This is a genomic window from Pseudoalteromonas sp. K222D (assembly GCF_017653575.1).
Taxonomy (GTDB): domain Bacteria; phylum Pseudomonadota; class Gammaproteobacteria; order Enterobacterales; family Alteromonadaceae; genus Pseudoalteromonas; species Pseudoalteromonas nigrifaciens.
On sequence record NZ_JAGGDL010000005.1, the window covers coordinates 57,672 to 115,342 of the forward strand.

General features: G+C 40.6%; 46 protein-coding genes (2 of these 46 cut by a window edge). 26 read left to right on the plus strand and 20 right to left on the minus strand.

What is annotated here, in order from left to right; genetic code table 11:
- The 5 genes in view from bcsZ to bcsR are tightly spaced (at most 17 nt apart) and all read right to left on the minus strand, a layout consistent with a single transcriptional unit that may run on beyond the window.
- Nucleotides 1-714, minus strand: the 5' portion of a protein-coding gene (gene bcsZ, locus J5X91_RS04485) for a cellulose synthase complex periplasmic endoglucanase BcsZ (protein ID WP_208834140.1). The gene continues 417 nt to the left of window position 1, outside the view; the window shows 714 of its 1,131 coding nt (coding positions 1-714); the start codon lies at nt 712-714; the stop codon falls past the left edge of the window.
- A complete protein-coding gene (gene bcsB, locus J5X91_RS04490) occupies nt 714-2,963 on the minus strand; it encodes a cellulose biosynthesis cyclic di-GMP-binding regulatory protein BcsB (RefSeq protein ID WP_208834141.1) in 2,250 nt (749 codons plus the stop codon). The genes bcsZ and bcsB overlap by 1 nt, the downstream gene beginning before the upstream one ends.
- Complete coding sequence (bcsA, locus tag J5X91_RS04495; RefSeq protein WP_208834142.1) at nt 2,956-5,619, minus strand: UDP-forming cellulose synthase catalytic subunit; 2,664 nt, start codon at nt 5,617-5,619, stop codon at nt 2,956-2,958. The genes bcsB and bcsA overlap by 8 nt, the downstream gene beginning before the upstream one ends.
- 2 nt (nt 5,620-5,621) lie before the next feature.
- Nucleotides 5,622-6,335 (minus strand): cellulose biosynthesis protein BcsQ, encoded by a 714-nt coding sequence (bcsQ, locus tag J5X91_RS04500; RefSeq protein WP_208834143.1) that lies wholly within the window; start codon nt 6,333-6,335, stop codon nt 5,622-5,624.
- A 17-nt stretch (nt 6,336-6,352) separates the two neighbouring features.
- On the minus strand, nt 6,353-6,538 hold the full coding sequence (bcsR, locus tag J5X91_RS04505) for a BcsR/BcsP family cellulose biosynthesis protein (protein WP_011328817.1): 186 nt from the start codon (nt 6,536-6,538) through the stop codon (nt 6,353-6,355).
- Between the two features lie 118 nt (nt 6,539-6,656).
- Here bcsR and bcsE point away from each other — a divergent pair, with 118 nt between their 5' ends.
- From bcsE to J5X91_RS04525, 4 genes are all read left to right on the plus strand, one after another.
- Nucleotides 6,657-8,273, plus strand: coding sequence for a cellulose biosynthesis protein BcsE (gene bcsE / locus J5X91_RS04510; RefSeq protein WP_208834144.1), 1,617 nt, complete (start codon nt 6,657-6,659; stop codon nt 8,271-8,273).
- Nucleotides 8,274-8,449: 176 nt separating this feature from the next.
- The gene (bcsG, locus tag J5X91_RS04515) at nt 8,450-10,027 is read left to right on the plus strand and encodes a cellulose biosynthesis protein BcsG (RefSeq protein WP_208834145.1); all 1,578 of its coding nucleotides are present in this window, start codon (nt 8,450-8,452) and stop codon (nt 10,025-10,027) included.
- Between the two features lie 129 nt (nt 10,028-10,156).
- Nucleotides 10,157-11,713, plus strand: a complete 1,557-nt coding sequence (gene tyrR, locus J5X91_RS04520) for a transcriptional regulator TyrR (protein WP_011328814.1) — start codon at nt 10,157-10,159, stop codon at nt 11,711-11,713.
- 128 nt (nt 11,714-11,841) lie between these two features.
- A complete protein-coding gene (locus J5X91_RS04525) occupies nt 11,842-12,378 on the plus strand; it encodes a thioesterase family protein (protein WP_011328813.1) in 537 nt (178 codons plus the stop codon).
- A gap of 95 nt (nt 12,379-12,473) precedes the next feature.
- On the opposite strand, the gene J5X91_RS04530 is transcribed toward J5X91_RS04525, so the two are convergent.
- Nucleotides 12,474-13,127, minus strand: a complete 654-nt coding sequence (locus J5X91_RS04530; protein ID WP_011328812.1) for an OmpW family outer membrane protein — start codon at nt 13,125-13,127, stop codon at nt 12,474-12,476.
- 242 nt (nt 13,128-13,369) lie between these two features.
- Between J5X91_RS04530 and J5X91_RS04535 the strand changes: the two genes are divergently transcribed.
- The 7 genes from J5X91_RS04535 (at nt 13,370) to J5X91_RS04565 (ending at nt 20,511) form a co-directional block, all read left to right on the plus strand.
- Complete coding sequence (locus J5X91_RS04535) at nt 13,370-14,788, plus strand: MATE family efflux transporter (RefSeq protein WP_011328811.1); 1,419 nt, start codon at nt 13,370-13,372, stop codon at nt 14,786-14,788.
- A gap of 50 nt (nt 14,789-14,838) precedes the next feature.
- Nucleotides 14,839-15,759 carry a glyoxylate/hydroxypyruvate reductase A gene (locus J5X91_RS04540; RefSeq protein ID WP_208834146.1) on the plus strand — a complete coding sequence of 307 codons (921 nt, stop codon included), beginning with the start codon at nt 14,839-14,841 and terminating at the stop codon, nt 15,757-15,759.
- Nucleotides 15,760-16,218: 459 nt separating this feature from the next.
- Nucleotides 16,219-17,004 carry an SDR family oxidoreductase gene (locus J5X91_RS04545; RefSeq protein WP_058373853.1) on the plus strand — a complete coding sequence of 262 codons (786 nt, stop codon included), beginning with the start codon at nt 16,219-16,221 and terminating at the stop codon, nt 17,002-17,004.
- A 9-nt stretch (nt 17,005-17,013) separates the two neighbouring features.
- On the plus strand, nt 17,014-17,475 hold the full coding sequence (locus J5X91_RS04550; RefSeq protein ID WP_197108216.1) for a MaoC family dehydratase: 462 nt from the start codon (nt 17,014-17,016) through the stop codon (nt 17,473-17,475).
- Nucleotides 17,476-17,627: 152 nt separating this feature from the next.
- Nucleotides 17,628-18,644, plus strand: coding sequence for an AraC family transcriptional regulator (locus J5X91_RS04555; RefSeq protein WP_011328806.1), 1,017 nt, complete (start codon nt 17,628-17,630; stop codon nt 18,642-18,644).
- Between the two features lie 130 nt (nt 18,645-18,774).
- Nucleotides 18,775-19,545: a class II aldolase/adducin family protein gene (locus tag J5X91_RS04560; RefSeq protein ID WP_011328805.1), complete on the plus strand. Its 771-nt coding sequence runs from the start codon at nt 18,775-18,777 to the stop codon at nt 19,543-19,545.
- 39 nt (nt 19,546-19,584) lie between these two features.
- The gene (locus J5X91_RS04565; RefSeq protein ID WP_011328804.1) at nt 19,585-20,511 is read left to right on the plus strand and encodes a TauD/TfdA family dioxygenase; all 927 of its coding nucleotides are present in this window, start codon (nt 19,585-19,587) and stop codon (nt 20,509-20,511) included.
- A gap of 240 nt (nt 20,512-20,751) precedes the next feature.
- Here the strand turns inward: J5X91_RS04565 and J5X91_RS04570 are convergent, their stop codons facing one another.
- Genes J5X91_RS04570 through J5X91_RS04600 form a run of 7 tightly spaced genes read right to left on the minus strand, consistent with a single transcriptional unit; the run spans nt 20,752 to nt 28,156 of the window.
- Nucleotides 20,752-22,257 (minus strand): FAD-dependent oxidoreductase, encoded by a 1,506-nt coding sequence (locus tag J5X91_RS04570; protein ID WP_208834147.1) that lies wholly within the window; start codon nt 22,255-22,257, stop codon nt 20,752-20,754.
- A gap of 33 nt (nt 22,258-22,290) precedes the next feature.
- Nucleotides 22,291-23,058, minus strand: coding sequence for an SDR family oxidoreductase (locus J5X91_RS04575; RefSeq protein ID WP_179807449.1), 768 nt, complete (start codon nt 23,056-23,058; stop codon nt 22,291-22,293).
- Nucleotides 23,059-23,107: 49 nt separating this feature from the next.
- Nucleotides 23,108-24,421 (minus strand): MFS transporter, encoded by a 1,314-nt coding sequence (locus J5X91_RS04580; protein WP_041454514.1) that lies wholly within the window; start codon nt 24,419-24,421, stop codon nt 23,108-23,110.
- The gene (gene dmpG, locus J5X91_RS04585; protein ID WP_011328800.1) at nt 24,418-25,452 is read right to left on the minus strand and encodes a 4-hydroxy-2-oxovalerate aldolase; all 1,035 of its coding nucleotides are present in this window, start codon (nt 25,450-25,452) and stop codon (nt 24,418-24,420) included. The genes J5X91_RS04580 and dmpG overlap by 4 nt, the downstream gene beginning before the upstream one ends.
- 11 nt (nt 25,453-25,463) lie before the next feature.
- Complete coding sequence (locus J5X91_RS04590) at nt 25,464-26,366, minus strand: acetaldehyde dehydrogenase (acetylating) (protein WP_058373846.1); 903 nt, start codon at nt 26,364-26,366, stop codon at nt 25,464-25,466.
- Between the two features lie 24 nt (nt 26,367-26,390).
- Nucleotides 26,391-27,179 (minus strand): fumarylacetoacetate hydrolase family protein, encoded by a 789-nt coding sequence (locus J5X91_RS04595; RefSeq protein ID WP_011328798.1) that lies wholly within the window; start codon nt 27,177-27,179, stop codon nt 26,391-26,393.
- A complete protein-coding gene (locus tag J5X91_RS04600) occupies nt 27,176-28,156 on the minus strand; it encodes a flavin reductase (RefSeq protein WP_011328797.1) in 981 nt (326 codons plus the stop codon). The genes J5X91_RS04595 and J5X91_RS04600 overlap by 4 nt, the downstream gene beginning before the upstream one ends.
- A 394-nt stretch (nt 28,157-28,550) precedes the next feature.
- Here J5X91_RS04600 and J5X91_RS04605 point away from each other — a divergent pair, with 394 nt between their 5' ends.
- Both J5X91_RS04605 and J5X91_RS04610 read left to right on the plus strand, forming a co-directional pair.
- Entirely contained in the window at nt 28,551-29,990 is a 1,440-nt protein-coding gene (locus tag J5X91_RS04605) for a coniferyl aldehyde dehydrogenase (protein WP_011328796.1), read from the plus strand.
- Nucleotides 29,991-30,339: 349 nt separating this feature from the next.
- A complete protein-coding gene (locus J5X91_RS04610) occupies nt 30,340-32,508 on the plus strand; it encodes a TonB-dependent receptor (protein WP_011328795.1) in 2,169 nt (722 codons plus the stop codon).
- Between the two features lie 79 nt (nt 32,509-32,587).
- Here J5X91_RS04610 and J5X91_RS04615 read toward each other — a convergent pair whose 3' ends face one another.
- Together J5X91_RS04615 and J5X91_RS04620 are read right to left on the minus strand one after the other, a co-directional pair.
- On the minus strand, nt 32,588-33,682 hold the full coding sequence (locus tag J5X91_RS04615) for a Rieske 2Fe-2S domain-containing protein (protein ID WP_208834148.1): 1,095 nt from the start codon (nt 33,680-33,682) through the stop codon (nt 32,588-32,590).
- An 18-nt stretch (nt 33,683-33,700) separates the two neighbouring features.
- Nucleotides 33,701-35,101, minus strand: a complete 1,401-nt coding sequence (locus J5X91_RS04620) for an MFS transporter (protein ID WP_089368589.1) — start codon at nt 35,099-35,101, stop codon at nt 33,701-33,703.
- A 153-nt stretch (nt 35,102-35,254) separates the two neighbouring features.
- On the opposite strand from J5X91_RS04620, the gene J5X91_RS04625 reads away from it, so the two are divergent.
- The 6 genes from J5X91_RS04625 (at nt 35,255) to J5X91_RS04650 (ending at nt 43,872) form a co-directional block, all read left to right on the plus strand.
- Entirely contained in the window at nt 35,255-36,358 is a 1,104-nt protein-coding gene (locus J5X91_RS04625) for an MBL fold metallo-hydrolase (RefSeq protein ID WP_208834149.1), read from the plus strand.
- Nucleotides 36,355-38,049, plus strand: coding sequence for a class I adenylate-forming enzyme family protein (locus J5X91_RS04630; protein WP_208834150.1), 1,695 nt, complete (start codon nt 36,355-36,357; stop codon nt 38,047-38,049). Before J5X91_RS04625 ends, J5X91_RS04630 begins: the two co-directional genes overlap by 4 nt.
- Before the next feature lie 79 nt (nt 38,050-38,128).
- The gene (locus tag J5X91_RS04635; protein WP_208834151.1) at nt 38,129-39,853 is read left to right on the plus strand and encodes an FAD-binding protein; all 1,725 of its coding nucleotides are present in this window, start codon (nt 38,129-38,131) and stop codon (nt 39,851-39,853) included.
- A gap of 10 nt (nt 39,854-39,863) precedes the next feature.
- Nucleotides 39,864-41,474, plus strand: coding sequence for a FadD3 family acyl-CoA ligase (locus tag J5X91_RS04640; RefSeq protein WP_208834152.1), 1,611 nt, complete (start codon nt 39,864-39,866; stop codon nt 41,472-41,474).
- 21 nt (nt 41,475-41,495) lie between these two features.
- Entirely contained in the window at nt 41,496-42,653 is a 1,158-nt protein-coding gene (locus tag J5X91_RS04645) for an acyl-CoA dehydrogenase family protein (protein ID WP_208834153.1), read from the plus strand.
- Nucleotides 42,654-42,678: 25 nt separating this feature from the next.
- Nucleotides 42,679-43,872 (plus strand): acyl-CoA dehydrogenase family protein, encoded by a 1,194-nt coding sequence (locus J5X91_RS04650; RefSeq protein ID WP_011328787.1) that lies wholly within the window; start codon nt 42,679-42,681, stop codon nt 43,870-43,872.
- Nucleotides 43,873-44,074: 202 nt separating this feature from the next.
- Here J5X91_RS04650 and J5X91_RS04655 read toward each other — a convergent pair whose 3' ends face one another.
- The gene (locus J5X91_RS04655) at nt 44,075-44,869 is read right to left on the minus strand and encodes an SDR family oxidoreductase (protein ID WP_058373835.1); all 795 of its coding nucleotides are present in this window, start codon (nt 44,867-44,869) and stop codon (nt 44,075-44,077) included.
- Between the two features lie 55 nt (nt 44,870-44,924).
- On the minus strand, nt 44,925-46,130 hold the full coding sequence (locus J5X91_RS04660) for an acetyl-CoA C-acyltransferase (RefSeq protein WP_208834154.1): 1,206 nt from the start codon (nt 46,128-46,130) through the stop codon (nt 44,925-44,927).
- Nucleotides 46,131-47,289: 1,159 nt separating this feature from the next.
- On the opposite strand from J5X91_RS04660, the gene J5X91_RS04665 reads away from it, so the two are divergent.
- Genes J5X91_RS04665 through J5X91_RS04690 form a run of 6 tightly spaced genes read left to right on the plus strand, consistent with a single transcriptional unit; the run spans nt 47,290 to nt 53,028 of the window.
- Nucleotides 47,290-47,760, plus strand: a complete 471-nt coding sequence (locus J5X91_RS04665; protein ID WP_208834155.1) for a hypothetical protein — start codon at nt 47,290-47,292, stop codon at nt 47,758-47,760.
- Nucleotides 47,761-47,811: 51 nt separating this feature from the next.
- A complete protein-coding gene (locus J5X91_RS04670; RefSeq protein WP_182684179.1) occupies nt 47,812-48,288 on the plus strand; it encodes a hypothetical protein in 477 nt (158 codons plus the stop codon).
- 55 nt (nt 48,289-48,343) lie between these two features.
- Nucleotides 48,344-49,048 (plus strand): molecular chaperone, encoded by a 705-nt coding sequence (locus J5X91_RS04675; protein WP_182684178.1) that lies wholly within the window; start codon nt 48,344-48,346, stop codon nt 49,046-49,048.
- Complete coding sequence (locus J5X91_RS04680) at nt 49,048-49,773, plus strand: hypothetical protein (RefSeq protein WP_244363748.1); 726 nt, start codon at nt 49,048-49,050, stop codon at nt 49,771-49,773. Before J5X91_RS04675 ends, J5X91_RS04680 begins: the two co-directional genes overlap by 1 nt.
- A 5-nt stretch (nt 49,774-49,778) precedes the next feature.
- Nucleotides 49,779-52,187 (plus strand): fimbria/pilus outer membrane usher protein, encoded by a 2,409-nt coding sequence (locus J5X91_RS04685; RefSeq protein WP_208834156.1) that lies wholly within the window; start codon nt 49,779-49,781, stop codon nt 52,185-52,187.
- A complete protein-coding gene (locus J5X91_RS04690; RefSeq protein ID WP_208834157.1) occupies nt 52,177-53,028 on the plus strand; it encodes a hypothetical protein in 852 nt (283 codons plus the stop codon). Before J5X91_RS04685 ends, J5X91_RS04690 begins: the two co-directional genes overlap by 11 nt.
- On the opposite strand, the gene J5X91_RS04695 is transcribed toward J5X91_RS04690, so the two are convergent.
- Nucleotides 53,018-53,608: a LuxR C-terminal-related transcriptional regulator gene (locus J5X91_RS04695; RefSeq protein ID WP_182684175.1), complete on the minus strand. Its 591-nt coding sequence runs from the start codon at nt 53,606-53,608 to the stop codon at nt 53,018-53,020. The two genes, J5X91_RS04690 and J5X91_RS04695, sit on opposite strands and share 11 nt — an antisense overlap.
- Before the next feature lie 385 nt (nt 53,609-53,993).
- On the opposite strand from J5X91_RS04695, the gene J5X91_RS04700 reads away from it, so the two are divergent.
- Nucleotides 53,994-56,180, plus strand: a complete 2,187-nt coding sequence (locus J5X91_RS04700) for a TonB-dependent receptor (protein ID WP_208834158.1) — start codon at nt 53,994-53,996, stop codon at nt 56,178-56,180.
- Between the two features lie 73 nt (nt 56,181-56,253).
- On the opposite strand, the gene J5X91_RS04705 is transcribed toward J5X91_RS04700, so the two are convergent.
- Both J5X91_RS04705 and J5X91_RS04710 read right to left on the minus strand, forming a co-directional pair.
- Complete coding sequence (locus J5X91_RS04705; protein ID WP_041454510.1) at nt 56,254-56,619, minus strand: hypothetical protein; 366 nt, start codon at nt 56,617-56,619, stop codon at nt 56,254-56,256.
- A gap of 194 nt (nt 56,620-56,813) precedes the next feature.
- Nucleotides 56,814-57,671, minus strand: partial view of an aromatic amino acid transport family protein gene (locus J5X91_RS04710; protein WP_182684173.1) — the 3' portion only. 345 nt of this gene lie beyond the right edge of the window; 858 of the gene's 1,203 nt are visible here — the last part of the coding sequence; its start codon lies beyond the right edge, outside the window; the stop codon is at nt 56,814-56,816.

Here is a 57,671-nt window from a genome sequence, read left to right on the forward strand (position 1 = left end):
ATCAAAGTAAAAGCCTTTGTTAGTATCAAGCATAATCCAATCAGGGCTAACACCTTGCTTACTTGTTTCAAGAATTAGGTTGGCAGAACCGTCATGCAGCTCTTGCCATGGTGAATGAGGATAAAGTTTGCTAAATTGCTGATAAATAAACAGCGGCGAATAGCTTGGATTTAATTTATAGCGCTTGTTATCAAACTCAAAGCCGCTAGGTGCGGGTAATAAAGATAAACCAAGTCCTTTAATATACGCTGTTTCTTCGCGCATTATACGCTGTGCTAGCACGGCTGCTAAAATACGGTAACGGCGGTCATCCCAAAGTATAGCTGCTTGCGATAAGCTATAAGCAATCCATAAATCAGAGTCAGATGCTGGGTTTGAGTCAAGAATATTACCTACGTTGTTTTTATTAACTCCCCATAGCCATGCAGGTAGGCGAGTACTTAAATCGCCTTCGGCTAAATGCTCTTCAGTCCAGTTTAATACTTTATCAAAAGCGGTTTTATCATTGGCAATTAGCGCAAAAAATAGCGCATAGGATTGCCCTTCAGAAGTGGTAATATTTTGCTCGCTGCCTAAATCTATAATCCGACCATCATCACTCATAAAGTGTGTTTTAAACGTTTGCCATTGCTGCCAAGGCGCACATTGTTGTGCGTGGCTCAAAGGAGTAAATAAAATCAGCATTATAAATGCTTTAGTTATAAACAATTTCATTATTTATCTCCTTCAGCTAAACGTTTGTAGGTAAGGGCTTGTAGCAAGCGCCAAATTATAAAAGAAATAAGTAACAGGGTTAAAATAGATAAAAAAGCTAACCAAAATGGATGATCAGATAAATGAAACCAAATTAAAGTATACACAGGTACATACCCAACAAAATAAGTATCATCGGCTTTAATAGAGCTTACACCTTGGCTAGTAATAACGGCAGCGCTGCCTTTAATTTGCGATAACCATTGCGACTCGTTAAATGCAGCATCTAGTAGTTTATAAGCGCTATTAGTACTGGCGGTTAACGACACGATTGAACGCTCAGAGTCAAATGGCGATTGAAACCCTGCAATAACGGCTAAGTCTCCGCTACTAACTAAGCTTACCTGTACATCTACTGTTGTATCAGCATCATAGGCGCCATTATAAAAAGCTTGCTTTATAATTCTGTGGTTATTTTTTAAAAGCTTACTGGTGGGCGCGTTCTCATCAATGTCACTCACCGCTGTATTTGCGGCGGTAATAATCATAATATCTTTGTCATCATAATTACTATTATCGTCACTGACTGATTGTATTTCTAAACGGTGTCCAGGGTAGCCTGTGATAGCACCAAAGCGACCGGTTAAATTGAGTAGTAAAGTGATTGCTTCAGGTGTTGGATTATCATCTAAAATAACCAAGGTTTGATGTAAGTCGGCATATTTAGTAAATGGGAAACCGCTATTAGCAAATACATTTAAATCGGGTAGGGCAATGTAATGATGAAACCCACTAACATCAATATTTGAGTTACCATCTATTACGCCATACTCCCCTCCTGCAGGTACAACAGAGCATTCTCCCTTTTTAAGTACACCAAAGCGAAAGTCAAAGTTAAGCTCATTTCTAATTGCTAAGTTAATCCCATTTAAGGAAAAATCTTCTGCGTTTTTTGTGGTATCTGTATTACCAATTAAAGGCATAATTGTTTTGGTTTTACTTAGTAATGAATCATTTTTACTGAGTAAAAAACCACTAATAAACTCTTGATTAATTAGCATGTTTAGGCGTGAGTCAAGCATGCTGCTCTCAGGCGTATTTCTATATTGCAGCGTAATTGGGATGCCTTTTTCGCGCCAAGTAAATAAATCGGGTGCAAGGCGTACGTTTAATTTTACCGGGCCATTATTTAAGCCCTGAGCTTGTAATTGTTTTGGGTAGTCAATTAACTCATCAAAATGTACGGGGCGATCGCCTCTTAACCAGCGAGGAGCATCATATGCTTCTCTTAGCGGGAGCTGATTAATAGCCTCTATACTAGCGGTGCGACCAGTCATCAGTTTATGACCAAATGCTAAACCCGTTACTGCAGTTTTTAAATCAGCAGTGTCTTTGCCCACTATAAGTAACATTTTCTTATAGCGATGGAGTGGGTTAGAAATAATTTCAATTGTTGGTTTATCAACATCAGGGTAGTCACGTAAAAAATCAGGCTTAGAGTCGTTAGTGATAAACACCACGCTATGTTCATTAGGTGCTTTATTTTTTAATAACGGAAATTGTGCTCCGCGCCAATCGGCTTGTGCACCAAACCAGCTAGATAAAGTGGCGGCAGCTTCAATGGCTTCTTTGTTTGGCGTTGTAGCAAATATAAATGGCAGGTTTAATTTACTAAAATCTTTACTATCAAAAAAGGGTTCAGGTAAATACTCTAAACGACTATCAATAGCCAGCTCAGTCTGATCAAGAGTAATATTGCTTGATTTACTTATTTCAACCCAAATAGAGCGATTATGGTAATCATGACAGGTCAAGTCGTAATAGCCCACTAACTCAAAACGAATTTGATTAAAGTCTTGTATGTATTTTGAATTGAGTTGAATGTTATGCGTAATTAAGTTTTCAACGGTACTAAGCTGTTTATTAACAGGTAATACTGTGACTAAGTTTTCATTAAAATATACTTTTAAGTGTGAAACATTAGCAAGCAATGATGGCGAGTTAGTATAAGAAAAATTAAGCATTAAGTTTTTGCTTAGTTTATCTATACTGTTGGTAAAATCGACGCGAGAATTATTGTTTACTCCATCTAGTTTATAGTTAGTAAAACCTAAAGCATTAAAATCAAGTTTTAAGCCCGATACGGCTGCACTTTCGGGGTAACCATTTGCAAAAAGTGATTTATTTGGCATAGGTTCGATAGCAATAACGTGCCACGCCGTACTAGTAAACAGAAGTAGGGTGAGTGTATTAAGCAACTTTTTAATCATAATTATTCTGCACTATCGGTTTTTTGGGAATGAATGAATTTACGTAAATAACTAAATTAGTCATAAACTTAATAATAGGTTGAAGTTGTCTTGGTGCGTGAAACAATATATTAGTAAACCCTCGCAAACTTGTTTTTTTAACTTCTTTAAAGCTATAAGATGGGCGATCATGTTTAAAATTGTTTTGCCAATCTAACCAAGCATCAGCTCTTGAAAAAGTACACTGAATAAACGCCAGTTGCTTTTCTATACTGAGATCTTTGAGTGTAAGACCAAATTGCTTCTCCCGAGTATTAGTTACATAGGTAGTAAACGAAAACTGCTTATTACCTCTGCTCATTAATAGCTCTATTTTATCGTTAACCCTGCATAAATGCGCATGCTCGGTTTCAATACCTACTCCGTTATCAGAGTAGTCGGTAATTTTAACTTTTAAAGTATGTCCATTCGCTAAACGAATACCCGCCGGAAAGTTTGCTTTTACGCGGTGTGAGTTTCTTACTTGACGAGCTTCAGCTGCTACCGCGACGGCAGCACCTAAAATAATAATATTATAGGTGGCCCATGCCATACTAATAATTAGCACTCCAATTTGATTTGGCTCACCAAAAAAGGCTCTTAAAGTACCCACAATAATGCCTAATAAGTTAATCGCGAGTAATACCATATAGGGTTTAGAAATACCCCAATCATAATGCTCTTTATTATTAAGTCCCCCTTTTTCAGTTACATTAAACTTGCCTTTATTTGGGTTAAATAAAGCAACAGTGGTGGGTTTTAATATATACCAAGCCAGTACTGTTTCGTAAACTTCACCCCAAAATGAGTACCTGTATTTACCTTGAATACGTGAGTTAGTCGCTTTTACTTGAATGAGTGTGGGTACAACATAAATAAATATGGCTAAAAATGGTGCGTAAATAATATAAGCGTTGAAATAGATGAGTGCTAAAGGAGCGGTTAAAAATACAATGCGAGGAACCCCAGATAAAAAGTGTAGCATGGCATTTATATAGCACAGTCGTTGTGGCAGGTTTAACCCTTTGCCTAATAGTGGGTTATCAAGACGAAATATTTGCGCCATACCACGCGCCCAACGAATTCGTTGGCCAATATGAGCCGATAAACTGTCGGTGGCTAATCCCGCGGCTTGTGGAATATTAATATAAGCTGTTTTATAACCTGCGCGCTGCATTCTTAGTGCGGTGTGCGCGTCTTCAGTTACGGTTTCAAACGCAAAGCCGCCTATATCATCAAGTGCTTGGCGTTTTAATACCGCACACGAGCCACAAAAGAAGGTAGCGTCCCACATATCATTTCCATCTTGAATTAGGCCATAAAACAGCATGTTTTCGTTAGGGACTTGACTGTGGTTATTTAAATTTCTTTCAAAGGGATCGGCTGAAAAAAAGTGATGCGGGGTTTGCACTAAGCATACCTTACTATCTTTTAAAAACTGCCCCATGGTCATTTGTAGAAATGATCGAGCAGGAACGTGGTCGCAATCAAAAATAGCAATGTATTCGCCATCTGTATAGCGCATCGCACTATTCATATTACCCGCTTTGGCATGATTATTATCAGGGCGAGTTAAATAGCCTACGCCAACTTGTTCAGCAAATTGAGCAAACTCAGGGCGTTTGCCATCATCTAATATGTATACATTAAGCTTATCTGCGGGCCAATCAATGCTCATCGCCGCGAGTGTAGTAGGTTTCACTACGCTCAGAGGTTCATTATAGGTTGGAATATAAACGTCTACGGTTGGCCACAGGTCGGTATTTTTAGGCATGGCAATAGGTTTACGCTCAAGCGGGTTAATAGTTTGGAAAAAACCAAGAATTAGTACTAGCCAAGCATAGGTTTCAGCAAGCAATAAGCCCAAACCTAGGAATAAAGCGAGAGGATCATCCCAATTTAGTGTTTCAGTGTACCGCCACCATAAATAGCGCGAGGAGGTAGTGACTGATAATGTGATCATGATAATAGTCGCCATTTGCCCTTTTACTCGTCTTAGTGAATAGGCTACCAATAAAATAAAACTAATAAATACAGCTTGAGCCTCTAAGCTAAACGGAATAGTGATAAAAATAGCCATTAAAAATAATATAAATGTAAGAGCAATATATTTTATAAGCTTATTTTGCCAGATACTCGCATCTGCCATTGTTTTAAAAGCACTTTTTTTTGTTTTTTTAGTGCTTTTAGATAATAAACTTTTTAGTAACTTCCCTAGCTTTAAGTCAATCCAGCGTAGTTGTCTAAATGTATAGTTTACTGACGAGTAAAAATAATGAGTAATAGGCTCTTTTACAGCGCTATTTTTAGGCTCATATTTAAAAAACAATAAAAATAAACTTTGTAATACAAAGCGCAGGCTATTTGAGTAAATAAAGCTACGATAAGGTAACTTTAACTGCGGGTAATATGTACGCAAAGAGTTATGAGTAGTTAATTTATGAGGATTAAACTTTATAAATAATGAGCTAATAAGCGTTATAAAAGGAAATAAAAACGCTTCTACTACATTCATTTTGTGTTGATTAAAATAACTATGAAATTTAAACATCACGAAGCGAGCTAGCTTTTCTGTAAATAAAAGGCGCAAAAATAAATATAAAGTACGATCTAATGGGCGTCTATTTAAGGTACTCATAACTATAACGCTGCCTTGCTGACCAACCAGCCAGCAAGTGTTTCAATGTCGTCATTTGCTACACTATAGGGGGCGCAATTAAATGCAACATTACGATAAGCAGTCGCCTCTTTAACAACTTCATCATGGTTAATAAAGAAAGGGGCTATTAGCGGCAGTGTTGTTTGCCACAAGGCAAATAAATCAAACTCAAGTAATGAAGCTGAATTGTATTTATTGACTAAAAAGTAGTGTTTCCAGTTATTCTTAGACTTTTTAAGTGCTAGTAAGCGCTTGTGAATTAAGCTGTGGCAAGTTGCATCACAGTTTACTAACTCAACAAAAATATCGTCGTGATTTAAACTGTAATGCGTAATATCTATATGTGAAGGGCAGTCGTATAGCATCCATGTGCCAGGAGCAAGGTCTAATTGCTGACAATTATTTACTGTATCTATAACATCATTTGCTGTGGCTGAATTATCGCCAAAGGGCAGAAATATAATGCCATTACTATCTTGTTGAAACATTGATAGCGCATCATTAAATGTTTCAGCGTTACTCCAACCAAGAGTTTGTGTCCAAGGTAAACCAAAATGTAAGCTTAAATCACTTTTTGCGTCTAAGTCGATAGCAATAACATCAACATCTGATTTTTTAAGAGCGCATGCGAGGTTGGCTACAATAGATGTGCCTCCTGTACCGCCTTTTATCCCTTTTATAAAAACTCTTTGCACTTTATTAAGCTACCTATTTATTTTGTGGCATTAACTGCACTGTCTATTTCCTTTAATAAAGGATACTTATTTATTGTTTTTATATTTTGTTGTTGATTAACGATTTCGACATAATCGTCACTTTGGCCGCCAAAACGATGCGATAAGTTTTTAATGTCATTTGATGTTAACGTTTTTGACTCTTTAAAAGCTAAACTTCTCATTGATAGTTATACTGCTTTGTTAATAGACTTTATTTTTTAAAGTGGACTTTATTTAGCTATTATATATAGAATAGCGCTTAAAACTAGTGAAAAAGTATTTTAAAATAAGGGTTTTTAATTGCATCAGCTTAATATATCGGGATTAGAGCCTTTTGCCAAAGAGCTACAAACGGCCTCAAGCTATGCTGTTTTAGCGCCTCAAGACAATATAGTTATCGAATTTTCGTTACAAATAGTTAACGAAAGTTGCGCAGGCAATATATTTATTGCATCTGCGCAGATTGAATCTTTTTTTGAGCTTCCTTCCTCAACTAATTTAATTACAGCTTATGAAAATAACCAGGTGCATTCATTTTCATTTAGCGCACAAAATAAAGATTTTGGTATTAAAGAGTTAGTAAAAAAAATGCTCAGTGAACTAAGTATTTACTCAGAAATAACCGAATCCTTAGTGTTTATTCATTTAAGTACGATGCAATTAGAGTCTATAAAAGAGCCAGAAGTTGAACAGCTGATGGAGTACTTTACGAAGTTTGCTAAGCGTACTAATGCAACTTTATTATTATTAGTGTCTGGCCCTGAAGTTGTTAAGTATCGCTTTTTAATCAGGCGTTTAAATAAATTATTCGATGGCAGTGTTTTTATTGATAATGATGCTGCAATACGTACCATCGACTATGATTACTGGCGCCATAGCACAGGTATATTAGCTAACGAGCAATATCAGTTGGTTTTTAAACACAATAAATTAATAGCAAAGCAAGCTATAGGTAACGAAGTAGAAAAGCCCGGTAGTAAGAACTTTTTTGATGAAGACGATGTGTGGCTTGTACAAAATGCAGTTCCTGAGGGGACTAAGTTGCCAGCACATTATCGCATTGTGGATGATAATAAAGACCTATATAAAAAAGGCCCTAGAATAGAAGCTGCTACGCTTGTTTTTTCGGTAACCCGATATACTGATCTAAAACAACTAGCAACACATTGTTTTGAATTAAGAAAACACTGTGGTCGTTGGCTAAAGTTAGTAATTCAAAATGTTGATGGTATTATTCGTCATCAAGATGAGTGTTTATTTTTAACTCTTGGAGTAAACCTTATTTTATATAGTTTTTCTGAGCCGTCACGATTATTATCGCAAATTCAGTCAATTCAAGGTTTTCAATTCTCCAGACCCTTACCGCCTTCTGTTGAGCATGTACTGCAGTACACAGAAAATACTTTTTCGAAGGGGTATTTACCTTTTATAGAATTTACTCGCCAGGTTGAAATACACAGCAACTCCGCGGTTAATTTAGGAGTGAGTGGTGTGTTAGTCAAATTAGAGCTATTACCAAGAATAGACCCTATACATCCGCTGCATTTATTTCACATAAAGCGCGAAGGGGATGTGTTAAGTGTGGCTGAAAATACAATTTATTTATATTTACACGCGTGTAGAGAAAATGATGTAGATAATGCGATTAAACATTTATTTAAGTTAGAAATCAGTGACTTTTTTGTACAGCAAAATTTGATGTCGGAGCATTTTTATATTCAACAAGAATGTAAGCAACTTAGGCGTTATTATAAAGACAAAAATGTAATTGATTACTCTAAACAATTAACTGAAAACAACAGTTATGAGTTTGCCCCAAGTTTTATTAATAATTCAGCTATTGATATAGACAGCCCCGAACTTGTTATTACAGAGCGCGCAGATGCAACGCCTATTGTAATGAAGCTAAGGATATAAATTATGAGTATGAATCAATTTATTATTACGACCTTATTGGCAATGTTGCTCGGTGGTATATTGTGCCTAGCGGGTTCGTTTATATTATCTAAATTAAAAACATACTATCTACAGCTCACTTTTAAACACCAAGTTTTAGAGCCGTACATGTTTAAAAAAAATGAAAAGGACAAACCGTGAAATTATCGGGTTTAGGTATTTGGAATCTCTATTTTTTAGTAAAGTTTGTACTTTTTTATTATGGTGCCATAAAATTTGATTTTTTAAGTAATGCTGCTTTAGCTGCCTTATTTGCACTTACCTTTAGTAATTCACAAGTAGATAAGCTAAAGCACTTTATTGGCGCGGTGTTTGCGATTGTATTGCTTTATAAAGATTCATGGTTACCTCCAATTGATAGATTAACCAAACAAGCGGGAAATATTCAAGATTTTAGTTTAGGTTATTTTGTTGAGTTGTTTGGCCGCATAGTTAATTACGATATGCTGTTGGGCTTATTTATTATTGTTATTTGTTTTTGGTATACCTCGCAGTGGATCCGCTTTACTACAGTAACAATAGCTGGATTAATTTTTATAGGTTACCAGGGGGCGTTAAAGCCAAATGATATGGCAGTGTCGGTGAAAAATGCGCCTAATCAAGAGCAAGAGTTTAGTAATACTGCTGTAGTTACCCAAAAGCTAGATTCAGCAGATCAGCAATTAAATGATTTTTATAAGCAGCAGAGCCAATTAGTTAGCTACTTTCCAGATGAGTATAACGGCACGCAATTTGACGTTGTTGTTTTAAATATATGCTCCCTAGCTATTGCAGACTTAAACGCTATAGGTGTTAGTTTAGATGATATTTATAGTGATTTTGATATTGTTTTTTCTGATTTTAATTCAGCTACGTCCTACAGTGGTCCTGCCGCTATTAGGTTACTACGGGCAAGTTGTGGGCAAACAAGCCAACCAGCACTATTTGATGATGCGCCAGAGCAATGTCACTTATTTAATAACCTAGAAAAACTAGGATACGACAGTCATTTAGTTATGAATCATGATGGCCATTTTGATGGGTTTAAAGATTTGGTGAAAAAACAAGGTAAGCTAAATAGCCCACTATTTGATACCACATCATTACCTGTTGCGCAGTATAGCTTTGACAGTAAACCTATTTATTCAGACGAGGCAGTGCTCAATAGTTGGCTTGAAGAGCAAGGCGATAGCTGCGCACCTTGCGCTATGTATTACAATACGATTAGCTTGCACGATGGCAATCAATTGGCTAATAGCAGGCGCATGAATAGTGATGAAAGTTATCCTGTTAGACAACAAAATTTATTTTCAGATATTAATCAGTTTATTAAAAACTTAGAAAAACGCGGCCGCAACGTGATGCTAATGTTAGTGCCAGAGCATGGCGCTGCACTGCAAGGCGACAAAGTACAATTTGCAGGGCTGCGCGAAATACCAAGCCCTTCAATAGTAACAGTGCCAGCGGCAATTAAGTTTATAGGTCCTGACTTGCCTCGTATGTCGCAAATAACAGTGGCAAATACAAGCAGCTACTTTGCTCTATCTGAGCTGATAACTAAGGTGATGAAGAGTAATTACTTTGCAGGGAAAAGTAATAATATGGCAGAATTAGTGAGCCAGTTACCCACTTCGCAAAAAGTAGCAGAAAATGCCGGAACAATAATGATGTATGTTAATAAACGTCCATATATTCAATTAGATGGCGGTGAGTGGACTTTATATCCCCGAGGGTGAGTTATTTTTTTATATTTAGCTCAAGCAAAAAAAATGCATATATGTCCAAATTTGTTTACATTAAACTATCCAGCTGATCAGAGTTAGCGTATTATTCAGCGCAAATAGTTTCCCCTTATTTGAGGCTGTATGCGTTTAGATATTCATTGTGCGGATCGAGTTGGTATTGCTCAAGAAATCCTTAATATTTTAGTTAACTATAATGTTGATTTAAAAGGGATTGAAGTCGACTCAGTTAATTGTCGTATGTATGTTAGCTTTCCTGAAATAGAATTTGAGCAGTTTCAAAAAATCATGCCATCAATTCGCTTAATTGATGGTGTGCATGATGTACGCACCACGGCATTTTTACCCTCAGAGCGTGAACATAACGAATTAAATACACTACTAAGAGCACTACCCGATGGCGTTATTTCAATAGATGCCAAAGGTTGGGTGCGTTTATGTAATGACGCAGCGTGCAAAGATTTACAACTAACAGAAAAAGAAGTTATTGGTGCCAATATTAATAACTTACTTAAAGGTTTTAATTTTACTCGCTGGCTTGAGGGTAAAGAAGTACTTGGCCAAACTACGCGCGTAGAAGTGGCAGGTGAAGATTTTATTGCGGATATTTTACCCATTGCTGTTCCGCAAAGTAACGAAGGCGATGTGTTAGCCGGGGCGGTAATAAATATTAAATCGCAAAGTCGCTTAGGCCAACAAGTAAGTGCTTTTAGACGCTATGGACAAGAGAGCTTTGCTACTATTCATAACTTTAGCACTGCAATGCGCCGAGTAGTGCGTGAAGCACGTAAAATGGCGCAGTTAGAAGCGCCTATTTTAATTACTGGCGAAACCGGTACTGGTAAAGAGTTGCTCGCACGTGCATGTCATTACGCTTCTAATCGCTCTGTTAAGCCTTTTATTGCTTTGTCGTGTGCTTCGCTACCCGATGATGTGGCCGAATCTGAATTATTTGGTTATGCCGGTTACGAAGAAAACGCCGCGCCAAAACGTGGCGTACTTGAACAAGCCGATGGCGGTACTGTATTTTTGGATGAAGTGGGCGAAATGTCTACTCAATTACAAACCAAGTTACTGCGCTTTTTACAAGATGGCACATTTAGAAAAGTAGGCGATGAAAACGAAGTAAAAGTTAATGTACGTATTGTTGCTGCCACTCAAAAAGACTTACCTGCTATGGTACAAGAGGGGGTTTTTAGGGAAGACTTATATTACCGTATTAACGTTTTAACGCTAGAAATAGCACCACTGAGAGATCGCAAAGCCGATGTGGGGCCGCTTGCTGAGCACTTTATTCAAAAGTACGCACAGCAAAATGGTCATGACGTGCCGTTGTTATCACAAGAGTGTTTAAGCTTTTTACAAGATTATCCGTGGCCGGGTAATGTGCGTCAATTAGAAAACGCAATTTACCGTGCTGTGTCTTTGTTAGATGACAGTGAATTACGCGTTGAGCATTTACAGCTCCCTACATTTACCCATGATTTAGGGTATTTAGAATCAGATTTTGAAGGCTCACTCGATCAAGCAGTTAAACGCTTTGAGGCTACGTTATTACGTAAGCTATATCCTGCTTATCCTAGCTCACGCCAACTAGCAAAGCGCCTTGGTTTAAGCCACACCGCGGTGGCAAACAAGTTACGTGATTATGGTATTAATCGTAAAACAGTAAAAGTTTAGTAACGCAAAGTAATAACTATAAGCTTAAACGTGCGCGGGTAGCTTATAGTTATTTACTTTAATAAAGTAAACTTTGGCTAAACGCGTGTGATACACTTAATTTAACTTTAACTGGTAAGACCTCTGCCGTGAACTTATACATTCGACTTATTTTATTGTTTTTTAAAATTAAACGTAACCATGACTATCAACACTTACTTGATACGGTAGATATTGATTACAAAGCCCTACCTACAGATTGCGATATAAACTTACATTTAACTAATTCACGTTACTTGGCTATGATGGATTTATCGCGCACTTGGATGACAGAGCGGGTGGGTTTATTAAAGCACATATTAAAACGTCGTTGGTTTCCAATTGTAAACGCGACTGCTATTACTTATATTCGCGATATAAAACCTATGCAGCGTTATACAATTAGCACCCGTTTAGTGGGCTGGGATCATAAGTACTTTTATATAGAGCAAAAATTTCACTCTCAGCGTGGCTTACACGCAATTGCTTATGTGCGCGGCGTATTTAAAAGTAAAAAGGGCATAATTAGCATTGAAGAAATGCTGGAAGTAGCTGACTTTAAAGGTGTAGCCCCTATTTTACCAAGTGAAGTAATGCACTGGAAAGAAATGTTAGAGCAGAAAAAAGTAACTAATTTACCACGATAATAATAGTTAACCTGAGCTCTGGTTAGTTATGAGTAATAATCAATAGTTGAAAAAAAAAGGCCTTACGGCCTTTTTAACACACATGCTTATTACTATTAAAAGCTGTATTTAACCCCAAACATCGCCACAATTGGGTCAATTTTAACAGTTGACGTTAATGCTTGAGCGCCATCGGCATAGACAGTTGCATCAGTTTCAATATCCATAATTGAAACCATAGCGTGTAGGCCCCATTTTTCATCTATTTTATAGTTAGCACCCACTTGCGCTACAAAGCCAAACGAATCATCAAGTTTAACTTCTACATCATCTGTTCCAAGTACTGTTTTTAGTGCTTGAGAAGGTTGCTCATCAAAGAAAGTTGTATAGTTAACACCTACACCAACAAAAGGGCGAAACGCGTAGCTTGAATCTAAAAAGTGATATTGCGCTACTAACGAAGGAGGTAAATGCTTAATGTTAGCTATTTTATTGCCCGCTAAACCACCCGCGCCATTTATATCATGTGAAAACGGTGTAGCTGCAATTAACTCTAACACCCATTGCTCATTAAAAGCATAATCAACAGTAATACCTAACTGAGTATCTGAACCCGGATTAAGTCCTAGGGCAGAATTTTCGTTAATTGGTGAGCTAGTACTATCAGGGTTTACGTTTATAGCACCCACGTTTACGCTAAAGTTAGCGTGTGCAGCAGGAGAGAGTGCTAATAAAGAGGTGAGTAATGCAATGCTTAATTTAGTTTTCATGTTGTTCTCCAAGAACTACTTTGTGATTGCCGCTATTATTATTCATTAACACAAACAATAACTTGTTTTAGATCAAGGTTTCAGAAATGTTTGAAGTTAGCAAAATCATTTATTGATTTAGATTAAGTTTCTCCACAGTACATAACAAAAGCTATTGACTTATTTAGGTAATATTCAGAATAAAATCAGCCAAGTTTGTTAAACTTATCTTTATGTCTCCTTTTCAATATTAAGCAGGTTAAATGAACGCTACCCAGCAGCTGTTTCTTCATGGTTCAATTTCTAAAGCGCTGCTTAAGTTAGGTATTCCTATAATTTTAATCAATGTTTTACAGTCGGCGTATCAACTCACTGACGCTTTTTGGGTGGGGCGTTTAGGGGCTGCGCAAGTTGCTGCTGTGTCTATTAGTATGCCTGTTACTTTTTTAGTCATTGCCATAGGTGCAGGTTTGGCGATGGCGGGGGCTATTTTATCGGCACAATATATGGGAGCAGGGCAGCAAGACAAAGTAAATCATGTTGCCGCGCAAACTATGTTAATGGTGACGCTAACAGCCATAGTGCTGGGGGGCATAGGTTATATGCTATCGCCTTATTTTTTAACCCTTTTAGGGGTAGAAGACGCTGTTTATGGCGATGCACTTAAGTTTATGCATGTATCGTTTATTGGGGTTATTTTTGTATTTATTTATGCCATGTTCCAATCGTTAATGCGTGGTATTGGCCAAACAAAAGTACCGCTAATTATTGTGAGCGTGACCGTGTTGCTTAATTTTGTACTCGATCCGTTATTTATTTTTGGCTATGGCAGTTTTCAAGGCTTAGGGGTAATGGGAGCTGCACTGGCAACTTTAGTAACGCAGAGCTTAGCTGCACTTGCTGGGGTAATTATATTTTTACGCGGCCGTCATGGTATTCAATTACAGCTAAAAAGCTTTTACCCCGATTGGCAATATATAAAACAAGCCTTCTTTTTAGGCGCTCCGGGTTCAATTGAATTGTCGGCTCGTGCTTTTGGTTTAATTATCATGTCTTTTTTAGTGGCAAGTTTTGGCACGCAAACGATTGCATCTTACGGTGTTGGCTCCAATGTTTTACAAATGGTGATGATCCCAGCAATGGGTTTGTCGATGGCTGTGTCTACATTAGTGGGGCAAAATATGGGCGCAGGAAACCCCAAACGCGCTGCGCAAATAACTCAGCTTGCTAGTTTATGGGGCTTACTAGGCCTGTCGTTTGTGGGAGGGGTAGCCTATTATTTTGCCGAGCATTTAGTTGCATTTTTTATTCCCGATGATGGGGCTGTAATCGCTAAAGGCGCAAAATTTATTCGCATAATGTGTTTAACTTGGGGGGGAATTGGTGTACAACTTTGTGTCGTGGCTGCTTTTAGGGCATCAGGCAATATGCTTAATGCTATGTTAGTTGCCCTGTTATCACAGGGGGTTGTACAGTTTCCTGCGGCGTATATTTTATCTAAACATACGCAATTAGGAGATCACGGTATTTGGTATTCATTTGCCATTACCAACGTAGTTATTGCGCTTATTACCTATGCGTGGTTTGCTCAAGGTTCGTGGCAAAAAACTATTTTAACCAAAGAAGACAAAGACATAGCTAAAATTAGCCAAGAAGCTTTCATCGAAGAAGGCAGTCACTAAACATTGCGGTGGGTTTTGCTGCCGTATAATTAACTTTATAAGGAATAACTATGTCTGTTTTGGTTGCTATAGGGGATCGTGATAATTCTAAGCTGGTGTCGCAGTTACAAGCACGCTTACCTGATATACACATTGAGCAATATTCACAGTGTGAAGATTTCAGTAAAGTTGAGTTTGTATTAGCCTGGTATGCACCAAAAGAACTATGGGCACAATTACCTAATTTAAAAGTGGTGTCGTCGTTTGGTGCTGGGGTTGATAGCATTAATTTAGATTTGCTGCCAGAGCATGTTGAAGTAGTGCGTATTGTTGACTCCCAATTAGAAATAGATATGGCCGAGTATGTACTTACTCACGTATTGGCGCAAAAACTACAATTAAAAGAATATTATCAAAAACAAGCCGCAACGCAATGGAAACCAAATCGGGTATTAAGTCACAACAAAGTGGCTATTTTAGGCTTTGGTCAATTAGGCAGAGCTTGTGCGCAAAGACTCGTTGATAATGGCTTTAGCGTGAGCGCGTGGGCACAAAGCCATAAAGACGTGAATAACGTGACCATGTATTATGGAGAACATGGGCTAAACGAAATGCTGCCTAATACAGATTATTTAGTGTGCTTATTACCGCTGACCGAAAACACGGCCGGAATTATTAACAAAGATTTATTGGCTAAATTACCCGCCCATGCAGTATTAGTAAATGCGGCACGCGGCCAGCACGTAATAGAAGCTGATTTATTACAGGCACTTAATAGTGACAGTTTACGCGCCGCCACGCTTGATGCGTTCGATCAAGAGCCATTGCCAAGTGAGCATCCATATTGGCTGCATCCTAAAATAACCATAACACCACATTGCGCTGCATTATCAGATGTTAACTGCGTTATTGAACAAATTGAAGTGAGTATTCAATGCTTAACTAATGGCACACCACTTAAAAACCGGGTTGATAGAACCAAAGGCTATTAGCCACAAAGAAAATGATTTGATAAACATCTTGTTAACAGGTGTAATTTTTATTATTGTATGAAACTTATTCTTACTAATAAAAATAATATCGAGAATACTATGAAGTCTAATCAGGGCGGCGTTAAATTAAGTTTAGTGGTTATATCTATTATAATTTTAGGAGTATCGGCATGGTTTAACCAAGCCCATGCTAGCGAGCTTGCGCTAATACTCTATTAAAACAAAACCTATGCTGAGTTTTTATCAAACCTAGCATAGGTTTTTTGCTATAAGCACTAAAATTATCTCCTTAATTAGTTATCTAATTTAAGTCCTCAGTATGCTGCTTGTTGTATCACACCACAATTTCATTCTTATATTGCTAATAGTTATCGGGTTAGTCCAGATTGACGATGATAGTTGCTCAGCGTCAGCCTTATGCTGGGTGCTAAATTAATAAGCACGACATCGGAGATAAGAATGACGACAGCACCTAAGTACGTAGAAGGGCATAACCTGTTACGCGGGAAATCGGTTTTAGTAACGGCCGCCGCAGGCGCGGGCATTGGCTTTTCAGCCGCATTACGTGCAGCCGAAGAAGGGTGCCGGGCATTAATGATATCTGACATTCATCCACGTCGTTTAGATGAAGCTGTAGCTAATATAAAAGCGCAAACAGGTTTGCAACAGGTATTTGGCCAATTGTGCGACGTAAGCCAAGAAGAACAGGTTCAGGTATTGATCAATGCAGCAGAGGATAAACTCGCAGGTGTTGATGTGCTTATTAATAATGCAGGACTAGGTGGTCAAACCGCTGTAGTAGATATGAGCGACGAGCAGTGGAGTAAGGTGATGGACATTACTCTTACCGGTACATTTCGTATGACCCGTGCAATGCTGCCATTTATGCAACAACGCAAGGCAGGTGTAATCATTAATAATGCCTCAGTATTGGGTTGGCGAGCACAAAAAGAGCAAGCACATTACGCCGCTGCTAAAGCCGGTGTTATGGCATTTACTCGCTGCTCGGCATTAGAAGCTGCTGAGCATGGAGTGCGAATTAACGCGGTATCGCCATCAATCGCTTTACATGAATTTCTTAAAAAAGCCTCAAGTGCCGACGTACTTGAGCAATTAGCCTCAAAAGAAGCCTTTGGTCGTGCTGCCGAAGTATGGGAAATCGCCAACGTGATGATGTTTTTAGCCAGCGATTACTCGTCTTACATGACGGGCGAAGTTGTGTCTGTTAGTTCACAGCGTGCTTAGGGAGGCAAAATGGCAAATAAAATAATTACTAGCAAAACGCAATTACTTGCTTCAACCGGACTTGATTTAGGCGTAAGCGACTGGATTGCAGTAGAGCAAAGCCGTATTGATATGTTTGCCGAGGCAACGGGAGATCATCAATGGATCCATGTCGATCCCATTAAAGCTGCAGAAGGCCCATTTGGTGCATGTATTGCACATGGTTATTTAACCTTATCTTTGGTCAATTATTTTTTACCACAGTTGGTAGATGTGCAAAATATAAGCATGGGAGTTAATTACGGCTGCGATAAAGTACGCTTTCCTAATGTGGTTAAAGCGGGCAGTAAAGTACGCGGCACAGGACAAATAATTAGTGTGGAAGAAGTTAAAGGCAGTGTGCAAGTGATCACGCGAGTAACCATTGAAGTGGCAGAGCAACAAAGGCCAGCCTGCGTGGTAGATACCATTAGCCGTTACTCGTTTGTCTAAATGTTTTGGTTAAGCACGACTAAAGCATAACACTTAAACAGCTAGCGGTTATGTTACAAATAATAGTATTAAATTGCTTAATATAAGAGTGCAATTTAAGAATAACGGTTATTGATAAAAGGTTGGATTTAATTACACAAACGAGGGGTAACATGGTCAATACTGATACGCGTTATATTATTTGGTTGCTGGATTTTTTATCTAGCTTGGGAATGGATACCAACACCATTGCTGCCAACAATGGTATCAGTCGCAGTGAGCTCCACAAACCTAATGTGCTCATTAATGCTAAACAGCATCGAGGTTTACTAACTGATGCACAGCAGTGTTATGAGGGCAGCGATCTTGGACTCATATTAGGTTTAAAACGCTCTATTGCTACCCACGACCAACTTGCATATTTAATGATGAGCAGCGCGACGCTGCGCGATGCCAGCCATATTGGGCTTAAATATCAAAATTACTCAGGCCGCTTTTCTGGTAATTTAGTAGTGACCTCCTTTAGTGAAATTCAAGCCGAAGGCTGTTATCAAATTGACGCTAAAACTGAGCTGGGTGAATTGCGTGTATTAGCAATAGAAGATTTACTTGCCAATATAGTCACGACTTGTCGTTGGGTGCTTGGTCAAGCATTGCCTATTACTAAACTACGTTGTAATTATCCGGCGCCAGTACATGCTGAGCGTTACCAAGCCATTTTTAATTGCCCCGTCGAATTTGATGCCCCAGTAACCCAGCTATTTTTTGATGCTGCGATTTTGGATCAACCACTCCCGCAGTCGAGCCCTGAGAGTGTCAACTTTTATAAAAAACTGTGCGAAGAAAAAAGCATTACTCGAAATCATGGCGACATAGCATGGCGCTTGTCGCAAATTATTGTTGAAGATCCTGCCAGTCCTCCATCGCTGCACGATGCAGCACTAAAGCTGCATTGTAGTTGCCGTACCTTGAGCCGTAAGTTATTGGCGCAAGGTTGGCGCTATCAACAATTAATCGATCAAGTACGAGAGATACATGCGCGGCGACATTTGAGCGATCCTACGTTATCAATCACTCGCATTGGTCAGCAACTTGGGTATGCCGATAGTTCGGGGTTTCATCGCGCTTTTAAAAAATGGACTGGGTTGTCGCCAAGTGCTTTTCGCCATGCGTTATTTGCGGTGCGCTAATCGCTAGTTAATGGCCAGATCGGATAACAACTTGGCGCAATGAGACAAGCTTTATTAACCACTCAGACCTATTATTTTAACCATGATTTAACATGTTTATTTTGCACAGCAACAGGAAGGTATAATAATAATGAAAAAATATGATGGCCTTAATCAATCAATGCTAGAGCGCTTTGCAACTCGTCCGGGTCGCAAAGAATTATTACCAGAGTTAAGCGAAAAAGCGCAAGTTGCGCTTATGTGTCGCATGCTTATTCGTGAAGGATGGGATGAGCATATTGCAGGGCATATTACTTACCGATTAGAAAACGGTAATATTTTAACTAATCCATGGGAGCTCGCTTGGGGGGAGTTAACCGCCAGCGATATCGTTACGCTAGACCCAAAGGGGAATGTGCTTGATAGTGATTGGAATGTGACCCCAGCGATAGGTTTGCACTTACAGTTGCACGCAATGCGACCTGACGTACATGTTGTTATTCACAATCATCCGCATTGGAGTGGTATTTGGGCTTGTATGCAAAAAGTGCCTCCAGTATACGACCAAGCAAGTGCTTATTGTGGTGTTGAATTACCACTTTATGATGAATATGAAGGCACCTTTGAAAACGAAGCAACTAGCTTATCAGCAGTTGAAGCGCTCGGTGATGCTAAGTGGGCATTACTGGCAAACCACGGCTCGTTAGTGGTGGGTAAAAATCTGCGCCAAGCACACCTGAGAGCAATTACTTTAGAGTGGCGCAGTAAACGCGCGTATGAAGTGGAATTAGCAGGTGGCGGACGACCATTAAGTGATGAAGAAGTTAAAAAAGTGTCTATTGCTGACGACAACGGTTTCCCTTTTGTTTGGGAAGCAATGGCGCGTAAAGAATTACGCCTAGATCCAGGTTTAGTCGACTAAATTTGTCGGATTCACTTAGCTAAGTAGAAGGAATAAAAAATGAAGCTTACAGTAACTCCGCTTGATAATGTTGGCGTAGAAGTGTCGGGTTTCGATATTAACGAGCCACTTACCGATGAAATAAAAGCTGAACTAAAAGCACTATGGTACGAACACGCTATTTTAGTGTTTCGTGATCAGGATATTAGCCCTGAAAAGCAAATTGAGTTTAGTCGCATTTTTGGCCCGTTAGAATTACATCCGTTAAAAGTTACCACCAGTGATAAATATCCAGAGTTATTTGTGCTACAAAATGGTGGCCCTATGGATAAGTTTCAAACTGCTTTTTATAAAGGCGAAGAAATTGTGGGTCGGTTAGATTGGCACATGGATTTGCATTATACAGCGCGTCCAAATCATGGTGCACTGTTGCGCGCTGTGGTGGTGGCAGCAGAAGATGGCATGACCGGTTTTGGCGATTTAGCAAAAGCGTACGATGCACTCGACGACGACACTAAAGCTTTAATTGAACAGCTAGAAGTGGTTTACAGCTTTAGTATGCAGCGCCGCCATATGCGCTACGTTAACTTAGACGGTTATGAGCCTGGCCCTAACAGCCCAACAAAACCAACCGACATTGGCTTTCCTGACTTTTCAGACGCTGCTTACCCTATGGTAGTTACACACCCGATCAGTGGCCGTAAAGTACTTGAGGTGGTAGAGCAGTTTTTAGATAGAGTTGTTACTCCACAGCAATTTGGTTTATCGAATGATGAATCTATAGAGCTACTTGAGCGACTTGTTGCGCATGTACAAAAGCCGGAATTTACTTACTTTCATAAATGGCGCGAAGGCGACATGGTACTGTGGGATAACTGGCGTGCAATGCACTGCACTACTGGCACTAAGCCTGGGATCAATCGCGTTATTAACCGCACCACCATTGAGGGCGATATAACGCTTGGCCGTGTGTTAAAAACAGAATAACTTTACATCTATTGCAGCAGCTTAAATTAACCAGCTGCTGCTTTTTTATATCTTTCATTAATACTTACCAGCCTCTACACGACATTTCAATCTGCTAATTTTTAATCTATAGCATGCACTTAATATACTTGCTTTTAATACGCAGATTTATTACCTAAGCAGAATAAGTAAGTTAAACCGTTACGCTGTTTGCTATAACGGTTGTTAAATTAAGTGCTAGGGCGTGTTTATTATTCGAGGTTAAATTGGCAGGTGTTTAGCGGCGCTGCGCCCAGCGAGTCTGCCAAAAAAAGTGGCATCTCCAACCGACATACCACTGGCATATCCCTTGGCTGTACGTGGTAATCCCGCGGTGGCTCGACCAGCAGCATAAAGCCCACTTATTATTTCATTGTCTAAATTAACCACTTCACCCGTAGTGAGTGTTTTTAGCCCACCAAGCGTAAATATGAGCGGGCCTTTGGTGCCGGGCATAATTACAGCAGTCATTTCACTTGCAGAGTATTCTAATAAGGCAAAAGGGGGCTTGTTTAACGGTTTTAGCCACTCGGCGGTTTTATGAAATAGTGGGTCTTGTTTATTACTGGCGTGCTGATTAAAGTAGCTAACAGTTTGCTCAAGCATACCGGCCGGGAAGGGCGCTTCACTGGCAACTTCTGCTATGCTATCGCCAGTGGCAACAATGGCTGCACGTTGTAAATAATGCGACGCCTCAAAATCCTCTTCTTGTACTAACAAATAAAACTTTTGCTCAGCTTGTTGGCAAGAATAATGCGCCAATCTGGCTAAATACGCATCTTCATTTATATAACGCTGACCGTGTTTATTTAGTAAAATACCGTAGGTTAGCTTTGCTGGTGGATAGAGCGGAAACGACATAAAAGCCTGTTCCATATTAATTGTTTGCCCGCCGACTGCTTGGCCTAATTGAATACCATCCCCCATATCGAAGGTGTTGCCATAAGGTACGCAATACTCAAGTAGATCAGGCATGTATTGACGTGTCATGGTGTCGTTCATTACAAAGCCACCGGTGGCTAATACCACACCACGAGTTGCACGAATCGCAATTTCTCGGTTGTCGCGCTTAGCAATTACGCCGCAAACACGATTGTTTTTATCTACTAATAAAGCAATAGCGCGACAATCATTAATTACCTCAGCGCCCGCGCCTGCGATGCGCTGCATTATGGCATCCATAAATATTTTACCGCCTTCGTCGCCCACTTTAGAGGGCACGTGACCGCGTGGAACGGGCTTAGCAATGGTATTAAAAGGGTGAGCTTTTTCATTACCGGTAAATAATAACGACTCATCACTGAGTGGCACTACTGTACGCTCTAAAAAGGCTGCGCGTTTATAAGGTACACCAAGGGATTCAACCCAATCAAAATGTCCTGCAGCGCCTTGTGCATAACAACGCATCTTATCTTCATCGCCATACGGGCCAAGTGCTTCGCGTAAATAAGCCAGCATGTTTTCGGTGCTATCTTCTAAACCTAACTCTTTTTGTAATGCAGTGCCGCCACTGCCGCCTAAATACATTTCACAGCTTGATAATGCAGTCGAGCCACCCCCAGCACTGGCACGTTCTAAAATAGTAACCTTAGCACCTAAGGTTACAGCTTCTAGTGCGGCGGCGGCTCCTGCGCCGCCATAACCGCACACGAGTACGTCGGTGCTAATATCAAAGTGGCTAATCGATTCAAAAGCGCGAACTTTGTGTGTGCTTAGTATTGGGTTCATGTTATATCCTTATAAGTATTTAATATTTAGTGTTTAAAACTTGCCATTGCGCATCATGGCGTCCATACCACCATCTACATAAATAATGCTGCCATGCACAAAAGAGGCTTGGGCTGATTGTAAAAAACTGACCGCATCGGCAATTTCACTTGGCTGACCATTGCGACCAATAGGCGCAACAAAGTTACGTACGGCTTCGCCAAAACGTGGATCTTGCTTAGAGGCTTCGTGCAGTGGAGTTTCAATTGCACCAGGCGCAACTAGGTTAATACGCACGCCGGTACTCCCCGTTTTAACGGCTAAACGACGACAATGCACAGTGAGTGCATATTTAGATGCCGAATAGGCTATTTGTGGTTGGCCAAGCTCATCTGCCAGTGCGCGAGCGGCTGGCTCGTCATTGTTGAGCATTAACTCAATAATAGGGTGTGGATCTGCCACTTGTTGACTAGCGGCCACTGAGCCAATAACGGTAATAGCTGGCTGCTCACCTTTGGCGAGTGCAGGTTGAAGTAATTCAATTAACTCGGTTGAGCCAAAATAATTAACCGAAACCACTAAACTGCTACTTGGTGCGGTAACGCCAAGGCCCGCGCAACAAACCAGGCCATCTAGTTTACCATTGGCTAATTTGATAACTTGCTCTGCGGCATTAGCGCGACCTTCAGGGGATGATAAATCGGCATTAACTTCGGCTTGATGGCGGTCTATGCCGATCACAGTATGACCTGCTGCGCGTAGTTTTTCACAAACGGCGGCGCCAATCCCTGATGCTGAACCTGTAACTGCGGTAACTGACATAATAAACTCCTAGCATTATTGGTTAATAGTAATTAAAACAAAGTTTAATTTACTGAATGGGTTTTATGAGTTGTTTTGCTTGATAAGATTTTAATTTAAACAGTAAAAATACCGATATTAATGTTGTACTCGTACTAATAAGTAAAGCATAACGTAAGGATTCAACACCGGCCACCTCGCTAAATACTTCACTAAGCACGCCCACCAACATAGGCCCAACACCTATGCCTAAAAAAGTAATCAGCACGGTTTGCATTGAAATAGCCAATGCCCGCTGAGTGCCCGGTACAATTGAAGTGAGTAATGTGAGACAAGGGCTAACCCACCATACAGAAAAGAAACTCGCTAAGGTGCAAAACAGCATAGCAAATGGAATACCGGCAAAAAATAGGTCATCGCCTAAGCCTTTAGGCCATAAAAAATATATAACAATAAATACCCACCCCAGTATATGGCCTAGTATAGGTAGCCATAAAACACCTTTTCGTCTGGCGATTCTATCAGCCAAATAGCCACTAGAAAGAATTCCAATCGCTGCCGCACCGCCGCCAAAAAAGCCTGCCATCATGCCGGCTTGGCTCAGTGTTAAGTCGTGGCTGCGTACTAAAAAAGTGGCATTCCACATGCCAAACGCATTTGCGCCTAACGTTGCAATGGCGCTTGAGCAAACCAGTAGTCGATAATCTTTGCGCTTTAACAATGCTTTTGTTGATGCTCTAAAACCTGTGGTTAGTGCAGGCTGCAGCGGTGAAGTTGGAGAGCTAATGGCATCATCGTATTGACCGCGTTTAGGTTCGGGCATCACAAAAAATAGCAAAAAAGAAATAAACAAAGCGGGAGTAGAGATAATAAAAAAGGTTTCTCGCCATCCATACAGCTCTACCCAATATGCACCTAAGGTAAGCGCAATAATGGCGGCAAAGGTAGCACCAGAGGTAAAACAGCTAATCGCAAATGAGCGTCGCTCAACCGGGTAACTGTCCGAAAGTAACGATAAAGAGGCCGAAGTAACCGGAGCTTCGGCTACTGCAACCAACATACGCATTATTAGTAAACTAATAAAGCCTGCAGTTATGCCGCTAAGTGCTGTAATAATGCCCCACACTAATGCGCTGGCGGCTAACAAGCGTGTTCGGCTAACTTTGTCAGCAAGTCTGCCAGCCGATAAACCGGTTAAAGTAAATACAATGGCAAAACCTAGGCCGGTTAATAAGCCCATTTGCGCATCTGAGGCACCAAATTCAGCTTTGATGGGTTCAATCATCACCGCCATAATTTGTCGCCCAACAAAACTTTCTATATAAAATAAAGTAAGCACCAACAATAAAGCATGTTGGCGCCAATTAGATTTTTTTATGTTCAAGCTTTCGCCGCCTTTAAGGCCTTAGCCATAGTCATTGCGGTGTCGTCTATCATATCTTCTTGTCCGCCTACGGTTTTTAAGCGCCCGAGTTCAAGTAAAATATCACGTGCAGGTACACCGTATTTTTTCTCGGCGCGTTCTGCAAATAATAAAAATGACGAATAAACACCTGCATAACCCAAAGTTAATGAGTTTCGGTCAATACGAATAGGTTGATCCATCATTGGCATGACTAAGTCTTCAGCAACATCCATAATTTTATATAAATCAATACCATGATTAACAGCCATACGATCAAGTACTGCGGTAAATACTTCCAACGGCGTATTACCTGCACCAGCGCCTAAACCTGCCACTGAACCATCGATGCGGTTAGCGCCCATTTCGATTGCCGCCAGCGAATTCGGAATGCTCATGCCTAAATTATGATGACCATGAAAGCCAATTTCGGTCTCGCTGTTAAGCTCGCTGCGCAGTAATGCAATGCGGGTGCTTACGTCGTCGGGCAACATGTAACCGGCAGAATCCGTACAGTAAATACAGTTAGCACCGTAAGACTCCATTAATTTAGCCTGTGCAAGTAGCTCCTCTGGGCTGATCATATGTGCCATCATTAAAAAGCCAACGGTATCTAAACCCATTTTACGCGCTGCGCTAATATGCTGCTCTGAAACGTCGGCTTCAGTACAGTGAGTAGCCACTCGAATAGTACTTACGCCATGATCATAAGCCATTTTTAAGTGATCAACCGTTCCTATGCCCGGAATTAATAACGCTGAGACTTTAGCTTGGGTCATTTTTGGCACTACAGCACTTAGGTATTCTTCATCGGTATGAGCAGGAAAACCATAATTAAGTGAAGAGCCGCCTAAACCGTCGCCATGGGTAACCTCAATTAAAGGAATGCCCGCCTGATCTAAGCCAGTGGCAATAGACACCATTTCATCTAAGCTAATTTGATGTTGCTTAGCATGCATACCATCACGTAATGACATATCGTGCAGGGTAACTTTTTTACCTTTTAAATCCATGATATTACTCCTTAAGATTGACTATCTGATGGCGATTGACCTAGCATTTGTAGTGCAAACATTTCTGCAGTACGCGCGGCCGACGCGGTCATTATGTCAAGGTTACCGGCATATTTAGGCAAGTAATCGCCCAAACCTTCAACCTCTAAAAATATAGACACTTTACGACCATCAAACACCGGGCCATTTTTTAGTTTATAGCCTGGAACATACTTTTGTACTTCAGCAATCATTTCATGCACAGATGCAGTGATAGCTGCTTGATCTGGCTCTGTTTCGGTTAAGCAATGGATGGTGTCGCGCATTAATAATGGTGGCTCAGCAGGGTTAATTATAATAATGGCTTTGCCTTTTTTAGCGCCACCAATTTGCTCCACTGCGCCTGAGGTAGTGCGAGTAAATTCATCAATATTTTGGCGTGTACCTGGGCCAACTGATTTTGATGAAACAGTGGCAACAATTTCACCATATTCAACCGGCTGTACGCGCGATACCGCAGCAACCATAGGAATAGTTGCTTGGCCGCCACAGGTCACCATGTTAACGTTTTTAATATCAGCATTAAGTTGATTTAGGTTAACCGGAGGCACACAAAAAGGGCCAATAGCCGCCGGGGTTAAATCTATCATCAACACGCCTTTTGCATTCACTTTAGCTGAGTTTTCACCATGCACGTAGGCTGAGGTTGCATCAAAAGCAATTTTGATTTCATCGGCTTCAATATGCGGTATTAAGCCATCAATACCCTCAGCGGTGGTTTTAATACCTAATTCGCGTGCGCGCGCTAAGCCTTCTGAGTCAGGGTCTATGCCTACCATCCAAACGGGTTCTAATATCTCACTGCGTTTGAGCTTATAAAGTAAGTCAGTACCAATGTTTCCTGAACCGATCAGGGCGCATTTAATCTTTTTCATGTTACTTCCCTCGTGGGTTAACTGTTAATCGCAAAAGCTGACAGAGCATGAACCGAGACCTTCGATCTCCATACTAAAATGATCGCCGCTGTTAGCATCTATTAGAGGAGCCAGAGCTCCCGACAGAATAATTTCGCCTTTTTTAAACTCTATACCATACTCGCCTAGCGTATTTGCCAGCCATGCAACTGCTTGCGCAGGATGCCCTTGTACTGCTGAGCCCACACCGGTTACTGCTTGTTTACCATTGTGTTTAACTACCATAGTGGCTGCAGCTAAATCGAGTGTGCTTGGGTCGGTATGTTTATCACCAATTACAAATACCCCGCATGAGGCGTTATCGGCCACGGTATCAACTATGGTGATTTGCCAGTTTTCGATACGCGAATCAACAATTTCAAAACACGGTGCCACCCAATCAGTCGCAGCAAGTACTTGCTCTGCGGTAACGTTTGGGCCTTGTAAGTCGTGTTTAAGGCAAAACGCAATTTCGCCTTCGGCGCGTGGTTGAATTAAATGTGATTTTTTAAGGCTAATATTACTGCCATCAGGGTGGTGCATAGTGTTGGTTAAAAAGCCAAAGTCGGGCTGATGCACATTAAGCATTTTTTGCACTGCTTCACTGGTAACACCAATTTTTTTACCAATGATTTTTTCGCCAGCCTGAGTGCGTATTGCCAGTGTTTTTAACGACACTTGATAGGCATCGTCGATTGTAAGCTCAGGGTTATTTTTAATTAATGGCGCAATAGGTGTGCGCTGTTGCTGCGCATCATAAAGAATTTGTGCTAAATGCTGTTGTAGTTCGCTCATGCGCTTTTATCCTCTGTAGACCAAAGATCAGGTAAGCCAGGATCGGTTTGATGAATAAGGCGTTTAAGTAATAGCTTTAATGCCATTACGTCGCCTGCACCAAGCTCTGTAATGAGCTCTTCTTCAATTACTTTTGCTTGCGCAATATGGTGTAGTGAGGTTTCTCGCCCAGCGGTGGTAAGTTGGTAATTGTCTTCGCTTTTTTGGCAAATAAGATCCTGCTTTTCTAAAAAGGCCATATCTTCAAGATTGACACTGTGGCCGGTATAATCAAGGTGGGTATTTAGCTGCTCTAAACTCAGATTTTGCTGAATATTTAATACCGATAATGCAAAAAAGTGTGAATCTTCCAGCGCTTGCTCATCGAGTACTTTACGCATGCGGTACAGCATTTGAAAATGTGAACGCCCAAGCAAGTAACCTAGTAAATCTTCGTTGTAGCTGCACTGCGGCGCTGTAGGTTCACTAGATAAGTTAACCGCTGCCCACGGTTTACGTGCAGTCATTGCGTACTGACCTTGCTGAAACACCAGTGGCGGTAGTGCTTGATGATCAAACCCCAGTACCTCACCTATAAAAATAAGATGATCCCCCCCATCGTGCGTTACCATATTACGACACTGAAAACGCGCGCTACAATCGGCAATAAGTGGTGCAGAGCTAATCCCCGCTTCGAGATTAGTGTCATTAAATTTGTCTTCGCCTTTTGCGGCAAATTTATTTGACAGCTCTTGTTGGTGCTGCGAGAGAACATGAACGTTCCAGTGCTCGGCCTCGCTAAAGGCAGCCACACTAAGAGAGGTTTTTGCCAAGCTCCATAGCACCATAGGTGGGTCTAACGAAACAGAATTAAAGCTGTTTGCGGTAAGACCAACAGGGGTGCCATCTGGAGCGGTGGCAGTAATAATTGTTACGCCAGTAGTAAAACTACCGAGCGCCTGTCTAAATGCCTGACTATCAAATTCTGCTTGTGCCATGTTAACTCGCCTTATTACTGTTATATAACTTCAGTATCATGATCTGGCTATTTTTCATCATCGTCTTAATGGACTAAACAACACAGGCATTTGCTATTTATATGATTACTCAGCAATTTATTTAGGTTATTTTATATTAAACAATGGCTAATTTTTATTACGAAGGTTAGCTTTAAGTGGCCTATTTAAATAGGGCAAAATAGTGACTGCAGCAACCGTACATTAAATAATTTAAATACGAGAGCTCGTCCAAGTGGACGAGGTTTATTTGAGTAAAAACAGCTAGAAAGGAAGCACAGCTCAATTAGTTTACTTGCAATGCAAAAGCTGCAATATGGTGTGTAAGCAAATATTGTTCGCCAGGCAAGTGTAAAACCTAGTAAGGATATAGTGCATGAACAGCAAAGATTCAGGTTCAATGGCAGCTTTGCTGCAGCATCAGCAACAAGCGCATAAATTGCAAATGTTGGTAACTGCAGCGCAAAGGCGAGAGCGTATTCAACAAGTTATAAATTTACTTGTAGAGCATCACCAAGCATTTGCCGAGGCAATAGAAGCTGACTTTAATGGTCGCAGCCAAGGCTTTTCTATTATGAATGATGTGCTCGGCTCGCTAGCCAGCCTTAAATATACCCGCGACAACTTAGAGCCATGGCTTAAAAGTGAAAGCCGCGAAGTGTTTGCCCCTTATGATCAACTCGGTAGTACCGCACGGGTAGAATACCAACCCAAAGGCAGTGTGGGTATTATAGGTACTTGGAATGCGCCACTTTATACCTTATTTGCCCCGTTGGCGTGTGTATTAGGGGCGGGTAACCGCGCCATACTTAAACCATCTGAGGTCACGCCTAAAACAGCGGCCTTAGTAGCGCAATTATTTGCCAAACACATAGACCCATTACTAGTGAGTGTAGTTACAGGTGGCGCCGACACTGGTGCTAAATTTAGCGAACTGCCGTTCGATCATTTAGTATTTACTGGTAGTACCCAAGTAGGTAAAAAAATTATGGCGGCAGCGGCTAAAAATTTAGTGCCAGTTACCTTAGAGCTCGGCGGTAAATCGCCGGCAGTGCTTAGCCAAGATTGCGATTTAAGCGAAAGTTGCAAACGCTTAGCCTTAGCAAAAAGTAATAATGGCGGCCAAGTGTGTGTTAGCCCTGACATTGTTTATGTACCGCGTAATAAGCTTGATCAAGTGGCTGCATTATTACTCGAAAATTTTAGTCACTTTTATCCAGAAATCACTCATAATCCAGATTTTGTACCTAGCGTTAACCGCCAACATTGCCAGCGAGTTGTCGATTTAGTTGAGCAAGCTCGCGATGCTGGATGCCAAGTTCTTAGTAGTCATGAGGTTGCTAATTTAGCAGAGTTGGTCACAAGCGATAAACGTTTACCACTGCAATTAGTTATATCCCCAGATAAAGAGCTGGATATTATGCAGCAAGAAATATTTGGCGCTGCATTAGTGCTACTTCCTTATGATGATATAGATGGCGTTATTAACGATATTAACAGCCGTGCTAAACCACTAGCGCTGTATTACTTTGGCGAAAATGACGCAGAGCTGAGTAAGCTTTTAGCAAACACTTCATCGGGTGGAGTAGCGATAAATGATTGCTTAATGCATGCGGCACTGCACGATGCGCCATTTGGTGGCATAGGTGCATCGGGTATGGGGCATTATCATGGTCGTGAAGGCTTTTTAGCCTTTAGCCATCAGCGTACTGTATTTGTTGCCCCAAAACACGACCCTCGTGGTGAGTGGGGCTTATTACCGCCGCATCATGAGCAATTTAAAGCCATGATGGTCGCGCAAGTAACGGCCGACTGACGTTAACCGGCACTGTTACTTTAATAACAGTGCCTAATATTACTTATTAATTCCTGCCTTTTAGTCTTTGTTATTCCTCATTATTTTTAGTTATCGTTCATGCGGACTATTTAGTTTTTGTAATAGTGTGCGAGGATAAAAACCTTACATTTATTGTTGATAAACACGCGATTATAACGTGATACAGCAATTTGCTTTTTGTAATTATGAAAACGCAATACGTTAAGTTTTTAGGCCGTGCAAAGCGGTCTCAAAATTAACTTATGTAGTGTTAGGTACAGCGCGCGTAACTGGCGATATTCCTGTTAGTTAATTTTACTCGCGTTCAATTTTAAACAAGGACTAAATAGTGAATATTAATAAAAAACCACTAAATGCAGCGATAGCGTTAGCCTTAATTAGCATGGCAAATTCGACACTAGCGGCTCAAGAGCAAAGTACTAAAAAAGAAGGTTTGGAAGTGATCCAAGTAACCGCGCAAAAGCGGGTACAAAACTTACAAGAGCTACCTACGGCAGTTACCGTGTTTAATGCCCAAGCATTGGCCGATAAAGGCATTACAGATGTTGAAGATCTCAGTGTATATACGCCAAACATGCAAATATCAGAAACTCCAGGCGGCAGTACTGGTGCTACAATTGCCATTCGTGGCTCGGTTACAATTAACCCTGCAGTTACCTGGGAGCCCACCACTGGTGTGTATATAGACGGGGTATTTGTATCTAAAAATGTCGGTGGTTTATTTGATGTAGCTGCTATAGAGCGCGTTGAAGTACTGCGCGGGCCGCAGGGTACGCTTTATGGTAAAAATACAATAGGTGGGGCGCTTAATATTGTAACGCGTAAACCCAGTGGTGAGTTTACCGGCGAAGTACGCGTAGGGGCGGGTAACTACGGTATGACAGATGTTTATGTTACTGCCGACTCGGCGCAAATTAACGACAAACTCAGTTTTAATTTTACCGCTAATAAAAAACAGCGCGACGGCTTTTACGATAACCTTTCGACAAGTTCTGATATTGATAAGTTTAAAGAGCTTGATTCTACCTCACTGCGTTTTGGTGCCTTGTATGAGCACAGCGATAATCTAGAGTTTTACTACACTTACGATAGCAGTAATAAAAAAAACACTCCTCCGTTGGGCCAAGTTTATATTGCCGGTGCAATGCCAGAAGATACGAAAGATCGCCAAGAAAGTGCTGCATTAGATGGCGCTATATTTGATCGCTCTAAAAGCTCGGGCCATGCACTTACAGTTACATGGCAGCAAAGTAATAACTTAACTATTAAGTCAATTACGGCACTACGTGAAATAGATTACGATGATGGCAATGACTACGATGGCGCTGATTTTCTTGGCTTTCATACCTACCGCCATGTAGAGCATGAGCAAGTATCACAAGAGCTACAATTTATTGGTGATATAGATAATTTAACCTACGTTGCAGGCTTGTTTTACTTTAAAGAAGAATCTGATGTAAACAACCCGTATGTACTGGGTTTTGGCACAGTGAATAACTATTATGGTGTTGAGTCTACCTCGGTTGCCGCTTATGGTAATGTAGAATATCGACTAAGCGACAAGCTAATGTTGGCAGGGGGTTTGCGTTGGACCACAGAAGAAAAATCATTTTATATAGAACATCCAGATGACTTTAGCTTTGCTTATTTTTTCCCACTGCCATACACCACAGCGGGCGATACTTGGAATAACACCTCGGCTATGGCATCACTTAACTATGAGTTAGCCGACAATATTCACAGCTATGTAAAAGTATCACAAGGCTGGAAAGCGGGTGGTTTTAACGGTGAAGCAGCAACTCAAGCATTAGCAGTAAAACCCTATGCACCAGAGGAAGTAATTGCCTACGAATGGGGCCTTAAATCGCGCTGGTTAGATCAACGTATTCAAGCCAATATAGCGGTGTTTTATAACGATATTACCAATATGCAAATGTCGGAATACTTAGGTGCGTACTCAGATATTCAAAACGCAGGCTCGGCAAAAGTGGCGGGGTTAGAGTTTGAATTAGTAGCGGCATTAACCGATGATTTAACGCTAAACTTTAATTACGGTTTGTTAGACCCTAAATACGACAAGTTTATTACTTACGATGTGTACACTGGAGTAGCAAACGATGTTACCGACAGTGCCGAGTTTCCCTATAGTCCAAAAAATAAATGGTCGCTTGGGTTAAATTACATTAGTGAAACAGCCCTTGGTGAATTTAGCGCCGGTGCCGACTACAGCTTTGTGGACGATCACTTTGCGTTTCATAATCAACCTTCAGCCCAATATACTCGTATTGAAAAATACAACTTACTTAACGCCCGAGTTTCACTTAAAAGAATTGCCGGCAGTGACTTTAGTGCCTCTATTTGGGGTAAAAACATGACCGACGAAGAGTACCGAATTAACGGTGTGCCGTTGGGTGATTCGTCAGGGGTATTCATTGGTGGCTTAAATTACTATGGCGACCCAGTAACTTATGGAGCAGAAATAACTTACTCATTTTAATAAAGAGTTACAGCTAAAAAGAGCCCCTACTTTTTAAGTAGGGGCTCTTTTTTGTATCTATAATTTATTTAAAAATAGATTAGTCTTGGGTATAAGCTACGGTGCCTTTAGGCACATATACGCCATTTACTTTGCTTTGGAACTCTTCTTTACGCGCTCTTGGATTAAAGAACTGTTTGTACCAAATACGCGCTTTCATAAACGGGCCATCGCTTGGTAAAAACAACCCATTAAAACAAGGTGCTTTATTTGTCCACACTTGGAAGTCTTGCATAAATGCAAACTTACTTGCGTCTTGGAACTGGCGTGCTGCTACTTCATCCTCTACTGTGGCTACTTCATTGCCACCCGGTGATTTAACTAATAATGCGTGCCAAACTCTAATTGAACCATCCTCTACAGGGGTATGCGTTATCATTAAGTAAGACTCGTAATAGCCAGTCAAATGTGAAATTAATACGCCCGGACCATGGTATTTAGTTATTGTATGCAGCACTGGGCTTGCGCCATCTTCGCCTACTAAAGTACGGTGCGGACCACATTGACGTTGAATTGCTTCGTGGCCATCAAATTCATTTTCGTAGCGCTGTACGGTAGAGCCGTGAATTGGTGCTAAATGGCTATAATCACAAATGTTATCAATAACTTCTTGCGGATGTTGTTCAAGCATACCCAAATCGTCAAAGCGCCAATGTACCCAGGCTTTATCGTCCCATTGTGGCAAGCTTGGGTGATCCCACTCAGGATCGCCATTTTCAGGATCGTGCCATATCCAAATTGCACCCATGCTCTCGGCTACAGGCCACGCTTTAATACAGGCTGTTTTTGGAATTGGTCCGTCGTGGTAAGGAATGTCGTCACATTGGCCATCAGGGCCAAAACGCCATGCATGATAAGGACAACGAATGCTATCGCCTTCGATGTTGGTACCACCACCATCAATAATAACGTAAGAGGTATCATTTTCGGCGGCTAAATGCGTTTTCATATGTGGGCAATACGCGTCGAGTAATACTACTCGACCTGTTGCTCTGCCGCGATACAGTGCAAAGTCGCGACCAAAAAATCGTACGGCTAGGGGCTTATGCGTGTTGATCTCTTCAGCCGTAGCTATCATGAACCAACCTCTTGGGAATGTATAATCGCCGAGGCGATAATCTTGTGTAGTGGCCATAAGTATTCCTTTTTATATTTAGGTAGTAGATGTACTTGAATTATTGTCTGAGGTGCAATCTGCTTTATTATTATAAGATTGCGCTGTTTTATCGTTATCACTTACTTTACTTGCTATTCGTTGTTGATAAGGGCCAATGGCTTTGTAGTAAAACCAAACCGAAAACAACGATAAAGCAATCATCACTGCAATGGCGTATTTAAGGCCTTCACCCGCATCACCAGCAGAAAATAAGTCACTGAGTGTACCGGTTAGCAATGGGCCAATACCGGCACCAAAAAAGGTTAAAAATAAACTTAGTATTGCAATGCTGGTAGCTCTTTGAAAGCTGTTAACTAAATGGCTTACTGCAGCGAATGCAAGTGTTGGCCACCAGCTATTAAAAAAGCTAAAGCCAGCAGCAAATATAATTGCGTGCGGTATTTTAAGGCTCCCTAATTGCCAAAATGCGTCGGCAGGCCAAAGTAAAAAAGCTAAGCCAAAAGGCATACTAATTAATACGCCAATTGCAGGCATACGTAATTGCCAGCGACAGTCTTTTTGGCTTAATTTGTCGCAGTAATAACCGCTGAACATTGACCCAGCAGCAGCAAAAACACCACTGGCTATACCAAAGGTAAGGCCAGCGTGTGAAAGTGTCATATCATAATTGCGTACCATAAAAGTGGGGGCCCAAATGGCGTAACCATAGCCGACCATGCCAGCAATGGCAGTGCCCATACAAATTAAGAAAAACCCTCTTAGTTTCATAATACCGGCAACAGCATGAAAAAAGTTTTCTTGCGGTTGGGCACGAATATTACGCTCTGCATCAGTGTCATAAACACCTAAGCCAGGGTCTTTTGCAAAAACATAAAGTAGCAGTGCTAGTAATAGCCCTGGAATACCAAAAAAGATGAATACCGCGCGCCAGCCGTGTTCTTGGGCTATCCAACCACCTAATGCCATGGCGGCTAATAAGCCAATATGCGGGCCTAACATATATAAACTAATTGCAAATGAGCGACGATGTGGAGGGTATAAATCAGAAACCATAGAAATAGACGGTGATGTACCGCCTGCTTCACCAATGGCAACTGTCATACGGGCAACCACAAATTGCCAAAATTGAGTAACAACACCACTTGCCATAGTGGCAAGGCTCCAGAGCCCACAACATACCGCAATAATATTTTTACGGTCGGTGCCTCTATCAGCCATACGGCTTAACGGAAAGCTAACCGCAGAGTATAAAACGGCAAATGCAAGGCCGCTCACCGCGCCCATAATAGTATCTGATACGCCAAACTCTAATTTAATTGGCTCAAGAACAATCGCAATTAAGTTGCGATCGATATACGAAAAAACGTAAATAATAGAAAGCAATAATAGCGTCAGACGAGTCCGACCTGCGCTTAATGAACTTTGACCTACTTGCATTTATGGCTCTCTCTTTTTGATATTGTTTTAAGCTACCTTAACTTTGCTAATAATTTCAGCATCGTCCTTTTGGACGTATTACAGAATCGTTAAATGGCTTCTTATTAAGTTAATAAAATACAAACGCGCTGATCACTTATTTTTGGAGAAATAATGAAATCGATGATTTTACCCAAAGAATCACAAGGCCATCAGCTGCATAGCCTTTTAGAATATCCAATTACTCCACCCAATGCGGATGGTTCGGTAGTGGAGATAGCTGAAGGTTTGTTGTGGTTACGCATGCCTATGCCGATGTCGTTGGATCATATAAATCTTTATTTACTCGAAGATAACGACGGTTGGTATATTCTCGATACCGGGCTTAATAATGACACAACACGGCAATTGTGGTTAACGGTAATAGAACAACATTGCAACAAAAAAGTAATTAAAGGCGTTATTTGTACGCATTTTCATTATGACCATAGCAGCCTAGCTAGTTGGTTAATGGCCACGTTTAATGTGCCGCTATATATGACTTTTGGTGAGTTTTACATGCTAAAAACGCTGAGCAATAACACCGCAGCGCTTGGCAGTGACAACCAACTAGATTTTTATCATAGTGCAGGTTTACCACGTGATGAGTTAGACGTGATTATTGCTAGTTGCCGTAAAGATCCTTTTATAAAATTTAGCCCGCCGTCATTTAATCGTCTGCGTGAAGGGGATGTACTCACCATAGGCAAGCGCCGCTGGCAAATAGTCATAGGGGAGGGGCATTCGCCAGAGCATGCGTGTCTTTATTGTGAAGCCGACAAACTACTACTAGCTGGCGATCAGTTATTGCCCAATATTAGTTCAAATATTTTAGTGTCTGAGTTAGAGCCGCAAGGTCAGCCATTAAAAAACTGGCTACGTTCGCTTGAAAAACTACACACGCTCGATTCACAAACTTTAGTATTACCTGCCCATGGTCCGGTATTTCGCCACATGCATTTACGTGTACAACAGTTGATTGACCATCACCTTGAGCAGTTAGATATATTAAGAGCGTTTGCACTGCAAGCCCCTGAATTTAATGCCTATCAGGCAATGAAGCATTTATTTAAACGCGCTCTTTCACCCATAGAAAGTATGATGGCATTGGGTGAAACCTTAGCGCACTTAAATTGGTTAGAAAGTAATGATGAGTTATTTTGTCAGCGTAAAACAGATTCTGGCATTAATAGTTACTTACTCACGGACAAAAAATTAGCAGCTGGGAATACATTATGAATTTATTTAATTTAGTCACTGCCACTAAATCACAGTTAATGGCGCCTGGCGCACCATTTGAAGTCACTAATAAGCAAATCAATGGTCAAAATCATAAGGTGTATTGCAATGCGCCGCTTAATTTAGCGCAAGTGATTAATGATGCAAGGCGCACTGATGAGCAATCATTTTTGGTTTATCAGGGGGAGCACTGCAGCTATAAACAGTTTTTTCAACAAGTTGATAATGTTGCCAGTTACTTACAGCAACATGGCATAAAGCAAGGAGATCGTGTTGCTATTGCAATGCGTAACCGACCTGAATGGGTTATTGCTTTTTGCGCGATAGCATTGATAGGTGCAGTACCTGCACCACTAAATAGTTTTGGTATGCAGCAAGAGCTAATAACAGCACTTAATGGTATTGCGCCTAAATTATTAATTTGTGATGGCCCAAGATGGCAGCGAATTAGCCAAAGTAATGAGTGGTTAACCGATACCTTAGTATTAAACGATACAGCATTAGATTTATCGCAATCTGCTGCAGCAATAGACTTTACAAAGGCACTTAATCATTCAGCGCACAGCATTGAACCACCCACAATAACAGCAACCGATGCGGCTTTAGTCCTGTTTACCTCAGGTGCGACTAGCGTGGCTAAAGCGGTTGAGTCGAGCCATATTGCAGTGTGCCAAGCACTTTATAATATTGACTTTATTGGCGCTATATCGGCAATGACTTCACCTAAAGCATTAGCGTTAATTATGGAAAAAGGACTGGTGCCTACTATTTTAACCGCGGTGCCGTTATTTCATGTTAGTGGTTTACATGCCCAGTTATTGTCGGCATTACGTGGCGGGCGACGTTTAGTGTTTACCCATAAGTGGGATCCATTAGAGGCAATTGAACTGATCAAAAAAGAGCAAGTAACACAATTTAATGGTGCGCCATCTATGGTGATGCAGTTACTACGAGAGCCTAGTTTTCATAGTGCAGAAGTAATGGCCTCGTTTAGTGGTTTAGGTTTTGGCGGCGCAGGACTACCAGCCAGCTTAATTGATAAAACGCTGTCTAGCTTATCTGAACAAATGATAGGAATAGGCTTTGGTATGACCGAAACCAATGGCGTAGGCGCAGCAGCGTCTGGTGATTTATTTCGCCATGCACCCAAAAGCTCTGGGCTTATTTCGCCCATTATGGAAGTACGTATTTGCGCTGCAGATGGGCAGTCGTTACCTAGCAATAGCGTGGGCGAAGTATGTATGCGCGGTATTACTTTAATGGATCAGTATGTTGGCGATTTAACAGCAACTCAAGATGCAATACGCTCTGGGTGGTTACATACCGGCGACTTGGGCTATATAGACGACGCAGGCTTTTTGTTTATTGTTGACCGTATTAAAGATGTGATTAACCGCGCGGGCGAAAATATTCCCGCTGCCGAAGTGGAGTCGTGTTTGCTTGAGCACCCAGGGGTAGCCGAAGTAGCAGTGTTTGGTATTCCAGATGAAGAAACCGGTGAAGCGGTTGTAGCCGTGGTTTGCCCATTAGAAGGCGAGTTTATTGAAGAGCAGCAATTGCTTACACATGTAGCACAACGACTGGCTAAATATAAAGTGCCGCAAAAAATTCATCTTATGGAAGATAAATTACCGCGTAATCCGGCCGGTAAAATTTTAAGAAACAAATTAAAAACAAAACTTTATCAATAAATGTTAATCGCCGTTAAAAAAGCCAATAAAGCGCAGATTACTCATTAGTGAATAAAAATAATTGAACAGGAGAAGGTAGATGACCACAGTCAATGATATTGAAAAAAATTACGATGTAATTGTTGTCGGTTCGGGAGCGGGCGCAATGACTGCAGCACTGTTTGCCGCCGATCAGGGTAACTCAGTACTTATTGTTGAAAAAACCGATAAATACGGAGGCACTTCTGCAATATCTGGAGGTGGTATTTGGATCCCAAATAACGATGAATTTCGTGCACTTGGCGGCAAAGACAGCTACGAAGCAGCACTTACTTATATTAAAGCAGCCAGCCAAGGCAGTGTTGATGAAACGCGTATTCGTGCCTATTTAGATAACGCACCAAAAATGCTGCGCGAGCTGCAAGCTAATAGCCGCGTTAAATTTGCGGTTGCCGATAAGTACCCCGATTACTATCAACACCTTGAAGGCTCATTACCGGGTGGGCGCAGTATGGATCCAGAGCTATTTGATACCACAGGGCTGGGCGATGAAATGGATAACCAACAGCCTGCTGCCGGTAATGCATTACTGATGGGTAAAATGTCGTGGACTGCGCGCCAAGCACATAAAGCGGTGTCGAAAGAGCGCGGCTGGATGCTGATGATAATTGGTTTAATGCTACGTTATAAATTGGACTTTAAGCAGCGTAAAAAAGGACGCCGCGATCGCAGGGCTGGATTAGGTGCAAGTTTAGTGGCGTCACTGCGTCACTCGTTATGCGATCGTAATATTCCATTATGGCGCGATACAGAATTTACCGATTTTGTTATTAATAACGACAAAGTGACCGGTATTAAAGTGCTACGCGATGGCCAAGAACTTACATTAAATGCGCGTTATGGCGTAATAATGGGCAGTGGTGGCTTTGAGCAAAATCAAGCATTACGTGAAAAATATTTACCGGCACCATCACAACAAAGCTGGAGTGCAACACCTAAAGGCGGTAACACTGGCGCGGCATTAGAAGCGGGGCAAAAACTAGGCGCAGCCACCGATTTACTTGATTGGTGCTGGTGGACACCTACCTTAAATGTACCTAAAGAGCGCAACGCTCGTGGTTTATTTGCCGAGCGAGCCTTTCCTGGTGCTATTGTTGTTGATGGTGCCGGGCAACGGTTTTTTAACGAAGCAGCGCCTTATTTAGAATTTGGTGATGCTATGTATCGTAATCATCAAAAAATGGGTAATTCTATTCCTGCTTGGGTGGTTTTTGATGGCCATTTTCGCCATGAATACGCTATGGGACCACTGATGCCTGGCAAAATTATGCCAGATAGCAGAGCGACCAAAGCCTGGTTAGGCTCGGTTTATTTTAAAGCCGATAGCTTAGCAGAGCTGGCAAAACTAGTTAATATTGATGCTGATGGATTAGCACAAACAGTACAAAAGATGAACCACTACGCAGCAACGGGTGTAGATGAAGACTTTGACCGTGGCGGTAATGTGTTTGACCGTTATTACGGCGACACCAAAGTAAAACCTAATCCTTGTTTAGCACCGCTAACAAAAGGCCCTTATTACGCATTAAAAATTCATCCGGGCGATATTGGCACTAAAGGTGGCTTGCTTACTAATGAGTATGCCCAAGTGGTGCGCCCATCGGGTGAGCCCATTGCAGGACTTTATGCCATAGGTAATAGTTCCTCCTCAGTTATGGGCACAAGTTACCCAGGCGCGGGTGCAACAATTGGCCCAGCTATGACCTTTGGTTACGTTGCGGCTAATCACATTACAGCTAACCGCGGCGCAGAAGCCAATGACTAGAGAATTGCATATGACGATCAATAATTCATTAGACCCTGGCATTAGCAGCGAAGTGGATAGTATTCCTAAATTAGTGTTTGCTGCTGCAAAGCGCCATGGACAACTTATTGCCATTGAAGATGGCGAAGCAAAAATAACCTATCAAGACTTACCTACTGAGAGTTTAAATGTTAGCCGTGCACTTATTGCTTTTGGAATAAAACCGGGCGATCGCGTGGCTATTTGGGGAGCAAACTCTGGGCGCTGGGTGCTTGCCGCGATTGGTTTGCAAATGGCCGGAGCAGTGTTAGTACCTATTAACACCCGTATGAAAGCAGTTGAAGCGGCTGAAATTATTAATCGCAGTGGCGCAAAGTTAGTGTTTAGTGTTGGTGACTTTTTAAAAAGTGACTACCCCGGCGAATTGGCAAAATTATTCACTCCACAGCAACTGTCGATTGTAACCTTAACTCCACGTAAAGGAGAGCCACTTGATATTTGTTGTGACTGGCAGCGCTTTTTAGCCAGAAAAGACAGTGTTGATGAGCGCAGTGCCCGTGAAATTGCCTTAGGGGTTGGTGCAGATAATCTGTCTGATCTTATGTTTACCTCTGGCACTACAGGCAAACCCAAAGGTGTTATGAGCCGCCATGGGGCAATAATTAAAGCGTTTAGCGTATTTGTAAAAACCTTAGGCATAGTGCCTGGCGATCGCTATTTAGTAGTTAATCCGTTTTTTCATGCCTTTGGTTATAAAGCCGGGTGGGTAAGTTGCTTATTAGCAGGCGCGACTATTTTACCACAAGCAGTGTTTGACGCCGATGAAGTGCTTGCCCGAATTAGCCAAGATAAAATAACCGTATTACCAGGGCCACCAACACTTTATTTATCTTTGCTAGCTCATCCAGAGTTAGCAAGCGCTAACTTAAGTAGCCTGCGCATAGCCGTTACTGGCGCTGCAACTATTCCGCCTATTTTAATAGAGCGAATGCGTGAGTTATTAGGTTTTAAAGTGGTAACCACGGCATATGGATTAACTGAGTGCGGTGGTTTAGCAAGTATTTGTGGCATAAATACCGACGTTGCCACCATAGCCAGTACCAGTGGCCGCGCAATAGAAGGCACCGAAATAGCAATAATGTCAGAGCAGGGTGAAATACTTGGTGCTAATGAAACTGGCGAAATTTGTATTCGTGGTTTTCATGTAATGAAAGGATATTTTGAGCAACCACAAGCCACCGCCGAAACCATAGATAAAGACAATTGGCTGCACACCGGCGATGTTGGGCATTTAGATAAAAATGGCTATTTAAGCATTACCGACAGACTAAAAGATATGTATATTTCGGGCGGATTTAATTGTTACCCGGCAGAAATAGAGGCAGTACTTATTGAGCACAGCGCTATTGCACAAGTTGCAGTGGTAGGGATTAAAGATGAGCGCATGGGAGAGGTTGGCTGTGCATTTATTACTTTAAAATCATCAGCAGAACTTGATGAGGCAACCTTAATGACTTGGTGTCGTGAGCGCATGGCAAATTATCGAGTACCCAGAAAAATAAAAATAATTGACGCAATGCCAGTAAATGCTTCTAACAAAGTAGTTAAAGCAGAACTGATAAAGCATTTCTTGCAACAGTAAAATTTTAGAAGGAGCAAACATTTGGAATTTTCATTTACCGAAGAGCAGAAAATGATCCGCGATACTGCGCAAGCCTTCTTAGCTGAAGTATCGTCATCGAATGCAATACGCAGCGCAATGGACACTGAGCAAGGCTTTGATCCACAAATATGGCAACGTATTTGCGAAGAAATGTACTGGCAGGCAATTCATATACCGGAAGAATATGGCGGCATGGGATTAGGCTATGTTGATTTGGTGGTTATGCTGGAGCAAATGGGGCGTTATTTATTATGCTCGCCGTTTTTTTCAACCGTGTGTTTAGCCAGTAATGCCTTAATAGTTGCCGGCACTGATGAGCAAAAGCAGCAATATTTAACGCAAATATGTGAAGGCAGTTTAACCGCTACACTTGCCTATACCAGTAAAAATGGCCAGTGGGACGCAACAGCAGTGCAAGGCATTGTAACTACACAAGGCGATGATTATGTACTTAATGGCACATATCGTTATGTACTAGATGGCCACACGGCGCAATTATTAATAGTTGCCGCGCGTAGTGAAGGCAGTGAGGGCGAGCAAGGAATAAGTTTATTTGCAATAGATGCAGATACTCCTGGGGTAAAGCGCACTTGGTTGCCAACAATGGATCAAACACGTAAACAGGCAGAAATAGTGTTTGATAATGTGCGAGTGAGCAGCAGCCAATTAATGGGCGAGACAAATAATGCTTGGCCACAGCTAAATAAAGTATTGCAACTAGCTGCTATAGCCATTGCAGCAGAACAAGTGGGTGGCTCGCAACAAGTATTAGATTTAACCGTAGAGTACACCAAAGAGCGAGTACAGTTTGGTAGGCCTATAGCGGGTTTTCAAGCAGTTAAACACCAAGCGGCAGATATGATGCTGCGTACCGAAGTAGCACGCTCAGCTGTTTATTACGCTGCGTGCGTAGCAGAGGAAGCGCTCAGTGGTGGTTTATTGGCCGATGAATTAGGCGAAGCAGCTAGCGTAGCTAAGTCGTATTGCTCAGAAGGCTATTTTAAAAATGCCGGTGATGCGCTGCAGCTTCATGGTGGAGTAGGGTTTACCTGGGAATATGACGTGCACTTATATTTTAAACGAGCCAAATCGTCTGAGTTATTTTTAGGTGATGCTGCTTATCATCGTGAACACGTCGCAACATTGTTATTAGATTAAACGGCTGCTAAAAAAGGTAAAACAAATGAAATTAAGTTTTAGTGATGAAGACGAAAAATTTCGCGCCGAAGTGGCACTTTGGCTCTTTGAGAATTTAGTGGGTGAATTTGAGCAGCTTAAATTTCGCGGTGGCCCAGGGGATGAACACATGTTTCCTCTGGAGCGTAAAAAGTGGGAACAAAAGCTCGCACAAGGGGGCTGGACCTGCATTGGTTGGCCTAAAGAATATGGTGGCCGAGGTTGCTCTATTGAACAGCAAGTTATTTTTAATGAAGAATATGCTCGCGCCGGTGCGCCGGGTCGTGTTGGTCATATTGGTGAAGGGCTGGCTGGGCCAACGTTAATTGCCTTTGGTAGCGAAGCACAAAAACAAAAATATCTGCCAGGCATTGCAGCAGGAACCGCTCTTTGGTGCCAAGGTTATTCTGAGCCTGGCGCAGGCTCTGACTTAGCTAATGTTAATACCAAGGCACATTTTGACGAAGCCAAAGGTAAGTGGATTATTAGCGGACAAAAAGTGTGGACATCGCTTGCGCATGAATCTGACTATATTTTTGTTATAGCGCGTACCAACCCAAATTCTAGCGCTCACAAAGGGCTGGGCTTTTTCTTAATGAAAATGGATCAGCCAGGCATTGAAGTGCGTGGCATAAGGCAACTTACCGGTACCTCTGAATTTAATGAGGTGTTTTTTGATCAAGCCGAATGTGATGCTGATGATATTGTAGGGCAACCAGGTGAAGGCTGGGCTATTGCCATGGGTTTACTTAATTTTGAGCGTGGCGTGTCGACCTTAGGTCAGCAAATGCAGTTTCAAAATGAGCTTAATCAAATAATTGATATAGCCAAAGCCAATGGTAAAAGCCAAAATCCAACTATTCGCCAACGCATTGCTGACGCTCATATAGGGCTTAAAATAATGCGCTACAACAGTATGCGTATGCTCTCAGATACAGGTGATGGCGGCTTACAAAAAGAAGCGCTGATCTATAAGTTATTTTGGGCAACATGGCATCGTGATTTAGGCGAACTGGCAATGGATGTACTTGGCCCCGAAGCCGAAATACTAGAGTCAGGCCCTTATACATTAACCCGTTTACAGGCTATGTATTTGTTTGTTCGCTCAGATACCATTTACGGCGGCACTAACGAAATACAACGTAACATTATTGCTGAGCGTGGCTTAGGTATGCCCAAAGAGCCAAAAATAACGGCATAAAATAACTATATTACTTAACCTGATGTAACGGGTAATAAATGGCTTAACCAGTGCATCAGGTTACTTATTTTATTGGTGATTACGACTGGGCTGGTGGGATTATTTTAGCAAAGGCTGTGAGTTTAAATTAACTAAAGAGTAAGAAGGGCTGTAAAACTAAGCCCGCTTAATGAGCGGGCTTAGTTTGAATACAGTGAGGACGTTAAAAGTTACTGCGAGGCATAGGCATTGGCGCGTCGGTTAACCCTCCATTTACACCAAAAATTTCACCAGTAATATAACCCGCCGCAGGCGAGGCTAAAAATAGCGCACAAGCCGCTACATCTTCAGGCTGACCTAAGCGATTCATAGGTGTACGTTTAACAATAGCCTGCTCCATTTCATCATTCATTACGCCTTTAAGTGCTTCGGTAAGAGTTGAGCCTACACTTATTGCATTAACGCGCACTTTAGGTGCAAAATCTTGCGCTAAATTAAGCGTCATAAAATTTAATGCCGCTTTGGCGATGCCGTAACTAATAAAACCGGGCTGAGCTAATTGCCCAGCTACCGATGAAATGTTAATGATACTGCCTTGGCCGCTGGTATTTACCATGTGCGGGGCACTAATACGTGACAAATCAAACGCGGTAGCGGTATTGAGCTTAAAGCAATTTTCTAACTCTGCTGCGCTGCTGCTAAGTGTTGGCTTAATTGCGCCTGAGCCACCTACGTTATTGACTAAAATATCGAGCCGGCCAAAATGTTCAATTGTTTTATCAACTAATGACTGTCGTTGTTGCTCATCAAGTACATCGCACGCGACTACTAAAGCGCGGCTGCCACGTTGGCGTATTTGCGCTGCTGTTTGTTCAATATCTTCGATGGTTCTGGCCGTGACTACAATATCGGCACCTGCATCTGCTAATGCCAGTGCAATGGCTGCACCTATGCCACGCCCTGAGCCGGTAACAATAGCGACTTGCCCATCGAGGCGAAATCTATCGAGTATAGACATTAATATCTCCTTACTTAAATTAGACTAACATGTTGCTGTGCAAATCAAGATTGCCTTACAGGCACACCTCAAATAAGCCTGCCGCACCCATGCCACCGCCAATACACATGCTCACCACAACATATTTAACACCGCGACGCTTGCCTTCAATAAGGGCATGGCCCACCATACGTGCGCCACTCATACCAAAGGGATGACCAATGGCGATAGCGCCGCCATTAACGTTAAGTTTATTGTTATCAATACCGAGGTAGTCGCGCGAATAAATAAGCTGACACGCAAACGCTTCGTTAATTTCCCATAAACCAATATCATCAATTGATAAACCATGTTGCTTTAATAGCTTAGGAATCGCGTACACAGGGCCAATACCCATTTCATCGGGCTCGCAACCTGCAACAGCCATACCACGAAACACCCCCATTGGCGCTAAGCCTTTTTGCGCCGCTAATTGTGAGTCCATTACCACACAAGCAGACGCGCCATCAGATAACTGACTGGCATTACCTGCTGTAATAAATTCACCTTGTGAAATAACGCGACCATCTTTCCAAACCGGCTCTAAGCTTTGTAGGCTCTCAAGAGTTGTAGAAGGGCGGTTACCTTCATCTTTAGCTAGCAATACATCCTCAAAGGTTACCTCTTTGGTTTCGCGGTTAAATACTGATTTAGTGGATGCCATTGGCACAATTTCATTATCAAACAGATTATTTTTTTGCGCCGCTGCAATACGCAGTTGAGACTGTAAGCTGTACTCATCTTGTGCTAACCGTGAAATGTTGTAGCGTTTTGCAACCACTTCTGCGGTTTCGATCATCTGCATATAGGCATGCTCTGAATGCGACAGTACTTTTTTAGAAATATTACGATAAGTATTTTTGTGTTTGTTTTGCACCATAGAAATAGATTCAACGCCACCGGCAACTACAATATCCATTGAACCAAGCATAATATTTTGCGCCGCAAAACCTATACTCATTAATCCAGACGAACACTGACGGTCAAGGGTCATACCTGGCACGCTATTAGGCAGGCCTGCAGCGGTCGCTGTTAAACGCCCCAAGTTATAACCTTGAGTACCTTGCTGCGCTGCACAACCAATGATCACATCATCAACTTCTGCACCATCAATACACGCGCGTTTAACGGCTTGCTCAACCGCATGACCTGATAATGCAGGCGCTTCTGTATCGTTAAAGGCACCACGAAAGGCTTTGCCCATAGGCGTTCTGGCGGTAGAAACTATAACTGCTTCGCGCATGATTATTCCTTTTTATTTTGAAGTGCTAAAGCACTTATAGGGTTAAATTCTAGCTAGGTAATAACGCTGGATTGCTGCAATAACCCGTGTGTATTGGTTAAATTGGTCAGAATAATTGCAATTATTACCACGGGTGAAAATAGAGTTTTCCATACCTACATTAACCCTTATCGCGTTATTGTGAACATCGACCATTTGAGGTAGGAAATAATTAATTAGTAAAATAATGGGAGTTAGTAATTGGTTTGTACTGCTTATTAATTCGCTTATTGGGCGAGTTTAGCTTTAATAGTGATGAGTAAAGCAAGACAATATTTGTCGCGGATTTTAGAAAGGGAAACAGTTACAAACGGAATTAATTTTAATGAATTTACGTTGTGGTTCCTGCAATTTATTGAAAGTAGTTAGGGTATATTGACCGTTCATGGTTGAACCTTTTTCACTCTAGGGGGCTTTAATCGCGGTGCGAGATTTGTAACCTAGTATGCTCGGTAACTGTTTTTTCCTTATTCTACTAGCTTAAAACCAAGTAAAAATAAGTAAAAACGAGCAAAGCTTCCGCCGCTCACCTATACCCATGTAGATAAAAATAGTTCATCCCCCTAGGCAAAACTACTCGATCAGCGTGTGTTTGGCATTTATACGTCGATATCACCTAGTTTGTGGGGAATAACGACATTACATAGGCTCTGTTTAACCTAAAAGCCAAGCAAATTGCTAAAAATTAAACCTTAGATGGTAAACAGGCTCTAATTAAAAAGAATTTTTTAAGTGGGAAAGTTGTTTTTTATTAATTAAACAGGCTAAAAAAACACATGAAATGAATGAAAAGTGAACGAGGTATTTAATTATGTTTAGCTAATAGAGTTTATAAAAGTTATTAGGATCAAATAAAGACAGTTTATTTTTTGTTTACCTAGTTTTACGTTGTTTATAAATTATAAACACATATTTTACACACCATTAAAATGGTTTTTAATTTATGGGTCGTTGAGGCTTGTGAATTGTTTAGTACGCATATTTATAAAAATTAAGTACTAATACTATTACATTTAATTGCAGGGTTGTTTGATAAGTAAGCAAATGAAAACTCACTAAACCGTTATTTTATCTTAAGATTAAATCGTCTTACCGAAGTTGCTCAAAGGAAATGGCAATAATGAAAAAATATCTAGGTTATTTATTATGTTGCTTTGCATGTAATGCATATAGCAACGATGAAGTAGCACTTACTTTAGTTGGGTACATTTCACCTAAATGTGAGTTCACGGCAGAAAATAAAAACTTAATTATTTCTTCAGATGGCTTCGCTAATACAGAGTTAGCAATTAATTGTAACTCACCTATGCGGGTATCTATGCTGTCAGAAAACGGTGGTTTGCGCCACCAGCAGGGTACTCACTTAAATGCTTATAACGTTAACTTGTCAATTGCAGATGCTAATCAAAGTATGTCTGTTTCGTCACAGACCCTAACAGTATCACAAACATTTAATATTGATAAAATTTTATTTAACAGCGTAGCAAAACTACAGTTAGAGCTAGTAGACCCTTTAATTTATGCAGGAAATTACCAGGATGTTATTCGCATAGAAATGACGCCATCTGCAGTCTCTGGTGGCGTGCGGTAAACCATTAATTATTAAACATAAACATATATCACATGGAAAAGGAATATAACAATGAAAAAGTTAATCGTATTATCAGCAATCGCAGCACTTACATCAGGTGCAGCACTAGCAGAAAACCTTAACGTTGGTGGTGCAGTAGCATCAATCTGTCAAGCATCAACGACTGGCGGCAGCGCGGTCTTATTTCCTGCATTATCAGTAGGAGCGTCTCAGACTGTCGGTGTTAGTATTAAATGTAATGATCCAGATGGGGCAATAGTTTCACTAACAACCTCTGAAGGGCATTTACAAAATGCAGATCAAGAAGACAAGGGTGTTGGTTATTGGGCTGAACTAAATGCTGCACCATATGCACTGACCTTAAAGGCAATGACAGGCGCTAATGATACAAGTGTAGTTCAAGATGAAAGTGGTAGCGCGGGTTTAGCAAACGGCCTAAGCGGTACTATTAAAATTACTATTAAGCAAGCTGCGCTATACTCAGGTACGTACGCAGACACGCTGAAGCTATCGATTATAGCTAATTAGTTATTATTAAGGCAGTTTTAGGCTGCCTTTTTTCATTTATTATGGAAGGAATCATATGCGCTATATAATTTTATTTACTTTAATTATCACTTTCACCTCATTTTCTACAGTTGCTTTTCAGGTGCAGCCTATGGTTGCAGAACTTGAATCTATGGGTAGTCAATCGCAGCAAACAATGCGCATACTCAATACTTCTAACGAGCCTTTAACTATTGAAGTGTCAGCACATGATTTGCTGATAACTGAAGAAGGGAATGAGGATCTGGTCAGTAATGAGGAAGACTTTTTAATTATACCCATGACAACTATTATCCCACCAGGAAAAAGCCAATCTGTAATTATTAGATATATTGGTGAACCTATTATAGAGGCTTCAAAAGCCTATCGAATTACAGTAAACCAAGTGGCTGTTGATGTAGCTGAGGGAACAACTTCTGGTTTTGGCATGTCAGTTAGTTTTAAAACATTATTTAATGTGGTGCCAAAAAACGCAGAAGCTAAATTAGTAATTAAAAGTAAAACACAAGAATCTAATGATATCTGGAAAGTATTATTAGAAAATACCGGCAATAAATATATTCGCTTAACGCAATCGCAGTGGGTAATTAAAGGAAATAATGAAAAGTTAGTGCTTGAAGGGGAAGATTTAAGTAAAGCATTAAGTGGGAAATTACTTTTACCTAACTCAAGTCGAGAAGTAACGATAAAAATACCAGCTCAATTCAATGCAGAGCAAAGTGAGTTAGAGGTGCTGTTCTAATGTGTAGGCTGCTGAATTATTATTTATTATTATTTGTAATGTTAGCTTTGCCCGCCTACGCTTTAGAAGTAACACCCATGGTAGTTACTTTTTCACCAAATGGCGTGTCAAATGGTGCATCTAGTTTAGTACACAATCAGTTACCACGTGATATTGCCTTTGATATACAGGTATACGAAATTCAATTTACACAAGATGAACCACAATTAGTACCGTTAGAAAATTCGCCATTGTGGGTGTTTCCGCCGTCGTTATTGCTACAAGCAGGGCAAAGTCAGCGTATTCAATTTAGATGGCTAGATAAAGTACTACCAACCACAGATAAAAGTTACCAAGTTAGCTTGATTGAGCAACCATTAAACGCTCACTTAGCAGACAAAGCATCGCAATTGACCATGCTGCTTAATGTGAACTTAATTGTGCATGTTGATCAACCGCAGTTAATAGCAGATTTAGCCGTTGGGCAGTCTCATATTGAGGGAACAGACATTATGGTAAATATAATAAATAAAGGCCTAGGTGCGAGTCGATTAAGTGATTATGAGATCAAGTTAACTGATGAAAGTTCTGGAGTATTAATAGAGCGCATTTTAAAGCAACAATTAAAAGCACAAGGCTATGATGTGTTTTTTGCACCTAATAGTAGCCACTATATAAAAATACCTAAACCAAAATCGATAAAAAAGGATAGTTTTAAAAGCTTACGCTTAGAATTAATGAGGTAATAAATATGCGTATATTTATTTGTTTATTATTAATTTTATTCACTCAAGTAAGCCTAGCAACAATAAACCCATCTAACCGAACGATTGAGCTAAGTGTTGAGGCTGAGCTTAATAAAACCTCTATAGGAAGAATAACGCTTGCTGTGGAGCCTGGTGATAATTTACTACTTAAGTGGAACGAAGTTGAAACAGTGTTCAATGAAAAACTCTATCCACAAGGTCTTACTACATTAAAAGCTAAAGTTGTTGATGGTATGCTTAGCAAGCAAGCGTTAGAGAAATTTGGCTTTGTGATTAACTTTGACTTAAGCGACTTTAGTTTAAAAATAAATGCGCCTCTTAACTTAACCCGCCCGCAAACATTAAGCTTAAAATCAAACGATAGAAGACTACAAGCGTCTGAAGTTGCAAACTTAAGTGGCTTTGTTAACCTTTATTCTAGCTATTTATACCAACAAAATAGTATTACAGATACAGAGGACAAACAATTAGCGGCACGCGCTGAAATGGTAATGAACTGGCGGGGATGGGTAGTAGAAAATGAACTTGAGTATTTATCAGATGTTGAGGCAACTTCACCTAATGTAAAGCGTTTAGGTACACGCTTAGTTCATGACTTGCCGTTAAAAGGAGCTCGCATATCAATAGGCGATAATTACAGCTCGGGTAGTTATTTTCAATCTACGTCACGTATTCTGGGCGTGTCGTTTGCTCATGATTTTTCATTGGTTTCCGATAGACAAATAAGGCCCAGTGCATCTAGAAGTTTTACCTTAGATAGTCCGTCCTCGGTTGAAGTGTTAGTCGACGATAGGATTGTACAGCGATTAAATTTAACAGCAGGCATATATTCATTAGATGATATTCCATTGAATGAGGGGAGTAATAATATCAGCTTGCGGATCACTGATATTGCAGGGGTAGTACGATACGTTAATTTTGATGTAACCACGGGCTTAGATTTATTTGCAGAGGGACAGCTAGAATATGAAGTCCATATTGGGGTGCCATCAGAATTAACAGATCAGTTAGATTATAATGATGATTATCCGTTAATCAGTACTTACCTCGATTATGGTATATCGCCAAGTTGGACTGTTGGCTTTGCAGCTCAAGCTGATGAAATTGTGCAACAGGTTGGATTTAAAAATATTTATGCAGCTAAATTAGGACAAGTCGCATTTGAGAACTCAGTTAGCTTTAGCGATAAAAGAGGTTATGCGTATAGACTTGTATACAGTAACTTTACCGATAATAGTGATAAACATCTGGATTATAGTTTTGGCTATGAGTACTCTACTAAAGACTTTCGAGCACTAGGTTATCGGCCTGAGCTGCAAGATAGTGCCCGCTTACTAGAGCATTTAATCCAAGCTAACTATAGTTTTTTTAATAGCCCTACTTTACGCACCTCTTTTTTTGCAAATGTATCAAGAGCGCATGACCAAGTTCAATTTGATAAATCTGCAGGTGTTAACTTTACAGGTGATGTAAGTAATGGCAATTGGCGCTATAGCTTAGGTGCTCAATGGGATGAAATAGCAGATAATGCAGAGTGGGGAATTAGGCTCTCTTTAACCTATAAGTTTAGTAATGATCGACGTTTAAAGTTATCTCACCAATCACGTAGAAACAAAACACGTTTAGAGTACACCCAAGATGCTAACCAACGCTATGTAGGAGCATTTAGTTTAAGAACAGGAATTGAACATAATGACCAAAATGAAGCATTATTTGACTTAAACACGCAATATAATGGCAACCGGTTCTTAGCAAGTTTAGATCATGCTAGCTTTTATGAGCAATTAAATGCAAGTTCAGCTTATCATCAAAGTCGGGTAAGCTTTGCATCCAGCGTAGCATTTGCAGGAGATGATTGGGCAATAGGTAAGCCTATATACGACAGCTTTGCTTTAATTAAACCCCACTCGAGCCTAAAAGATAAAAAAATAACCTTGGGCCAATATAAAGATCAATACAGAGCAAATAACGCAGATTTTGACACTATGTTATTAAACGATCTTAGCTCATACGATAGTACAGTTGTTTCTGTTGATATTGATGATTTAGCGCCTGGTTACGATTTAGGTTCTGGTTTAGTGGTATTTTTTCCATCTTATCGCAGTGGTCACAGTGTAATGATTGGTACTGCTGCAAATATATCGGTTATCGCCACTTTACTTGACCAACAACAGCAGCCATTAGCTTTACAAGTTGGCGTTGCTATTTGTTCTAGCGATAAAAGTAATAAAGAGCATAAGTTTTTTACTAATAAATCAGGTCGTTTTGCACTAACTGGGCTTATACCTTGTAGTTACGAAGTTAAATTAAATAATAGCGAAAAATCGCAATTTATTTTAGATGTAAAAGAAGGTGAGCAACTACAAAGAAAAGGAAATATTTATGTACACTAAAAAAATGGTTACTTTTATTAGCGGCTTTGCTTTATTGCTTTTACCTCATATTAGCTATGCACAGTGTAATGCAAGGTTAGATAATATTGCCCACCTATTTGATGACTTTGATCAGTACCATGCATTACAAAAAGTAGATGCAAAAAAGCAGCTGCGCATTAATGTAATAAATGACGAGCAGTGCCAGCTGCATATAATATTAACCAGTGAAAACCAAGCGCAGTTAAGAGGTGCTTTTCAAAGTATTGCTTATCAATTTCGCAGTGATACTCAGCAGTTAGTCAGCTCATCAATTAGTCGTTTACAACTTGTAGAGTCGGCGGCTGAAGTTGAACTTTTGATCCCATCGGGTACACCGGTAAAGGCAGGGTTATACACAGATAGATTGCAAATAAAACTTTATGATCAAAATAATCAGCTGCTCGATGAGCGTCAACTTGACATTGAAACAGATATTGCCCCAAGAACCAGCCTGTCGGTGCTTGGTTATAATACTTTTGCAAATACCATTAACTTAGGAGAGTTAATACCTCTGCAAGAATACGCTATGTTACCTAGCCTGCAAGTAGTGACTAATTCAGATGTTCGGCTGCGTGTTAGCTCTGATAATAAAGGTAAGTTAGTGCACAGTATGTATCAGCAACAATATGCGATAGATTATAATTTAGATTTGGCGGGTAATTGGTTAGGATTGAGTCAAGATACAAATAAAACGTTTTCATACGCTGGGCAAACTGTGTTTTTATTGCCACTTAAAATACAGTTAGCTGACTTTAAAGAGCAAGCCGCTGGTGAGTATACAGATACTATAAGGTTTCAAATTAGCCCACTTAACTATTAACTTTGTTTAAGTTTTTTTGACACCATGCAAGCGCTTGCTGCTTATTTTTAACGGCAATTTTTTGATACACTTTATGTAAATGAACTCGCACAGTTGCTTCGCTGATAAACAGGCTATCGGCAATAGCACTGGAGTGCATTCCTGAAAACAGTAAGTTTAAAACTTTAATTTCTTTACAGGTAAGGTTATTCGACTGCAGTGTTGTTTGTTGCTCGCTAGCCAGCATTTGCCTCATCCAACAATCAGTAACTGCGCGAGGAAACCAAAGTTCTCCCTTATTAATCGCTTCTAACCCTTGGTGAAAAAGAGCTTCGTCTGTATTAGCATAAAATAAGCCCTTTAAGTTAGGCCATTCTTTTAATGGAATAACATCACTGTCTTTAGGCACGTCAAAAATAACAAGCCCTTGGTGCTCATTTTTTAACATAAACTGATTAATTAGTTCATAGTTAGTGATAACGTTAAGTGCTTGATAATTTACCAGCAGTATATTGTATTGTGTCGCCACACAAAATAAAGAAGTATACCCGGAAGTATTTAAACACTTTATCTGTTTATTCGTTACATTTTCAATTGCCATAAATTTATTCCATATACTTAAGTATTAATACTATATTCCTAAGTTCAGTTAATATCAACGGTGGAATAATGTACAAATTGTTTGTTGTTTAACTTAAATCGCTTATTTAATTGTAGTATACGCAATAGGCTCTGTGGATTTATTTACCTCTTCATTTTAATAATTTAAGGTGAATAGCGTTTTACTGAATAACTTTTAGCGAGGAGTTGTGGCGCGGCAGGGTTTTTATTAATAAAATATTAGAAAATGATACATATCATCTTGTTTATATCATATAATTTACATCCAGAGGAAAGATGCTACAACGCATCTTTTTTTATGCCTACAATTTATATTTTATAAAAATATAACGCATAACAAAACCTATACCCTTTGGAGATTATTTTTGAAATTACGCAACCTCTCACCGTTAAGCTTAGCAATTATTGCTGCACTCACTACCTCAGTAAATGCAGAAGAAACCAAAACAACAGCAAAGCAAGACGCATTTGAAAAAATAGAAGTAACCGCTCGTAAACGTACAGAAAGCTTATTTGAGTCTCCAACCGCAATTACATCAATTGGTGCAAACCTCATTGATAAAGCCAATATGAGTAATTTAGAAGATATTGGTAAGTATGTACCTAATTTAAATATTACTCGTTATGGCGTAGGTAACTCTGCACATGCATCTGTGTTTATTCGCGGTATAGGCCTTCAAGATCATGTTATTACTACCGATCCTGGTGTTGGGGTTTACTTAGATGGTGTGTATTTAGGCCGTCAAATGGGGTCAAATTTATCGCTACCGAATGTTGAGCGTGTAGAAGTATTACGTGGCCCTCAAGGTACTTTATATGGCCGTAATACTTTAGGTGGCGCGGTTAATGTAATAACCAAGCAACCAGGTGATGAAGGCATTTTAACAACGACTGCAAAAGTGGGTAGCCGAGGTCGTGTAGCAGGCGATATTTACTTTAATAACGCATTAACTGATGATTTGAGTATGTCGGCAAGTACGTCATACAAGCAGCGTGATGGGGTGGGTACAGCAGTTAATTTAGCTAACCCAGAAAAGGAAATTGGTGAAGAGCAAGAGTTTAGTGGCCGTGTTGCATTTAAATACCAAGCAACTAGCGACCTTGCATTTACTTTTTCTTTAGATGGCGTTGATAACGAATCGGGCCAATCGCCTTATACAATTGAGCTTACCGCACCACTTGATCCAAATGATCAGAACAATGGCGATTTCCCATTATTAACACCAGATTTAATTCCGGCAAATCCAGATGATTTAGGCACAACCGTTGCGGGTATTGAATCAACTTCTTACTCAGGTTGGGGAACTTCATTTGCTGCTGATTGGGCAATTAACGACACTTATACAAGTAAGTTTATCTCAAGCTACCGTACCTCTGAGTATGAAGGTGGTTTAGATGATGATGCATCAGCGCTTAATTTATCTGAGTTTCCAGAGCAAGGTGGTGCTGATCAATACTCATTTGAAGTTCAGTTAAACGCAACGTTTGACAACATGGACTTTGTATCTGGCTTATACTTCTTTAATGAAGATGGCTTTACCCGTTCAGAAGACTTTGTATTTAGCCCATACAATACGCCTGACAGTTTTGGCTTCTTCGAAATAAATCAAGAAACCAACTCTTATGCTGCTTACTTTAATGCCGGCTACGATTTAACCGACGATTTAAGCATTGGTGGTGGCCTGCGCTACTCAAAAGATAAAAAAGAAGCGAATGCGATTTTTCCATCTTTTGCCGAACGTAAATATGTATCTGCAGACTTTGATGCTGTGACATGGGATATAAATGCTTCGTACCAGCTTAGTAATAATATGAATGTGTATGGTCAAGTTCAAAAAGGTTACCAAACAGGTGGCTTTCCACCGCGTCCATTTGGCGGGCCTGATCAGTTTTCATCATTTGATGAAACAAAAGCAATTAACTACGAAATTGGCTTAAAAGGCCAAGTACACGAAAATGTATCTATGATGTTGGCTGTATTTGTAACTGACTACACAGATTTAGCGCTGCCATTTTCAGACCCTACTTCGGGCGGTGGTTTTGTAACTATCGTTGAAAATGCTGGTCAATCAAAAGCGCAAGGTATTGAGCTTGAAACAACAGTAGCCATTACTGACGACTTTACTATTCGCAGTGCAGTGGGTTACTTAGATTCAGAAATTAGTGAAGTAGCAGCAGGCGTACAAGGAATTGGTAAAGGCGATTCGCCTGCATTAACACCACGCTGGACTGTGATGATTGCGCCTTCATATTTTATGGATTTAAATAACGGTGGCACTCTGGCTTTTAATGCAAACTACTCGTACCGCAGTGAAATGCAAGGTCAGTCAGTATTTAACTATAGCGAAACAATTGATTCTCGTGAGTTAGTTGGCTTTAATATTTCTTACACTAACCCGTACGGCGATATGGAAGTAACATTATATGGTGAAAACGTATTAAACGAAGTGTACGATGTAGGACGCCTACAACAAACTGGTTTTGTTGGCGTTATGCGCAGTAATGACCGCAGTGAATTTGGTTTAAAGTTCAAAAAAGACTTCGAGCTGTAAACTAATTTAGCTAACGCATTTAAACAAAAAAGGTAAGCCGCGGCTTACCTTTTTTAATATTAGTAGGGCAAAATTAATCTTTGTTTAGATCTTTACGTGCTTGCTCAATTTCTTCGGCAATTTCACGTGCTTTTTGTTTGGTTTTTTCGGTTAGCTCGCCTGCCGTTTCTTTACTTTTTATCCACGCATCAACAGCAACTTCTTTGCCGTCATCGTACATATCTAAACCCATTGCTTTACTTTGCTGTAATAACTGATTTAGCGACTCGTCATGTTTAATTTCGTGAGTGGTTTCTTTTACTTTAGTCCACGCTTTATCTAGCTCTTGCTGCACTTGAGCACCGGTGTCTTTAGCGTCTTCTTTTATCTCTTTGGCATCTTCACACGCGGTTAATGTAAGTAAAGTGCCTAATAATGCTAAACCTGCTAATTTATTCATGTGTAATTTTTCCATCGATATAAAATAATATTTAACACTATTATAAGTAACGAAAATGAACATACCCGTAACAAAACGATTAAATTTTAAATTAATGGATAAAAGTGATTGCCCTAAGCTGTTTAAATTGGCTCAATACTTGGTGTAACTACGGTTTATTGAGCCCCGAGCATTAAGCTCGGGGGTTATTCGAATTAGCCTATTGCGGGTATTAATCCGGCCATTTGTAAGCCTTGGGCACTAATAATAGTTAAACCGCATAATGCTGCAATGGCTAAGCCAATATTACCGCTGCGTACTTTATAACCTGTGTTCTGTGTACTTTTACGTTGCTTATAAACCATAGCTACAGGTAAAAAAACGGCCAAAATAACCAAGGCAATCGCTGCGTAGCCAAGCGCCATAATAAACCCTTGCGGATAAAATATGGCAAAACCAAGAGGAGGTATAAAGGTAATTAATGCCGTTTTAATTCGATCCGCTTTTGTATCTGCTTTTTTGAAAGTGTCGGCAAAAAAGTCAAACAAGCCTAAACTTACACCCAAAAATGAAGTGGCCAATGCAAGATCAGCAAATAACTTAACGGCAGTGGCAACGTTTGGGTTGTGCGCAATGCTCGCCATGCTTTGTACAAAGCCACTTAAACCTTGGCTATTGAGCAAATCATTTTGATTCATAATACCCTGGCTTAATATTTGCCAAAAAATATAAATACCTAACGGTAGCGTTGCACCCGCTATCATTACTTTACGCAGTGTTTTTATTTCTAATCCTACGTATTTAACAATTGAAGGAATAGAGCCATGAAAGCCAAATGAGGTAAATACCACCGGAATAGCCGAGAGTATTAAGCCTTGCTCTACTGGCATTTCAAGTAAATGTTGGCCATGTACATAAGGCGTTAACATATAAAACAGGCTGGCAAGTACCACAATTTTTATTGAAAACAGCACTCTATTAAATTTATCGACCTTACTGGTACCCAGAGTTACGACACCAGCAATTAAAACCGCCAGTAAAACAGAGGCCAGTTGCGGTGCAATACTCACGTT

Bases quoted from the DNA above. Each gene is read 5' to 3' on its own strand.
- bcsB (WP_208834141.1), bottom strand. From the start codon at position 2,963: ATGATTAAAAAGTTGCTTAATACACTCACCCTACTTCTGTTTACTAGT.
- bcsA (WP_208834142.1), bottom strand. From the start codon at position 5,619: ATGAGTACCTTAAATAGACGCCCATTAGATCGTACTTTATATTTATTT.
- bcsR (WP_011328817.1), bottom strand. From the start codon at position 6,538: ATGAGAAGTTTAGCTTTTAAAGAGTCAAAAACGTTAACATCAAATGAC.
- tyrR (WP_011328814.1), top strand. From the start codon at position 10,157: ATGCGTTTAGATATTCATTGTGCGGATCGAGTTGGTATTGCTCAAGAA.
- J5X91_RS04530 (WP_011328812.1), bottom strand. From the start codon at position 13,127: ATGAAAACTAAATTAAGCATTGCATTACTCACCTCTTTATTAGCACTC.
- J5X91_RS04535 (WP_011328811.1), top strand. From the start codon at position 13,370: ATGAACGCTACCCAGCAGCTGTTTCTTCATGGTTCAATTTCTAAAGCG.
- J5X91_RS04540 (WP_208834146.1), top strand. From the start codon at position 14,839: ATGTCTGTTTTGGTTGCTATAGGGGATCGTGATAATTCTAAGCTGGTG.
- J5X91_RS04545 (WP_058373853.1), top strand. From the start codon at position 16,219: ATGACGACAGCACCTAAGTACGTAGAAGGGCATAACCTGTTACGCGGG.
- J5X91_RS04550 (WP_197108216.1), top strand. From the start codon at position 17,014: ATGGCAAATAAAATAATTACTAGCAAAACGCAATTACTTGCTTCAACC.
- J5X91_RS04555 (WP_011328806.1), top strand. From the start codon at position 17,628: ATGGTCAATACTGATACGCGTTATATTATTTGGTTGCTGGATTTTTTA.
- J5X91_RS04560 (WP_011328805.1), top strand. From the start codon at position 18,775: ATGAAAAAATATGATGGCCTTAATCAATCAATGCTAGAGCGCTTTGCA.
- J5X91_RS04565 (WP_011328804.1), top strand. From the start codon at position 19,585: ATGAAGCTTACAGTAACTCCGCTTGATAATGTTGGCGTAGAAGTGTCG.
- J5X91_RS04570 (WP_208834147.1), bottom strand. From the start codon at position 22,257: ATGAACCCAATACTAAGCACACACAAAGTTCGCGCTTTTGAATCGATT.
- J5X91_RS04575 (WP_179807449.1), bottom strand. From the start codon at position 23,058: ATGTCAGTTACCGCAGTTACAGGTTCAGCATCAGGGATTGGCGCCGCC.
- dmpG (WP_011328800.1), bottom strand. From the start codon at position 25,452: ATGGATTTAAAAGGTAAAAAAGTTACCCTGCACGATATGTCATTACGT.
- J5X91_RS04590 (WP_058373846.1), bottom strand. From the start codon at position 26,366: ATGAAAAAGATTAAATGCGCCCTGATCGGTTCAGGAAACATTGGTACT.
- J5X91_RS04595 (WP_011328798.1), bottom strand. From the start codon at position 27,179: ATGAGCGAACTACAACAGCATTTAGCACAAATTCTTTATGATGCGCAG.
- J5X91_RS04600 (WP_011328797.1), bottom strand. From the start codon at position 28,156: ATGGCACAAGCAGAATTTGATAGTCAGGCATTTAGACAGGCGCTCGGT.
- J5X91_RS04605 (WP_011328796.1), top strand. From the start codon at position 28,551: ATGAACAGCAAAGATTCAGGTTCAATGGCAGCTTTGCTGCAGCATCAG.
- J5X91_RS04615 (WP_208834148.1), bottom strand. From the start codon at position 33,682: ATGGCCACTACACAAGATTATCGCCTCGGCGATTATACATTCCCAAGA.
- J5X91_RS04620 (WP_089368589.1), bottom strand. From the start codon at position 35,101: ATGCAAGTAGGTCAAAGTTCATTAAGCGCAGGTCGGACTCGTCTGACG.
- J5X91_RS04625 (WP_208834149.1), top strand. From the start codon at position 35,255: ATGAAATCGATGATTTTACCCAAAGAATCACAAGGCCATCAGCTGCAT.
- J5X91_RS04630 (WP_208834150.1), top strand. From the start codon at position 36,355: ATGAATTTATTTAATTTAGTCACTGCCACTAAATCACAGTTAATGGCG.
- J5X91_RS04635 (WP_208834151.1), top strand. From the start codon at position 38,129: ATGACCACAGTCAATGATATTGAAAAAAATTACGATGTAATTGTTGTC.
- J5X91_RS04640 (WP_208834152.1), top strand. From the start codon at position 39,864: ATGACGATCAATAATTCATTAGACCCTGGCATTAGCAGCGAAGTGGAT.
- J5X91_RS04650 (WP_011328787.1), top strand. From the start codon at position 42,679: ATGAAATTAAGTTTTAGTGATGAAGACGAAAAATTTCGCGCCGAAGTG.
- J5X91_RS04655 (WP_058373835.1), bottom strand. From the start codon at position 44,869: ATGTCTATACTCGATAGATTTCGCCTCGATGGGCAAGTCGCTATTGTT.
- J5X91_RS04660 (WP_208834154.1), bottom strand. From the start codon at position 46,130: ATGCGCGAAGCAGTTATAGTTTCTACCGCCAGAACGCCTATGGGCAAA.
- J5X91_RS04665 (WP_208834155.1), top strand. From the start codon at position 47,290: ATGAAAAAATATCTAGGTTATTTATTATGTTGCTTTGCATGTAATGCA.
- J5X91_RS04670 (WP_182684179.1), top strand. From the start codon at position 47,812: ATGAAAAAGTTAATCGTATTATCAGCAATCGCAGCACTTACATCAGGT.
- J5X91_RS04675 (WP_182684178.1), top strand. From the start codon at position 48,344: ATGCGCTATATAATTTTATTTACTTTAATTATCACTTTCACCTCATTT.
- J5X91_RS04680 (WP_244363748.1), top strand. From the start codon at position 49,048: ATGTGTAGGCTGCTGAATTATTATTTATTATTATTTGTAATGTTAGCT.
- J5X91_RS04685 (WP_208834156.1), top strand. From the start codon at position 49,779: ATGCGTATATTTATTTGTTTATTATTAATTTTATTCACTCAAGTAAGC.
- J5X91_RS04690 (WP_208834157.1), top strand. From the start codon at position 52,177: ATGTACACTAAAAAAATGGTTACTTTTATTAGCGGCTTTGCTTTATTG.
- J5X91_RS04695 (WP_182684175.1), bottom strand. From the start codon at position 53,608: ATGGCAATTGAAAATGTAACGAATAAACAGATAAAGTGTTTAAATACT.
- J5X91_RS04705 (WP_041454510.1), bottom strand. From the start codon at position 56,619: ATGAATAAATTAGCAGGTTTAGCATTATTAGGCACTTTACTTACATTA.